The sequence below is a fragment of the Streptomyces sp. NBC_01190 genome (assembly GCF_045039895.1).
GTDB lineage: Bacteria > Actinomycetota > Actinomycetes > Streptomycetales > Streptomycetaceae > Actinacidiphila.
The window spans coordinates 6,921,286-6,978,956 of sequence record NZ_CP108580.1 but is presented as its reverse complement, the minus strand read 5'-3'; the positions used below and the strand labels follow the sequence as shown (position 1 = coordinate 6,978,956).

Annotated in this window: 40 protein-coding genes and 8 pseudogenes (2 of these 48 only partly in view); 25 read left to right on the top strand and 23 right to left on the bottom strand. The window is 68.4% G+C overall.

The features are described 5' to 3' along the window. Positions 1-318 carry the final stretch of a FadR/GntR family transcriptional regulator gene (locus OG519_RS29430; RefSeq protein WP_405590131.1) on the top strand. 480 nt of this gene lie to the left of the window's left edge, so only the last 318 of its 798 coding nucleotides appear in the window; its start codon lies off the left edge, out of view; its stop codon occupies positions 316-318. Between the two features lie 195 nt (positions 319-513). On the opposite strand, the pseudogene OG519_RS29425 reads toward OG519_RS29430, so the two are convergent. From OG519_RS29425 to OG519_RS29380, 10 genes and pseudogenes are all read right to left on the bottom strand, one after another. Next, a pseudogene (locus OG519_RS29425) lies at positions 514-1,612 on the bottom strand (ISL3 family transposase); the annotation flags it as partial. 542 nt (positions 1,613-2,154) lie between these two features. Further along, positions 2,155-3,228 (bottom strand): aldo/keto reductase, encoded by a 1,074-nt coding sequence (locus OG519_RS29420; protein ID WP_405590129.1) that lies wholly within the window; start codon positions 3,226-3,228, stop codon positions 2,155-2,157. Beyond that, entirely contained in the window at positions 3,228-3,983 is a 756-nt protein-coding gene (locus OG519_RS29415; protein WP_405590127.1) for an SDR family NAD(P)-dependent oxidoreductase, read from the bottom strand. The genes OG519_RS29420 and OG519_RS29415 overlap by 1 nt, the downstream gene beginning before the upstream one ends. 3 nt (positions 3,984-3,986) lie before the next feature. Next, entirely contained in the window at positions 3,987-4,631 is a 645-nt protein-coding gene (locus OG519_RS29410) for an O-methyltransferase (protein ID WP_405590124.1), read from the bottom strand. Further along, complete coding sequence (locus tag OG519_RS29405) at positions 4,631-6,427, bottom strand: M3 family metallopeptidase (RefSeq protein WP_405590122.1); 1,797 nt, start codon at positions 6,425-6,427, stop codon at positions 4,631-4,633. The genes OG519_RS29410 and OG519_RS29405 overlap by 1 nt, the downstream gene beginning before the upstream one ends. Continuing rightward, positions 6,418-7,611, bottom strand: coding sequence for a PQQ-binding-like beta-propeller repeat protein (locus OG519_RS29400; RefSeq protein ID WP_405590119.1), 1,194 nt, complete (start codon positions 7,609-7,611; stop codon positions 6,418-6,420). The genes OG519_RS29405 and OG519_RS29400 overlap by 10 nt, the downstream gene beginning before the upstream one ends. Continuing rightward, positions 7,604-8,977, bottom strand: a complete 1,374-nt coding sequence (locus tag OG519_RS29395; protein WP_405590118.1) for an MATE family efflux transporter — start codon at positions 8,975-8,977, stop codon at positions 7,604-7,606. Before OG519_RS29395 ends, OG519_RS29400 begins: the two co-directional genes overlap by 8 nt. Positions 8,978-8,979: 2 nt before the next feature. Continuing rightward, on the bottom strand, positions 8,980-10,233 hold the full coding sequence (locus OG519_RS29390; protein ID WP_405590116.1) for a hypothetical protein: 1,254 nt from the start codon (positions 10,231-10,233) through the stop codon (positions 8,980-8,982). Next, positions 10,226-11,221 (bottom strand): arginase family protein, encoded by a 996-nt coding sequence (locus tag OG519_RS29385; protein ID WP_405590113.1) that lies wholly within the window; start codon positions 11,219-11,221, stop codon positions 10,226-10,228. The genes OG519_RS29390 and OG519_RS29385 overlap by 8 nt, the downstream gene beginning before the upstream one ends. Positions 11,222-11,389: 168 nt before the next feature. Next, positions 11,390-11,551, bottom strand: coding sequence for a hypothetical protein (locus tag OG519_RS29380; RefSeq protein WP_405590110.1), 162 nt, complete (start codon positions 11,549-11,551; stop codon positions 11,390-11,392). Positions 11,552-12,391: 840 nt separating this feature from the next. Here OG519_RS29380 and OG519_RS29375 point away from each other — a divergent pair. The 3 genes and pseudogenes from OG519_RS29375 to OG519_RS29365 form a co-directional block, all read left to right on the top strand. Further along, positions 12,392-13,305, top strand: a pseudogene (locus tag OG519_RS29375) (IS3 family transposase); the annotation flags it as partial. A gap of 49 nt (positions 13,306-13,354) precedes the next feature. After that, positions 13,355-14,749 carry an IS30 family transposase gene (locus tag OG519_RS29370; protein WP_405590108.1) on the top strand — a complete coding sequence of 465 codons (1,395 nt, stop codon included), beginning with the start codon at positions 13,355-13,357 and terminating at the stop codon, positions 14,747-14,749. A gap of 7 nt (positions 14,750-14,756) precedes the next feature. Next, positions 14,757-15,050, top strand: a pseudogene (locus tag OG519_RS29365) (integrase core domain-containing protein); the annotation flags it as partial. A 693-nt stretch (positions 15,051-15,743) separates the two neighbouring features. Here the strand turns inward: OG519_RS29365 and OG519_RS29360 are convergent. Next, positions 15,744-15,980 carry a hypothetical protein gene (locus tag OG519_RS29360; RefSeq protein ID WP_405590106.1) on the bottom strand — a complete coding sequence of 79 codons (237 nt, stop codon included), beginning with the start codon at positions 15,978-15,980 and terminating at the stop codon, positions 15,744-15,746. A gap of 82 nt (positions 15,981-16,062) precedes the next feature. Between OG519_RS29360 and OG519_RS29355 the strand changes: the two genes are divergently transcribed. From OG519_RS29355 to OG519_RS29345, 3 genes are all read left to right on the top strand, one after another. Further along, positions 16,063-16,359: a hypothetical protein gene (locus tag OG519_RS29355; RefSeq protein ID WP_405590103.1), complete on the top strand. Its 297-nt coding sequence runs from the start codon at positions 16,063-16,065 to the stop codon at positions 16,357-16,359. Between the two features lie 391 nt (positions 16,360-16,750). Then, positions 16,751-17,041 (top strand): transposase, encoded by a 291-nt coding sequence (locus OG519_RS29350; protein WP_405590100.1) that lies wholly within the window; start codon positions 16,751-16,753, stop codon positions 17,039-17,041. Then, positions 17,008-17,931 (top strand): IS3 family transposase, encoded by a 924-nt coding sequence (locus tag OG519_RS29345; protein WP_405590097.1) that lies wholly within the window; start codon positions 17,008-17,010, stop codon positions 17,929-17,931. Before OG519_RS29350 ends, OG519_RS29345 begins: the two co-directional genes overlap by 34 nt. Before the next feature lie 267 nt (positions 17,932-18,198). On the opposite strand, the gene OG519_RS29340 is transcribed toward OG519_RS29345, so the two are convergent. The 5 genes and pseudogenes from OG519_RS29340 to OG519_RS29320 all read right to left on the bottom strand — a co-directional run bounded on the left by OG519_RS29340 (position 18,199) and on the right by OG519_RS29320 (position 22,227). Continuing rightward, positions 18,199-20,079 carry a multicopper oxidase family protein gene (locus tag OG519_RS29340; protein ID WP_405590094.1) on the bottom strand — a complete coding sequence of 627 codons (1,881 nt, stop codon included), beginning with the start codon at positions 20,077-20,079 and terminating at the stop codon, positions 18,199-18,201. Positions 20,080-20,234: 155 nt separating this feature from the next. Then, on the bottom strand, positions 20,235-20,384 hold the full coding sequence (locus OG519_RS29335) for a hypothetical protein (RefSeq protein ID WP_405590091.1): 150 nt from the start codon (positions 20,382-20,384) through the stop codon (positions 20,235-20,237). A gap of 129 nt (positions 20,385-20,513) precedes the next feature. Beyond that, a pseudogene (locus OG519_RS29330) lies at positions 20,514-21,345 on the bottom strand (transposase). Continuing rightward, positions 21,296-21,820, bottom strand: coding sequence for a hypothetical protein (locus tag OG519_RS29325; RefSeq protein WP_405590089.1), 525 nt, complete (start codon positions 21,818-21,820; stop codon positions 21,296-21,298). The pseudogene OG519_RS29330 and the gene OG519_RS29325 overlap by 50 nt, the downstream one beginning before the upstream one ends. A gap of 89 nt (positions 21,821-21,909) precedes the next feature. Next, the gene (locus OG519_RS29320; RefSeq protein ID WP_405590086.1) at positions 21,910-22,227 is read right to left on the bottom strand and encodes a hypothetical protein; all 318 of its coding nucleotides are present in this window, start codon (positions 22,225-22,227) and stop codon (positions 21,910-21,912) included. 274 nt (positions 22,228-22,501) lie between these two features. On the opposite strand from OG519_RS29320, the gene OG519_RS29315 reads away from it, so the two are divergent. The 12 genes from OG519_RS29315 to OG519_RS29260 all read left to right on the top strand — a co-directional run bounded on the left by OG519_RS29315 (position 22,502) and on the right by OG519_RS29260 (position 35,093). Beyond that, positions 22,502-22,948 carry a transposase family protein gene (locus OG519_RS29315; RefSeq protein ID WP_405590084.1) on the top strand — a complete coding sequence of 149 codons (447 nt, stop codon included), beginning with the start codon at positions 22,502-22,504 and terminating at the stop codon, positions 22,946-22,948. Positions 22,949-23,916: 968 nt separating this feature from the next. Continuing rightward, a complete protein-coding gene (locus OG519_RS29310; protein WP_405590081.1) occupies positions 23,917-24,129 on the top strand; it encodes a 4-oxalocrotonate tautomerase family protein in 213 nt (70 codons plus the stop codon). A gap of 95 nt (positions 24,130-24,224) precedes the next feature. Beyond that, the gene (locus OG519_RS29305; protein ID WP_405590078.1) at positions 24,225-25,544 is read left to right on the top strand and encodes a multidrug effflux MFS transporter; all 1,320 of its coding nucleotides are present in this window, start codon (positions 24,225-24,227) and stop codon (positions 25,542-25,544) included. A gap of 156 nt (positions 25,545-25,700) precedes the next feature. Next, positions 25,701-26,627: a LysR family transcriptional regulator gene (locus tag OG519_RS29300; RefSeq protein ID WP_405590076.1), complete on the top strand. Its 927-nt coding sequence runs from the start codon at positions 25,701-25,703 to the stop codon at positions 26,625-26,627. Between the two features lie 261 nt (positions 26,628-26,888). Further along, positions 26,889-27,818 (top strand): hypothetical protein, encoded by a 930-nt coding sequence (locus tag OG519_RS29295; RefSeq protein ID WP_405590073.1) that lies wholly within the window; start codon positions 26,889-26,891, stop codon positions 27,816-27,818. Further along, the gene (locus OG519_RS29290; RefSeq protein ID WP_405590070.1) at positions 27,815-28,666 is read left to right on the top strand and encodes an alpha/beta fold hydrolase; all 852 of its coding nucleotides are present in this window, start codon (positions 27,815-27,817) and stop codon (positions 28,664-28,666) included. Before OG519_RS29295 ends, OG519_RS29290 begins: the two co-directional genes overlap by 4 nt. After that, a complete protein-coding gene (locus tag OG519_RS29285) occupies positions 28,663-30,861 on the top strand; it encodes an isocitrate/isopropylmalate family dehydrogenase (RefSeq protein ID WP_405590067.1) in 2,199 nt (732 codons plus the stop codon). The genes OG519_RS29290 and OG519_RS29285 overlap by 4 nt, the downstream gene beginning before the upstream one ends. Beyond that, complete coding sequence (locus OG519_RS29280) at positions 30,858-31,571, top strand: RraA family protein (protein ID WP_405590065.1); 714 nt, start codon at positions 30,858-30,860, stop codon at positions 31,569-31,571. Before OG519_RS29285 ends, OG519_RS29280 begins: the two co-directional genes overlap by 4 nt. Continuing rightward, positions 31,564-32,421, top strand: a complete 858-nt coding sequence (locus OG519_RS29275) for a DUF6282 family protein (protein ID WP_405590063.1) — start codon at positions 31,564-31,566, stop codon at positions 32,419-32,421. The genes OG519_RS29280 and OG519_RS29275 overlap by 8 nt, the downstream gene beginning before the upstream one ends. A 56-nt stretch (positions 32,422-32,477) precedes the next feature. After that, positions 32,478-32,849 (top strand): transposase, encoded by a 372-nt coding sequence (locus tag OG519_RS29270; RefSeq protein ID WP_405590060.1) that lies wholly within the window; start codon positions 32,478-32,480, stop codon positions 32,847-32,849. A 157-nt stretch (positions 32,850-33,006) separates the two neighbouring features. Further along, the gene (locus tag OG519_RS29265) at positions 33,007-34,224 is read left to right on the top strand and encodes an ISAs1 family transposase (RefSeq protein ID WP_405590057.1); all 1,218 of its coding nucleotides are present in this window, start codon (positions 33,007-33,009) and stop codon (positions 34,222-34,224) included. Continuing rightward, positions 34,221-35,093 carry a hypothetical protein gene (locus OG519_RS29260; RefSeq protein ID WP_405590054.1) on the top strand — a complete coding sequence of 291 codons (873 nt, stop codon included), beginning with the start codon at positions 34,221-34,223 and terminating at the stop codon, positions 35,091-35,093. The genes OG519_RS29265 and OG519_RS29260 overlap by 4 nt, the downstream gene beginning before the upstream one ends. Positions 35,094-35,567: 474 nt before the next feature. Here the strand turns inward: OG519_RS29260 and OG519_RS29255 are convergent, their stop codons facing one another. Then, a complete protein-coding gene (locus tag OG519_RS29255; RefSeq protein WP_405590052.1) occupies positions 35,568-38,609 on the bottom strand; it encodes an AfsR/SARP family transcriptional regulator in 3,042 nt (1,013 codons plus the stop codon). Positions 38,610-38,741: 132 nt separating this feature from the next. Between OG519_RS29255 and OG519_RS29250 the strand changes: the two genes are divergently transcribed. Beyond that, positions 38,742-39,956 carry a hypothetical protein gene (locus OG519_RS29250; RefSeq protein WP_405590049.1) on the top strand — a complete coding sequence of 405 codons (1,215 nt, stop codon included), beginning with the start codon at positions 38,742-38,744 and terminating at the stop codon, positions 39,954-39,956. Between the two features lie 553 nt (positions 39,957-40,509). Beyond that, the gene (locus OG519_RS29245; RefSeq protein WP_405590047.1) at positions 40,510-41,037 is read left to right on the top strand and encodes a hypothetical protein; all 528 of its coding nucleotides are present in this window, start codon (positions 40,510-40,512) and stop codon (positions 41,035-41,037) included. Between the two features lie 671 nt (positions 41,038-41,708). Here the strand turns inward: OG519_RS29245 and OG519_RS29240 are convergent. The 5 genes and pseudogenes from OG519_RS29240 to OG519_RS29220 form a co-directional block, all read right to left on the bottom strand. Next, positions 41,709-41,804, bottom strand: a pseudogene (locus OG519_RS29240) (IS5/IS1182 family transposase); the annotation flags it as partial. 593 nt (positions 41,805-42,397) lie between these two features. After that, positions 42,398-42,979 carry a hypothetical protein gene (locus tag OG519_RS29235; protein ID WP_405590044.1) on the bottom strand — a complete coding sequence of 194 codons (582 nt, stop codon included), beginning with the start codon at positions 42,977-42,979 and terminating at the stop codon, positions 42,398-42,400. Between the two features lie 112 nt (positions 42,980-43,091). After that, positions 43,092-49,670, bottom strand: a complete 6,579-nt coding sequence (locus OG519_RS29230; protein ID WP_405590042.1) for a polymorphic toxin-type HINT domain-containing protein — start codon at positions 49,668-49,670, stop codon at positions 43,092-43,094. Positions 49,671-49,705: 35 nt separating this feature from the next. Further along, positions 49,706-50,758 carry a hypothetical protein gene (locus OG519_RS29225; RefSeq protein ID WP_405590039.1) on the bottom strand — a complete coding sequence of 351 codons (1,053 nt, stop codon included), beginning with the start codon at positions 50,756-50,758 and terminating at the stop codon, positions 49,706-49,708. 188 nt (positions 50,759-50,946) lie between these two features. Continuing rightward, positions 50,947-51,624: a DUF6308 family protein gene (locus OG519_RS29220; RefSeq protein WP_405590036.1), complete on the bottom strand. Its 678-nt coding sequence runs from the start codon at positions 51,622-51,624 to the stop codon at positions 50,947-50,949. A 344-nt stretch (positions 51,625-51,968) separates the two neighbouring features. Here OG519_RS29220 and OG519_RS29215 point away from each other — a divergent pair. From OG519_RS29215 to OG519_RS29205, 3 genes and pseudogenes are all read left to right on the top strand, one after another. Beyond that, positions 51,969-53,344 (top strand): annotated as a pseudogene (locus OG519_RS29215) (IS1380 family transposase). Between the two features lie 450 nt (positions 53,345-53,794). After that, a pseudogene (locus OG519_RS29210) lies at positions 53,795-54,505 on the top strand (protein kinase domain-containing protein); the annotation flags it as partial. 953 nt (positions 54,506-55,458) lie between these two features. Further along, positions 55,459-55,872 carry a hypothetical protein gene (locus OG519_RS29205; RefSeq protein WP_405593215.1) on the top strand — a complete coding sequence of 138 codons (414 nt, stop codon included), beginning with the start codon at positions 55,459-55,461 and terminating at the stop codon, positions 55,870-55,872. A gap of 40 nt (positions 55,873-55,912) precedes the next feature. On the opposite strand, the gene OG519_RS29200 is transcribed toward OG519_RS29205, so the two are convergent. Next, a complete protein-coding gene (locus OG519_RS29200; RefSeq protein ID WP_405590033.1) occupies positions 55,913-56,815 on the bottom strand; it encodes a hypothetical protein in 903 nt (300 codons plus the stop codon). A gap of 354 nt (positions 56,816-57,169) precedes the next feature. Between OG519_RS29200 and OG519_RS29195 the strand changes: the two are divergent. Further along, positions 57,170-57,671 (top strand): annotated as a pseudogene (locus tag OG519_RS29195) (ISL3 family transposase); it runs 1,004 nt beyond the window's last position.

Genomic DNA, 57,671 nt, shown 5'->3' with positions numbered 1-57,671 from the left:
GAAGGCCACCTCACCGGTCGGCGCGACCTGTTCGACCGCGGCGACGACGACTTCCACATCAGCATCGCCACGGCCTCGCACAATCCCTTCCTGGTGGACGCGGTACGCGAAGTCCGCAGGCTCCAGCGCCAGTCGAGCACGATCGGCCTGCACGGCACCGTCGGCGGGCATGCCGAGGAGGCCGTCGCGGAGCACGCGGCCATCCACCGCGCCATCCGGGACGGCGAGCCGGAGGCCGCCGCGCTGGCGGCCACCGTCCACCTGGACAAGACGCTTGAGGACTACCGCCGCGAGATCCAGCACCGCGTCTTCGGCTGACGCCCGGGGCGGCGCGGACACGCCGTCCCGGGGACGGCTCGACCCGGCGGGGGCCCGGAGATCCGGGCCCCCGCCGGGTCGAGGGATCACTCAGCCGCGGGTCCACCGCTGGCCGCGGGTCTGTCCAGCGACTGGCTCTGTTCCGTAGTCGGTGGTGACGGTCGGTGGCCGTCATTGCAGCAGGATGCGGTGACGGCGGTCGCCTTCGGCGCGGCCCTGGTTGAGGTAGCGGACCAGCAGGTTGGCGCTGCCGGTGTAGCCGAGTTCCCTGATCTCGTGGAGGAGGTGGGTGACGGGGACGGCCGGGTCGTCGGACCGGCGGCGGCGCAGGTGGTCGCGGTAGGGGTCGACCAGGGTGGGGCGGTAGCGGGGGGCGATGCGGTCGGCGGACGGTTCAGGGTTGTGGGCATATCGCTTGACGGTGTTCAGGGCGAGGCCGAGTCTGCGGGCGCATTCGAGAGGCCGACGCCCTGGCCGAGGAGGTCGTGGACTTTGTGCCAGCGCTCGCGGGTGGTCTGCTCGCGGACGCCGCCGGGCCGGGGCGGGTTGACGGTGCCCCAGCAGGGGGCGTGGGCGCGGACTTCGGCCAGGACCCTGTCGCACAGGTTCCGCCACAGGTGCCATCGGTCGCTGACCTGCACCGCATGCGGTAGTGCCCGGCGGATCGCCTCGGCGTTAGGTGGCCGAGCCGTCCCGGCACACGGCCTCGACCTCGTTCTTCCCGCGGAGCCATGCCTCCAATGTGGCGGCCTCGCGGTCGGGCAGGACATCGATGCGCTCCCCGGTCTCGGCGTCGATGATGATCGTGGCATAGCGGTGGCGGCGGCGCAGGGCGAAGTCGTCGACCCCGATCACCCTCGGGATTCGCGCTGTCGGCGGCGGGATGCCTCGAAGCAGCCGCAAGGCGGTGGCACACCGGCGTGGCCAGGAACCGCGCCAGGCGCGAAGCCGCCCGGCCGCTTAACTCCTCGACCACCTCCGAGACCTGGCCGGTCAGACGCGTGGTGCGGCGCTGAAGACGCTCCAGCAGCCCAGGCACCTGCTCGCGGAAGGTCTGCCGACGACAGCCAAGGACCGGGCAGACCAAGCGTCGCACCTGGACATCGATGACGACCTGCCGGCCGTCGACCGGCACGTCTGCAACCGTCCGGCCGTGGTAGCCGTGCACCTTGTCCGTCGGGACCCCACACATCGGGCAGGGGAAGGGAACATTCGGGGTCCGAGCGGCTACCCGGATCACCTCGCCGTCATCCACCACATCCTCGACGACCAGCGCCGAAAGCCCTGAAAACACCGTCGCCACCAGGGCGTTGACATCTCGCATACAAGTTCAACGACACCTGTCGCCCACCGTCACCACCGACTACGGAACAGAGCCGGTCACCGTACAGACCCACGTTCTGGCTGGCGTCGATCAGCGCGAGGACGGCGTCGTCCCCCAGCGCCCGCAGCAGCGGCACCGACGCGGGCGGCCACAGCACCGGATTGCAACCCGGCGACCGGCACCTGCGTCATCGTCATCTTCACCTTCCGGGCGCCGCGGCGGCGCACTCGACCCGCACAGCGACGGCCGCTTCCGGTAGAGGCAGCGTCCACCTACGCCGTCCGTTGTTCGCTTCTGTCCGCTTCCCCATGGGCGTTTCGGCATACCGGTGTGGTCGTCGTGGGTGCCGGTCCGGGGAGCGCCGGCAAGGACAAGGAAGTCGTCCGTTGTCACAGTGCGGGCACGGCGCCGCAGCTCAGCGGGATAGGGGGAGGGACGTGCCATGACTCGATCCTCTCAACGAATCGAGTCTCCATCGAACCCGGAACGGTTCAATCGCCCGGTGGGGAGTTTCAGCTCTCGGCCGGCGCGGGGCCGTGGACGAGTTCCTGTGCCGCGTCGGTGTAGAAGGTGTACGGGTGCGGGAGCGGTTCGGCGCCGGCCTCGTCGAGGCGGGCGACGGTTTCCGGCGGGATCCCGGACTCCAAGGACTGGAGATTGTCCCGGAGTTGCGTGGCCGATGAGACGCCGAGCGTCACGGCGGCGAACTCCGGCTTGGCCAGGATCCAGGCCAGGGCGATGTGGGCGGGGGAACGGCCGAGTTCGGCCGCCGATACGTCGAGGCAGCGCAGCACGCGCTGGACCGTGTCCCGGAAGGGGTCGACGTCCCCGGTGACGAAGTTCTCCGTCATCCGGCCGGCTCCGGTGATCCGACGGGCCTGCGGGTCCACCTGGTAACGGCCGGTCAGCAACCCGTTGGCCAGCGGTCCCCAGGAGACCAGGCTGACGCCGCAGTGGCGGGCGAAGGGGACGAACTCGTGCTCCACCGAGCGTTCGAGGAGGTTGTAGTTTACCTGGATAGCGGCCGGCTGCGGCCAGCCGCGCAGGCTGCAGAACATCTGCGCCTGCCCCGCGTACCACGCCGGGACATTGCTCAGGCCGAAGTAGCGGATCTTCCCGCTGGCGACCAGGTCCGCGGCGGCGCTCAGGGTTTCCTCCACCGGTGTCACCCGGTCCCACAGGTGCAGGTAGAGCAGGTCGACGTAGTCGGTCCGCATCCGGCGCAGTGAGCGCTCGACCGCAGTGAACATGGACTTGCGGCCCGCTCCTCCGGAGTTGCGGTTGCGGGGGTCGGTCCGGTAGCCGAACTTGGTGGACAGCAGCACCCGGTCCCGGGCCTTGCGCCGTTCCAGGGCCTGCCCGAGCCACGACTCGCTCTGCCCGCCGTTGTAGATGTCAGCGGTGTCGAAGTAGTTGACGCCGCAGTCCAGAGCGGTGCCGACCAGTTCGTCGGCCTCGGACGGCGCCATCGTCCACCGCCGCCCCCAGCGGGATCCCATGGTCGCAGCCCCCAGGCCGAGACAGGAGATGCTGACTCCGGTCCGCCCCAGCAATCGGTACCGCATCACCACCTCGTGTCCGTCCATCAGATGAGCGAGCCCGCCGATCCGCCGTCGAGTCGGCACATCATCCCGTTGGCGGTCGGTCCCAGGTCGGCGATGTACCGGATGCTGGAATAGCACGCCTCGAAGTCGATCAGCTCGTCGATGACCAGGTCCGGATTCGAACGGCGCAGGAAGAGCCGGGTGATCTCCTCCTCGCTCGCCCCCCGTTTGTCAGCGACGGCGCGCAGTTCGGCGACCATTCGGGGAGTGGCCAGCGGGCCCAGCAGCAGTGTGGCCACGCTGGCGTTCTTCGACCGGAAGGTCTCGGCCAGTGAGCTGGTCAGTACCCGCAGGGCCGCTTTGCTGGCGGCGTAGGGCCCCGACTGCTCGTCGGCGTGGAATATCGCCTCGGAGTTGACGACGATGCAGCACAGGGGCTGCTCGGGGCCGCGTTCGGCCAGCAGGCGGAGCGTCAACAGGTAGGGGATGAGTGCGTTGACCCGGAAGACGCGCTCCAGACCGGCCAGCGGCAGCGGTCCGGCGCCTCGGTCGGGGTAGTCCACGGCGTTGTGGATGACGAGATCGGGGACGCCGCCGAGCAGCGCCGGCAGGGTCTCCAGGATCTCCGGATTCGAAAGGTCGGCCTGGAGGTGATCGACCCCGGGCGCAGGGGAGGCTTCCGCCGCAGGACGGCGCCCGAGTCCGGTGACCTTCCAGCCGTCCTGGGCCAGTCGCGCCGCCAGGTGACTGCCCAGCCCCTGGCTGCTGCCGGTGACGAGAGCGTGCTTTCCTGGCACCTTTTACTCCTTGTAGCTGATGAGGAGGCCGTTTTCCGTGCCCGCGAAGGCCGAGAAGAGCCGCGGACTGCGGCCGACCGCGTGGGTGTAGGCGCGGATGGCCTTGGTCTCGGCGTCCGTCTCGGCGTCGCTCTGCCGCTCCACCGTGAAGTCGCCCTGTGCGAAGGCGTCGTCGGCCACCAGGAGGCCCCCGGGGGCCAGCAGCGGGTAGACGAGCCGCAGATAGGCGGGGTACGACTTCTTGTCGGCGTCGATGAACACCATCTGCACGCTCGCGGGCGGCACGGTCCGCAGGTGGTCGCCCGCGTCGCCCACCACGACCGTCACCCGGTCGGCGACACCTGCCGTCTCCAGATTGCGCCGGGCGATGTCCGCGTGGTGCGGATCGACCTCCAGCGTCGTCACCCGCCCCCCGTCAGGCAGCCCCCGGGCCAGATGGATGGTGCTGTAACCGAACAGCGTGCCGATCTCGATCACGTGCCGGGGCCGGTGGAGCAGGGTCAGCAACTGCAGGAGGCGGCCGGCGTTGTCGTCCACCTGGATGGTCGGCAGGCGGTCGTCCAGCAGTGACTGCCGCAGGACGCCCTCCAGGACCCCGTCACGCGGGCCGAGCACGGAGCGGATGAAGCCCTTCGTGGTCGCGTCCATCACCGCAGCCCCTGAGCCGTGGCCGGGGTGCGGAGCACGGCCTCGTCGTAGAAGGAGAAGACAGCGTCCAGACCGGGTACGGAGGTCGGTGCGTCGAAGTCGACACACGATCCGAACAGTGCAGGGGCGTCCGCAGGCGCCGACTCGTCGAGAGCGCGGGCGAGGAAGGGCGTGAACGTCTGGGCGCTGAAGGCGGCGCCGAAGGGGTAGGCGAAGTTGGCCCCCGGATTGGCGGTGAACATCGGCCAGGTGAAGTAGAGCGGGAAGTCGCCCAGGGCGCAGTAGCGCCCGATCCCGAACCGTTCGTCGAGCCGGTGGAAGGACTGGGCGATCCCGCCGTCGCCGCGGCGGTGCACGTCGAAGTCCAGCACCGAGGTGACAGCGCGCTCGAGGTAGGTGCGCCGGTACTCCAGCATCTTGGCCCGCCGGCAGAGCGCGAGCCCCTCCTCCTCGTGCGCGGACAGCCCCAGCGCGGGCCCCAGATCGGGGTGGTAGGCCCATTTCTCGAACCACATGCTCATGAACTCCAGCCGTTCCAGCGGCAGGTACTCCAGCCCGGAGCGGTTGGACACCCGCTTGCGGATCAGGAGGTGGTTGACGGCGTGGCCGAACTCGTGGAAGAGGCTGTGCAGGTTCTGGAACGTGATCCGCCCCGTCCCGTCCGTCCCGGGCTGGAAGCGGCAGGAGACGTAGGCGACCGGGCGCTGGACCAGACCGCTCCACTCGGTGCGGTTGCGGATGCCCTTGGTGTGGTTGGCGCCGACGGTCTTGGTCTCGGTGTCCCACAGGTCGAAGTTGACCTGGCCGATCTCCTCGCCGTCGCGGCGGACGGTCACGGTGAGGACGTGGGCGCTGCCGGTGCGAACCGGCTCGACAGCCAGTCCGAAAACGCGCCGGGCGACGGTGAAGACGACGTCGAGGCAGCCGTCCAGGTCGAACAGTGGCGGTTTCAGCCCGCGCGAGACGCTCCGCAGGCAGTACGCGAAGTGGTCCATCGATCCGTCGTCCCCGCCGAGGACGTCGCGTACCTCGGACTCCAGCGTCTCGTGGCCGGCCAGCGCCCGGGCGAGGTAGTCGTCGAGGAAGGCAGCGGCCTCGTCCTCCCCCACCATGCACTTGACCAGCGTCTCGGCCAGCACCGAAGGGTGGCCGGCCGCCGCGCTGCGCCGTCGGCGTACCGCGACCATGGAGTCGACCAGGGCGACCATCCGGTCCAGGTGCTTGTCGCTCTCGGCCCGCCATGCCCGGCCCAGCTTGCGGCGGGTGGCCGCGCTGTCGATCCGGCTGGAGAGCAGGTAGAACACGGCGGGCGGGGCGGTGCCTTCCGGCGACGCCTTCAGGCGCTCCAGGAGGCCGGCCTGCTGCTGTCTGACCGCGCCCAGCGTGTCCTTCGCCTGCGACAGCAGCCGTTCCAGCTCCTCCTCGGCCTGCGGGTCGGGCGTCTCCAGTTTCTCGCGCAACTGCTGGACGTAGGCGAGCCGGGCGTCCTCGGCCTCCGGGTCGTCGCAGCGCAGACTCTCGAGCATCGCGAGGATACGCACGTCGAGGGCGTGGTCCTTGTGGAACGCGTCGCGCCACGGCAGCAGCCGATCGAAGTTCACGAACTCGTCGTTCGCCTCGAGGTACAGGAAGATGTACGCCACGTTGTTGTAGATCGAGGTGATCTCGATCAATGTGTCCTGCGTCAACTCGGCGGCCGCCGTTATCTCGCGCAGCCGGGTCATCATCGTGGCGAGCGCGTCGTCCATCTCCGACAGGCTCTCACGGTCGGGGACGATGATCGGATCTACCGGCACGGGTTCTCCTCTGCGTGGCGCGCCCGGAATTGGAAGTGGTAGACGACGCCGGTGTAAGAGGCGCAGTACATGTCGCCGGCGTCGCCGACCACGGGCGTGATGTCCATCTCCGGCTCGTGGTCGGCGAGCCCGAGGACCTGGCTGCTCTCCCACAGGAACCTCCCGTCGTGCGCCCGCAGGCACACCGCGTTGCCGCGTGCCGAGGTCGCCACGAAGTCGCCGGCGGGGGTGACCGTGAACCCTGTGTACGAGCGCGGTGCGCCCTGCTGCGACTGCCAGGAGGGCTGACGGGTGTGCACGTCTATCCCGGTGACCGCGTCGTTCTGGGTCCCGACCGCCAGCACCGCCCCGCAGACCGCGGGGCTCGCCGTGACCTTCCCGCCGAGGAACAACTCGCCGCGGACCTCACCGGTGCGGACGCTGAGGAACACACACCGGCCGTCGACCGCGCACACGGCGACCTCGCCCGTGGCGTGCACGGTCGCCGGTGACGCCTTGACGGTGCTGCCGATCTCCTGGCGCCACACCTCGGAGCCGTCGGGCGCCAGGCACAGCACGTGCTCGGCGCAGCAGACGATCGCGTTTCCCTCGGTGGTGACGACCGGACTGGCGTACGGGTCCCGGTGCGCGACCGTGCCGCCGTAGGCCGCCGACCAGGGTTCGGGCACCGGCCGGTCGAAGACGAGCGCCCCGCTGCTCAGGCGTACTCCCAGACAGCGGCTTGCGAAGGCCGGGACGACCAGCAGGTCGGCCCCCGCCAGGACGGTCGGAGTCGCACACACCGGTGTGGGCGACTGCGCCGACCAGACCAGGCTCCCCCGCAGATCGAAGCAGGCCATCAGTCCACTGGTCGCCGTGACGACGACCCGCCGCCGCTCGCGGTCCACCACCAGCGAGGCGTACACCGAGCTGTCCATCCGTCGCTCCCAGTACACCTTCGTCAGCGACGGGTCGTACAGGCGCACGTACCCGTCGTCGCTGGCCACCACCACGCCGACACCGGACAGGACAGCGGGGGTCGCGCTGACCGGGACCGGCACGTCCCGTCCGAGTACGGCGCTGTGGTGTTGGAGCCTGCGGTAGCCGCAGACGACGGGTTCGCCGTCCCAGCGGAACCTGTCGCCGACGGCGCCGGGCAGCACGGACTTGACCGGGTCATGACGGAAAGCGGGCAGGTCAGGCAACGCCGACCTCGCTCTCACGGCCCACCACGACCAGCGGCGAGCGGGTCTGCTCGCCGCGCAGCACCCGCCAGAAGACGACTGCGAGGACTGCCGTCGACACCCCCTTGGAGGCGATGGCGAAGAAAGGCGAGTGCACCACGAACACCGTGTACAGGGCCAGCGGAATCGTCAGCGCGTAGGTGATCACCGACGAGGACACCATGAGCAGGCCGCCGCGCTGGTGGTTGGTCAGCAACTCGCCGAAGAACTGCTCGAAGAAGTATGCGGGGAGATAACTCAAATACGCCAGAAGCAGGTTGCGGGCCAGCGGCCCGGGCAGCGAGCCGTCGCTGAACAGCGACACCAGCCAGGAGGACGCCAGTACGGTGCCCACCACGGCCACGGCCGTGGGCGCCGCGCAGTAGGCCGCCAGCCTGCGCACCATCGCCCGGGGAACCGCCTTCTCCCGGCCCAGCGCGTAGCCGTGGAAGACGAAGGTCGCTGCGAAGCACGCCTGGGGCACCCGGCAGAACAATGTGTAGATCTTGGTGGCGATATTGGCGGCCGCCAGCGTTGCCACCCCCATCGTGCCGATGAACAGCAGCGGGATGACCGATCCCATGTAGTCGTTCAGGTGCCGGACCCCGATACCGGGTGCGGTACGTGCCAGGGAGCGGAACTCCTGTGTGACTGAATCGAGTTGCGGCCGCTGGAAGCCCATCAGCCTGACCCGCAGCTGACGGCGTAGCAGCAGCGCGCCGCTGAGCGCCATCAGTGTCTGCGCGACGACGGTGGCGTAAGCGACGGCGGCGCTCGGTGAGCTGAACAGGTGAGAGCAACCCGTGTACAGGAACGCCCAGTTGAGGCACGCGTTGACGGCGAAGCCGAGGACCAGGACCAGGGCGGAGAGGTTTCTCAGCCCGCAGATCTTGAGCGTCTCGTTGATCGCGACGTAGACCAGGACCGGCACGACCGCGCAGCACCTGACACCCACGTAGTCGGTGATCAGGGGGATGAGTTCGTGCTTCTGGCCGAAGAGCGACAGCGCGGGACCGGTCCCCGCGGCCAGGGCGACGCCCACGAGCTGGCAGGGCACGAGCGCCAGCGCCATCGCGCCCGCGAGCACGGGCAGCCGCATCGCGGTCGAGCCCTCCCCCTCGGCGATGGCCAGCCGGCTGCTGAAGGCGTCCACGACGCCGGTGAAGAACGCGAAGATCGCGGCCACCAGCACGTCCGCCTGCCCGACAGCCGCCACGGCGGTGATGCCCTTAGGCGCGATCATCACCATGTCGACCGCGCCGAACCCCACCGTGACCATGCTGAGCGTGAACATCAGCACGGCGAGGCCGGAGAAGTTGCGCGCCGTGAACCGAGTGTGGTCCGCCATGGTCACCGCGCTCCGCGGGACGGTCTGGCCGCCGTCTGCTGCCGGGTCTTCAGGCAGGTCAAAGCGGCGTCGAAGCGGCCCTTGGCGACGGTGGAGAACCGGCCGGCGAGCGCGAGCCCGGCCGTGAGCACTGACTCGTTCTCCGGGACGAGATCGGCCAGCGTCACGTAGTGGGCCAGCGCCTGCTCGCCGTCGCCGTTGCGCTGCCGGGAGCGGGCGGCCTGCAGCAGGTGGTGCCCCAGGTAAGGCGCGCCGAGCGCCACGGCGTCCTCGTAGAGTTCGGCGGCCCGGCCGTGGCGACCGAAGTGTGTCTGCGCCTCGGCGAGTTCGCCGTAGCTCGGCGACCAGACGGGGTCCAGTTCGATGAGCGCGCGGCCGGCCTCCTCGGCTTTGTCCTGGTCATGCGTGACGTACATGTGCTCCTTGAGTGAGGACTCCAGATAGGTCTTGACGAAGTGCTGCTCGTAGGAGCGCGGGCGGTGAGCGAACGTGTCCTCGGCGGCGTCCCGCGCGAACTGCATGAACCGCCGGGTGGCAGCGGCCTCGCCCGCGGCCGCCGGGACCATGGCCAGCGCCCGGTACCAGGAGGAGACCGCACCGGCCGACAGCTTCTCCGGGTCTGCGGACAGCGCCTGGCCGGTCGCGGCGAACCACCGGTAGGCGGCCTCGGGTATCTCCTGCCGCTTGAGATACCACACGACTGCCTGCGCGCAGGCGTCCATGGTCCGGTCCGCGGGCAGCGCGCCCGTCTCGATGGCCTGCCGCATCCCGTAGAACGCCGCGGCGGAGCCGGCGCCGTCGTCGCGCCGGTTGCTGACGACGAACGAGAGCATCGCGGTCTCGAACACCGTGCGCGGATCCGCGGTCATGGAGCGCACCCGCGCCAGCAGCCGCGCGGCAGGGGTGAACCGCGACACGCTGATCAGCGCGGTGGCAAGGTTCACCAGTGACACTGCCGGCAGGTCGGCGGCGGTCTCCACCAGCCGCGCCAGGCGAGCGGCCGTCGACGTCGGCCGGTGCTCCAACTCCGCCATCGCGGTGAACGGGACGCCGGACAGGACCGCGACCTCGTGCAGGACGTCGGGCTCGAAGACCTGGGAGAGGCGGTAGTCGAACCGGTCGCTCTCCATCCGGGGCAGTTCCTCGACGCACGCCTGGGAGAAGAGGTCCACCGACCGGCCGGCCGGCTGTCGGTACTCCAAGCCGGCCATGGTCTCCTGGAAAGTGCTGACGTGGAACACGGGCCGATCAGACACCGCGGTCTCCCTTCGTTCCGGCTGCCGCCGGCCGACATGCCCGACTCAGAAGGTGGAGGAACAACAAGGCGGCCCGGCCTGCGTCTCCCAGCGTCCGGGGGTCGCGGGCGTCACGGGGGGCGGAGAACTCCACGAGGTCGAACCCGATGATCCGGTGACGCGTGAGGACCAGGTCGATCAGGCGCACCAGTTCCCTCATTCCGAGGCCGACCCCGGCCGGATAACCGGTGGAGGACATCACCGACGAGTCCAGGACGTCGATGTCGACCGTGATGTAGACGTCATCGGCCGGGCCGATCACGTCCAGGAAGCCCTGGGCGTCGTCGATCTCCGGTGAGAACACGCACACCTGCATGCCGACGGAGCGCAGAAGGCTGTCCATGCCAGGTGCGGCACCCCTTTCGACAGTGGCGTAGGGGTTCACCCCGACCTGCACCAGTCGGCCCGGGCCGACAAGATCCGAGACATGCGACATCACATTGGTATTGAAGAGGGGTTCCCTCCCGATATCCGGGCGGCCCGGCGCTCCGTCCCATATCTGCAGGTCCAGGTGCTGATCGAACTGGACGACCGTGAAGGAGTCACTCCGCCGGGAACGCAGGCCTTCCAGGACTGCCAGGGTGATGCTGTGGTCTCCGCCGATGACACACGGGGCGACGTTGTCCGGCAGCGCCGCGACTACGCCTCTGATCGACTTCTGCGCCTCATCGAGCGTCATACCGGAGAAGTCTATGTCCCCCAGGTCGACCGCCCGTTCCAGCGGAACACGGCCGTGGCGTAGTTCCATCACCTCAGGATCTTCTGCCGCCCAGGTGTACGCCTTCGAGAGGTTTCGCAGAAAATAGGGACCGTTCTCGGTTCCGGAATGGACTGTGCCCAGTGAATAGCCGGCGCCGATGACCGCCGCCGCGGTGTGCGGGGGGACCTCATGGAGTTCGGCGGGGTTCAGTCTGCAGAACGGGCTGGTCATATGCAGTGTCGGCAGCACTTGCCCTCCACGCAAGGAGCGGTTTCACCGACGGGCGACCGCCCTCCCGTCGGACGGGACGCCTGGGTACCGCCCGGTCCGCGCCAAGGTCCTGAGCCGAGGCGGACCGCGTCAAAGACGTACGGGAGGCCGAAGGACACCGCCTCCGGACTCCCGCACGCCGGTGGGTCAGCGGTCGCCGAGGATCGCGTCGAGTTCGGCGTCGACCTCGATAGCCGCACTGAGGCTCGTCACGACGGTCTCGGTCTCAGCCGCCTCGGCCTCGAAGAACATCTCCGCGCTGACGATGCGGAAGAAAGCCGGCTGCTTCTTGAGCGAGTAGTTCGACATGGCACACTCCTTCTTATGAGAGATGTAGCGCCTGACGACTGCCGCCAGAACCATGTGCACGTGATCGGCGGAAACGCCAGAACGCATGCGACCGTCGCTCCTTTCGCAAAGAACGATAAGAGGAGACTGCCCAAGGTGGTCCTCGCCTGTCAAGAGTCCCCCGCCGAGGTCTGCAAATCCACGAAGAGGTGGCCGGATGAGGTGCGTTTTGAATCCGGGGGCGTGCGGCGGAGCCCCAGGCGCGACGCCGGGGGCTGACGATCGGAGAACCCTGGCGACAGAAACCGGTGCGCGGATGAATGGTTTCGCGCCACAGCGGGGGGAAACACCAGTACGATGTGCCGAAATCTGGACTTCCGCCTTGTCGCGGAGACCACTCCGCTATGGGCGCCACGTCGCCGCGCAGTGGCCCAAAAATCTCCTTCTACGTGACTTCTCGCCACGGGGTGGCTATCCGGACATCGACTCGTTCGGACTGCTGAGCAGTTTTCGTATTCAATCCCGGCGGCGAGCTGCCGGTCCTGTCTGCGTCTGTTCTTCATGGTCGGAGCCGGCCGTGTTCGACGATGGAGCCGGGCCGCCCGGCCGATATGACCGGGTAGCTGCCGACCAGCGGTTACCGCGCTCCCGGCGGCGTCACGGGCATCGCCGCTCGTTGTCTACCCTGTGCGCATGTCGGCCTACGCTCCCAGGGCTTGATCAAGTTCCGTGGGTGTCTGGATCGTTGGTGATGCCCAGGATGGGGAGTGCTCGCGTGGGTTCGTCGCGGATTGAGATGGCCCCCGCGGCGTGGACACACCTGACAATGGATCTTGTTGATCCTGGAAGGTGTAGATCTCTGTGGCACGGCCCTCGAAGTACAGTGCGGAGTTCCGGTCCGACGCGATCGCGTTGTGGCGGGCCTCGGCCGGCAGGCGGACGTTCAAGGACGTCGCGGACGATCTGAACGTCAACCCGGAGACGCTGCGGACCTGGGTGCGCGATGCGGACGCACCGTCGGCCGCCGCTGGCGCGTCCGGCGACGCGGAGGGTGAGCTGGCCCGGCTGCGGGCGGAGAACGCCCGGCTGCTGAAGAACGAGAAGGAATGGCAGCTGGAGCGGGAGATCCTGCGCCGGGCAGCCGCCTATTTTGCCCGGGAGATGAAGTGAAGACCGCCGCTTGGGACTTCATCTCCGGCCATGCCGAGATCTTCGGCGTCAAGCGGATATGCCGGGTGCTGGAAGTCTCCCGCTCGGGCTACTACCGGTGGATCGCCGGCGCCGACGCGCGGGCCGAGCGTCAGGCGCAGGAGGACGCCCTGGTCGACGAGATCCGCGAGATCTACACCGAACACCGCGAGACCTACGGCGCCCTGCGAGTCCACGCCGAGCTGCGCGGGTTCGGCCACACGGTGAACCGCAAGCGGGTCGCCAGGCTGATGCGCAAGCACGGCATCGTCGGCCGCCACCTGCGGAAGAAGAAGCGCACCACGGTCCCGGACCGGCTCTCGCCACCGGCGCCGGACCTGGTGCAGCGGGACTTCACCGCTGGTGCCCTGGACGAGAAGTGGTGCGGCGACATCACATACGTACAGGTCGGAGCCGCGTGGCTCTACCTCGCCTGCGTCATCGATATCCGCTCGCGCCGGGTGCTCGGCCACTCGATGGCCTCACACATGCGCGCCGAACTCGTCATCGACGCACTCCAGGCCGCCGTCGACGCCCGCGGCGGCGACGTCACCGGGGTGATCTTCCACGCGGACCGCGGATCCCAGGGCGGATTCAACTGGTCGTCGCAACACCTCGTACGCATGGAGGTGTTGGATGGTGCGTCGTCAACAGGCAGCGGACCGGGCGCTGCGTCCGAAGCTGAGGTCTCCGGGGCATCCGAAGTATCAGCGTCATGTCGAGGCGGCGTTCTGGACGGAGATCGCCAAGGGTCTTCTCCCCGAGGAGGCGGCCGCCGTCATCGGCGTGGCGCCGGCAGTCGCGACGCGCTGGTACCGCCAGTGTGGCGGCATGTGTCCGTTCGATTCGAAGTCACCCTCGGGCAGGTACCTGTCGTTTTCCGAGCGAGAGGAGATCGCGTTGCTCAGGGCCCGGGGCAGGGGAGTACGCGAGATCGCCCGGGACGTCGGTCGTAATCCAGGCACCATCTCCCGCGAGCTGCGACGCAACGCTGCCACAAGAAGCGGGAAACTCGATTACCGGGCGTCGGTGGCGCAGTGGAAAGCAGATATCGCGGCCCAGCGTCCGAAGACGGCGAAGCTGGTCGCCAATCCGAGGTTGCACGCCTACGTCCAGGAAAGGCTGTCCGGCCAGATCACCACATCGGGCGGCATGCCGATCGCGGGACCGGCGACGGGTTCGTGGACGGGGCGGAACAAGCCGCATCGCAAGGATCGTGCGTGGGTTCAGGCGTGGAGTCCAGAGCAGATCGCGAACCGGATCAAGCGTGATTTCCCGGATGATGAATCCATGCGCATCAGTCACGAGGCGATCTACCAGGCCCTATACATCCAGGGCCGCGGGGCGCTGAAACGCGAGCTCATCCTGTGCCTTCGGACCGGCCGCGCTCTGCGGGCGCCGCGGGCGCGTTCACGACGCAAGACCTGGGCGCACGTCACGCCAGAAGCGTTGATCAGCGAGAGGCCCGCCGAGGCCGAGGACCGCGCTGTCCCCGGCCACTGGGAAGGGGATTTGATCATCGGGCTGGAGCGTTCCGCGATCGGCACCGTCGTCGAGCGGTCGACACGGTTCACCATGCTGGTTCATCTGCCCCGCGAAGACGGATACGGAACGATCCCTCGAACGAAGAACGGCCCCGCACTGGCCGGCTACGGAGCGATCTCCATGAAGAAGGCACTCGCCAACACGATGTCGATGCTCCCCGAGCAGCTGACGCGGTCACTGACATGGGACCGCGGCAAGGAAATGTCGGCGCACACGCAGTTCAGGGTCGAGACCGGTATCCCCGTGTTCTTCGCCGATCCGCACAGCCCATGGCAGCGAGGAACGAACGAGAACACCACCGGGCTCCTGCGCCAGTATTTCCCGAAGGGCACCGACCTCTCGCGCTGGTCCGCCGATGAAGTCGAAGCCGTTGCTCACGCACTGAACACCAGACCCCGCAAGACTCTCGGCTGGAAGACACCCGCCGAGGCGCTCGACGACCAGCTACTGTTGCTTCAACAAACCAGTGTTGCAACGACCGGTTGAATCTGATCAGTACACATCGGCCGCGTTCGCCCAGGTCTGCCACCGGCACGGCGTCCGCAGGAGCATGGGCAAGGTCGGCTCGAGCTACGACAACGCCCTGGTCGAGAGTTTCTGGCAGGGACTGAAGCGAGAAACGACGTACGGGAGACTGTTCGTGACGATGCGACAGGCAAGGCTGGAGATCTTCCAGTGGCTCACCTACTACAACGCCCGACGGCGCCACAGCGCGCTGGGCTACCTCTCCCCGGCAGAGTTCGAACAGCAGCACCACAAGACAGCTAAACTCTCACTCGCAGCATGAACTCCTGCGTCCACACTCCGGGGGTCACCTCAGTCGCTGCCGCGGTCGCCGGTGAGGGCAGGAACCTTCGTGGACCGTGGCTGGCTGATCTTGCTGGGGATCCGGCTTCCGGCTGCGCGTTGACCGAGCGGCAGCGTCGTCACATGGCGGTGGGTTTCCTGATCGCCGCGTTCCGGATGCGGGCTGCTGACGTGACGCGCCCGGTATGGCGGCGTGTGGACTGGCTGCTGTCCCGCGAAGAGCGCGCACCAACACGCTGATCACAGCGCTCGCCGGCGCCCTGGCGATCTACTTCGCCGTAACGGACGGCGTCCACGCCCTGCTCACTGCGGATTGGCAGTCGTGCGCCGGCCTGGGGGGTGGTCTGTTCGCAATGGCGCGGTGGCTGCGGCGGATCCGCGGTATCGAACTGGCGGAGCGGCGGCGTCGCACCGGCGGCGAAAGTTAATCGAATGCGTCACCACCTCCGCCCCCTGGCTCTCCCCGCGCGAGCGGAGGCGGTCCGATCTCGGGCCTGGCTCGGCGCCGCGAGGGGTGGTTCTCCCCGCGCGAGCGGGGGTGGTCCGTCATCCGCTGGCACCCGCTCCTGTCCGCCACAGTTCTCCGCGCGAGCGGGGGTGGTCCGCCGAGCTGCGGTACCAGGTCCTGCGCGGGGCGTAACCCGCCGCACCCCCGGCCGGAGTACGCCGTGACCTACAGGGTTCCCGTCGCCCGCCGCCTGTCCCGACGCCCCTTCCACGCCCGGAACGCGTTCAGCCCCAGCACCCCGAACAGCGCGACCGGCAACGCCACCGCAACCCGGCGCAGCGCCCCGCCCCATCCATTGTCCGTCCACAGCATCGGTACGAGGCCGAAGACCAGTCCCAAGGCGCCGGCCACGGTCGTGTACTGTCCCGCCATCACGTCAACGCGGTCCCAGCGTCTCCCCATGGCCACACCGTAGCGTGCGCCCCGCACCGGCCGGGCGGTGGTGTGTCTGCGATCATGCTCTCTCAACGAGGGGGAGGATCGTATGACCGGGTGGATCACGATGGCGGCGGCGGACGCGCCGCAGGCGACCACGGGCACTGAGCTGGCCGGGTTTCTGATCTGCTGCGGCATGGGCGCCGGGATCATCTACATCGGCCGGACACAGCGCCGCACCGGCCGCAACTTCCTCTCGCCCGACTGGGTGTTCCGGTTCGGCGACGCCCTGCACCAGCCCCGGCCCGAGCGCAAAGCCCACCGGGCGACCGGCCGCTTCTTCGAGATCATCGGCTGGGTTCTGGCCGTGATCGGCATCTGCAACGGCCTCGCCGCCCTGTTCTGAGCCTAGGCCCGCGGCACGTCCAGCTCCTCATCCAGGCAGGCCGCGGCGACCAACTCCAGCGTGGCCCGCTCGGCAGGGTCCGCGGCGATCCCCCGCCGCCCCGCCGCCCTCCTCGGTGTCGGGGCGGTCGCCGTACCACGCCCCGCCGCTCCCGCCCGGGTTTGTTGCAGCCCGCCAGCCGCCGTGCACCACGGCCGTCTCGCGGCACCCACCCTTCCTACCGTCAGACCACCGGCACCCGCCGGCCCGAGGGAGGGAAACCGAATGCGCATCACACCCATGGCGATGACCGCGACCGCAACGCTCGCAGCCTCTGCGACGTGAGGTGCCCCGAAGCTTCCGGACAGGGCCCCAATAGGGTTGTCCTGTCAAGGAAACGAGGAAGCACGAAGTGGCGCCACCCAGTAAGTACACCCCGGAGTTCCGTGAGGAAGCTGTCCAGGTCGCACTCCAGTCCAGTAGGACCATCTCTGAGACCGCCCGCGAGCTCGATTTGAATCCGGAGACGCTCCGGGGTTGGGTGAAGAAGCACCAGAAGCAGAACGAGCCAGCGGCCGGTGCGCCGTTGACGCTAGATGAGCGGGCACGTCTGAAGGAACAGGACCGGCGTATCCGTGAACTGGAGACGGAGAACGCCTTCCTGAAAAAATGCGCGGCGTACTTCGCGAAGGATCCCCGGTAGCGAGCAGGTACGAGTTCATCGAAACGATGCGGCTCGACATCACGGAGTACGCGCATTCCGTCGGGTTCATGTGTAAACGGCTCGACGTGTCCAAGTCCGGATACTACGAATGGCGGAACCGCCCGGACTCCGCCACAGCCCAGCGGCGCGAGGAATTGAAACTGCTCATCAAGAAGGCATTCGACATGTCGGACAGCACCTACGGATACCGACGCGTCCACGCCCAGATCGCGCGCTGGGGCCGCCGCGCCGGCCTGGAACTGGTCCGCCTGCTGATGCGTGAACTGGGTCTGGCGCCCTGCCAGCCCAAGCCGAAGCGGTGGTCGCCCACCCAGGCCGCGGCCGCCGACGTGCCGGACCTTGTCAGTCGGAACTTCACCGCCGACGCGCCCGGCGAAAAACTCGTCGGCGACATAACCAATGTAAAAACCGGAGAAGGCTGGCTTTATCTCGCGACCGTCATCGACTGCTGCACGAAGGAAGTCATCGGCTACGCGATGGACGGCCACTACCAAACTCCTCTCATATCTCAGGCCATCCGCAACGCGGCGCGGAACAGGAAACTCGCCAGCGGTGCGATATTCCACTCCGATCGCGGATCGAACTACATGTCCGCCGAGTTCGCAGCGACGCTGAAACAGTTCGGACTCCGTCGGTCATCCGGGCGTACCGGCGTCTGCTGGGATAACGCGATGGCGGAATCCTTCTTCGGTGCTCTGAAGAACGAGCGGGTTTCCCGCATGACTTACCTGACCCGAGAGGCCGCCCGAGAGGACATCACCCGATACATCGAACTCTGGTACAATCACAAACGCCTCCACTCGGCTGTCGGATACCGCCCGCCGCGGGAAGTTCACGCCGAATACATGGAGTTGCGTATAGCCGCGTGAGATAAACGGTCAGATCACTGTCCGGAAAATGCGAGGCTCCTCAGTGTCGTGTGCCCGGTCGTCGCCGGCCAGCGGGGTCTTCAGCTCGGACATGGCCGCCGCCTCACTTCTCGCGCTTGGCGGGATCGGGGTGCTCACCCTCGGACTCAAGGCGGTACTCACGGCCGAACATCGCCTGATGCTCGGAGATGACCCGCTCGCTCGGCGGCTCGGACCGCCTCAAGCAGCTCCTGGAGACCGCCCCGTCCGCCGGGGTGTGAGCTACCGTCAGCCGTCGCCCTCCACGATCGTCCAGGGCCGCATCAGGTCGTCGTCCTCGTGTTCGAGGATGTGGCAGTGGTGGACGTAGGTCGCCGGGAATTCGGTGCCGCTGCCCGGGATCGACGCGGTCAGGTCCGTCGGCGGAGTGAAGTCCGGGATGACGATCCTGGTGACCTGCTCCGGGTACGCGCGGACGGTGTCCTTGTTGGAGGCCGTCTCATCGGGGTCCGGCGGGCAGGGCGGGCCTGTGAGGTAGCTCTCCAGCACTGGCAGGTCCTCCGGCCGGCGCCCGCCGTCGATCCACTTCTCGTACTGCGCCTGGTAGGCGACCGCATCGATCGGCTGCCTGTTCAGGACCTGGAAGTTGATGAGGTGAACGTGCATCGGGTGCGCGTCGTGGTTGGGGTTGACGTACTCCCAGACCTCGGTCGCACCATTCTCGATGAAGTCCTGGGACGGCTCCTCGAAGGGCATGGCGTTGAAGGTCATGGTGTGGAAGAGCTCTTGCTGGTAGACGACCCACTGCCGCCGCCTGGTCCGCGGTGTCACCTCGACGGGCGGTACGACGTCCGGCAGCCGGAGCCTGGTGGGCGGCGTCGTCCGGTCCACCCCGGACCGCGGCTTGATGACCTGGAATTCCATGACCTCGCGGATTTCCGGCCCGTTGCCGCCGGGGAAGTGGACCGGCGCATTGTAGTTGGTCAGCTGGATCTTCGTGCCCATGGGCATCTGGCTGAAGTCGACGATCAAGTCGTACCGTTCGGCCGGGCTGATCAGGAAGTTCAGCATCTGCAGCGGCTTGCGGAAGCCGCCGTCGGTGCCGATCAGCCAGAACGGCAGCGTGGGCTGGGGCAGTACATCCGTGGGCGTGACGAACTGCAGCCGCCAGAAGCGCTCGTTGGAGGCGTTGAGAACGCGCAGCCGATAGCGCCGCTGCTCGACGGCCAGGAAGGGGTAGGCCTTGCCGTTAACGACCGGGGTGTCCTCGCCCTGCTGGTCCATCATCGTGTATGCGAGTGTGCCGTCATCGTTGAAGGTCCGGTCCTGGATGACCAGCGGGATCTCGAACTCGCCCTGTGGCAGGCCGAGTCGCTCGTCAGCGGGGTCGCGGATGACGTAGAGCCCGGCGAGGCCCGCGTAGACGTTGATGCTGGTCATGCCCATGGCGTGGTCGTGGTACCAGAGCATGCACGAGGCGTCGTGGTTGGTGTAGCCGTAGATCGCCTCGTTGGGCTTGGCCCGCTCCGGGTCCAGCGTGGAGTACGACTCGGCGTGCACGCCTTTCGGGCTGTACGACTGCTTCGGCATGCCGTCGGACTGCGGCGGGGTGTAACCGCCGTGCTGGTGGACGACATTCCAGACGTCGACGTCCGCAGGGAAGGGCTGCACCGGCTGGTACGGCGGCGGCGGAGTCGGGGTGAGCTGCGGGTTCCCGCTGCGGATGGCGTCGATCACGGCAGGGAAGAGGTGCTCGGTCGGCAGCTCGTTGCGCCATTTGACGACCGTCGGATGGTCGACGGTCACGTCGAGGGTCGGCCCGAGGTAGCCCATGCCGATCAGCTTGTGCCGGTCGTCCGGGTTCTCGGCCCAGTAGCCCCACACCTTCGCCGGCCCGAGGTCCCGGTGGAAGCGCCAGATGCCCTCGCGCATCGTGATGTCGTAATAGTCGGCCCCCGGATAGACCGTCGGGTCTGGGACGGCCGTCAGCGGAACGGGCAGCGCGTCGACGAACTTCGCCAGCGGCGGTGTGCGCGGCACGGTGTCGTCCGTGGCGCCCCCCATCCCGACCGCCGCCGTCTCCGCCCGCGCCCCGCCGACGGCCGGCGGCACCAGCCCCACCGCCCCGCCCGCGGCCCCCACCGCCAGAAACTGCCTGCGCCCGATCATGTCTGCCGCCTTCCGTCGCCTCACGTGACGCAGCCAGAGATACCGCTTCCCCTTCCGGCCGCCCTGCAGTGCGCGGCGACGCCCTCTGAAAGACCACCCGTTGGGGCTCTTCGGCGCCACCACCCTTCCGCAGGCCGAACCGGCCGGCGACGGGCTCAGTTCGGCATCGCCTTCTCGGCCAGCTCGATGAGAGCTTCCACCTTCGCCAGGTCGGCGACGACCTCCTCCGGTCTCATGGCCGGACCTTCTGAAGACGGGCACTCGATCTCGTTGCGCTGGGTGCGCGTGCGGTTGAACGGACGCAAGACGGATCCGAGCGGCGGATCGAGCTGTGCTCGGACCGCCTGGTAGACGACGTGTGGCCGCCATGTCTGGTCGCCCGCAGCCCCTGTTCTGCAACAGGGCCTTCCGTAGTCGGTGGTGACGTTGCGTTCCTATGTGAGCAGGATGCGGTGGCGAAGGAGGTCGAATCCGGCGCGGCCGTGCATCTGCCGCATGATCCTCTTTGTTCGGGTGTTGACGCCTTCGGTGCGGCCGTTGCTCCAGGGGAGGGTCAGGCCGGCGTTGACGGCGGCGCGGTCGAGTTCGAGGCCGTTGCAGAAGCTGTGCAGGTGGGGCAGGTCTGCGTCGCGGGCCTGGGCGATCCACTCGGTGAGCTTGGAGTCGTTGCCGCTGGCGGGCGTCAGCAGTGCGGCGAAGTCGCGGATGAGGGCGGTGAGCCGGGTCATCCCGGGGCAGGCCGCAGTTCGGAGGCCGAGCAGGTCGATGTCCTTGGTCCGCAGGCGGTCGGGGTGAGTGAGCAGGAGCCGGGCGAGGCGGCGTGGGGTTGTCACGGGGCGGTCGCCTTCGGCGCGGCCCTGGTTGAGGTAGTGGACCAGCAGGTTGGCGCTGCCGGTGTAGCCCAGTTCCCTGATCTCGTGCAGGAGGTGCGTGACGGGCACGCCGGGCTCGGCCGCGCGACGCGTGCGCAGGTGGTCGCGGTAGGGATCGACCAGGGTGGGCCGGTAGCGGGGGGCGATGCGTAGCGTTTGACGGTGTTCAGGGCCAGGCCCGGCCTGCGGGTACATTCGAGCAGCCCGACGCCTGCCGACCGTCCACCGGCACATCCGCCACCGTCCGGACGTGATACCCGTGCACCTTCCCAGTCGGCACCCCGCACACCGGGCAGGGCGCCGGAACATCCCGAGTCCGCGCGATCACCCGGATCACCTCACCGTCATCCGCCACATCCTCGATGACCGGCGCCGACAGCCCCGAAAAAACCATTGCCACAAGGGAGTTGACATCTTGCATACAACGTCAACGACACTCGTGACCTGCCGTCACCACCGACTACGGAACAGAGCCAGTCGCTGGACAGACCCGCTTCGCGCAGGTCGGCTTCCCGGGCGGCCGTGGCCACGGCCTCGGCAGCAAGGTCGGCCTGGACGACGGCGTCGGTGTCCGGGTCGTAGACGGTGCCCGGCGCCGCGGCGGCGAGCAGCTGGTGCAGGCGCTCCCGCTCCGCGAGCTCCGCGTGCCCGCGGTCGTCGCCGGCCAGGTCCTCGTGCCGGGAGTCCTGCCGCGCGTCGAACCGGGCTTCCTCGAGGGCCGCCGCGACGCCGCCAGCATCCATGCCCTTCGCGCGGCGGCGCACCCAACCCTGGCCAATTCGGGCGGCACGGGCCGGATCATAGAGCGGGGCGACGCGCGAGCCGGCCGGCCGACGGGCGGTGCTCCGGGGCTGCCGGGGTGTGGTCATCTTCGGTCTCGCATTCGTGGTGCCGATTCCGGGAACGGGCCGCCTGTGACCCGTCGAATTCTTTATAGCAGGCCCGTAATTCCGCCGTGTCAGAACTCGAACTCAATCGACTTCACGTGCGTGAAGTCGGCGCGCAGACCATCGGCCCGCCTGCCCCATCCGGTGAAATACGACTCGACTATGACCTCCGCGACGACCGGATGCAGCTCATCGTCCGTCGCTCCCTCCTCCTGGAGCCGGAGGATCTGGGCGGCGTAGCTCGGTGAGATGTCGGTGGTGATGTACCGCTCGCGGCCGTCGTCGGAGGACCCGGAGGCGGTGACCCGAAGTAGGCGACGACGCGCACCATCATCTCGCTGGGGGTGGACGCCTGTTCGCGCGCTTGCGCCCTGACCTGCGGTTGCCACTGGGATTCGGTCTACTCCACCAGCGCCGCCCGCAGGCGCTTGTGGGGCCTGGTGAGCTGCCTGCACGGTAGCGCTCCACTGTGCGGTGCGAGACGCCCAGGCGGGCCGCCAGATCCTCCTTCGTGCGCGTGAGGAGGAATTTCACCTGAGCCGTTGCGGATTTCGGCGCGGGCCTGTGAACACCAGGGCGGTTGCAAGTTCCGGGGTCGTCCGGCCGGTCGGGTTGTGACCGGCTCGGGCGCATGGCAAGGCTGGCACGGACTTCGTAATCATTGTGGTGACTAAGCCCGATGATCACGAGGTTGCCCGTGCCCGCCGCCGTATCTGCTCCCGTCCCTGCGTGGTGGTGAAGCTGCGTCAGCTGGACGCCGGTCGGATCGCCGACCTGCCCCCCTCCTTCGACTCGGTGCCCGATCCGCGCGCACGTCGCGGCCGGTGGTACTCGCTGACAGCGATCCTGCTGGTATGTGCCTGCACGGTTGTCTCGGGAGCGAGGAGCATCGACGCCCCTGCCCGAATTGAACAGCGCACAGCTGTCAGTGATCGGGATCCGCCGCCACCTGCCCGGATGGCGGCACGCTCCGTCGCCGGCCCGCCCGCAAGTCGGCCCAGCCGAAAGGGCCCGGCGGCAAGCTGGTCTGCGCGATGTGCGGGTCCGGGATCGACGGCAAAGCCGTCGGGAGCGAAGTCGCCGGACCGAGCAGGGGCAACCGGTATGTGAGGGCCGCGAAGTCAAGGCGGTCAGGTGCGCCCAGGAGCGCCGGACCGCCGCGGCCGGTCCCGGCGTCGGGCCGCAGGGCAGTAGCCGACTCTACGCGCTCCCGACCCTGCCTACCGTGAGGCGGTTGCCGCCCTCCCGCCCGGCGCCTGGCCGCTGCTGACCCCACTGACCGCTGTTCGGGTCCGCCCCGGGCCATCGGCCCCTGGGAGGTCGTGGAGATCGAGGACGACAGCCCCGCGGACGACGTGTTGCTGTCCGTGATGACGGGTGCACTCACCGATCGGCGACTGTACGACGTGAGCGTGGACCTGGGCTCCGTGCGTATCGCTTACCGCCACCCGCGGCCGTGCCTGCTGCGCGAGCACCGCGCGGATCCCGGCCCGCGGGTGTGCGGCTTGTGGCACACCGACTGGCAGGAAGCCGCGGCGACGGCGCAGCGGCAACGCGATCCCTCGGCTCGGGCACTGCTGGAACTCGCGAGCGAGGCGGGCGCCCGCCGGTGGGCGAGCGAGCTGACGGCATTCGTCGCCGAGCACGCGGCGACGAGCGTAAGCGGCCGCGTCGAGGTGCTGGCGCTGCGAGTCCCCGCCGTCGAGGCCGAGGTGCCCGCCCGCAGGGGGCTCGTGCCCGGCTACGGAGCCGAGTTGTGGCTGTGGTTCACCCGGCCCCGGTCGGCCCCCGCACTGCGCCGTCCGGTGCACGTGCCGCGTATCGAGGGCGGCGGCAGTGACGTCTACCCGGGACCTGCGTCGGCCGCCCCGGCCCCGGTCGGAGCGCGTCCCCGGTCCAGTCGCCGTCCGCATGGCCCGGCTGCCCTGGGCGTACGGGCCATCACGATTCGTGATTGCTGTCAGCTCGAATCACGTGTTGGACCTTCCCGGTCGCGGTGGTGGACTGGGCACACGCCAACTCAGCTGGCGGGCGCGCCCGATCGGGCCGTGGCAGTTTTCGACCTCTTTGGAGCACCCATGCCGCTCATCCATGTCACGCAGGCCCCGGGCCGAACCGCCGAGCAGAAGGCCGAGCTGCTGCGCGAGCTGACGGACACGTATGTGAAGGTCACCGGTGCCAAGCCGGAGGCCGTCTGGGTCACCGTCGCCGAGGTCCCCGCCGACAGCTGGTCGGTGGCCGGCGACTCGCTCGCCGCCCGCGCGGCCAAGGCCAAGGCGGCCACGGTCTGATTGTGGGTTCTTCCCTGCCACCGTTTCCGGACCGAGTTTCCCCGGCCGGCCCGGGAACGGTTCTCCGCACCGTTCGACCGCTGGAAACGGACGAGATGACCATAAAGACCATTCCGGCCCGCGCGCCGTACGGCCTGCTGCTGGCCGTGCTGTGCTCGCTGAACGCCGGCGGCCTGTTCGCCTCCGACATCAACCTGCCGGGTGTGCCCGCCACCGCGCACGCCTTCGGCACACCAGTCTCCTCGGTGCAGTGGACGTTCAGCGCCTTCATGATCGGTATCGCCTTCTCGCAGGCGGTGTACGGGCCGCTGTCCGACACCTACGGCCGCAAACGCGTCATCGTCACCGGGCAACTGGTGTTCATCGCGGCCTCCCTGCTGTGCGCGGTGGCGCCGACGGTGACGGTGTTCGGCGCCGGCCGCCTGCTCCAGGCGATGGGCGCGGGCGCGGGCATGGTGGTCGGCCGCGCCGTGATCAGCGACCTGTACGCTGAGAAGGACGCGGCGCGGATGTTCACCACGGTGATGCCGATCGTGGGCATCTCACCGTCGGTCGCGCCGCTCGTCGGCGGCTTCCTCACCTCGTATGTCAGCTGGCGCGCCCCCTTCGCGGTCACCGCGGGGCTGGCGGCGGTCACGCTGGCCGTGGTGGTCACGAAGATCCCCGAAAGCCTGCCACCCGAGCGGCGCAGCCGGAAGCTGGGCGTCACGCTGCGCGGCTACCCGAAGCTGCTCACCAAGCCGCTGTTCTGGGCCTACACCCTCAACCTCTCAGTCGCTTACGGTGGTTACTTCGGCTACCTCGCCGCGTCCCCGCTGATCTTCCAGAAGATGGGGCTGTCCACCCAGGTCACCAGCTTCTGCTACATCACGGTGTCCGCCGCGTACGTGGCCGGCAATCTCACCTCCCGCAAACTGATCCGGCGGCGGCCGGTGGACCGGCTGCTGTGGATGGGCCACGGCTTCTTCTTCGCCGGCGCGATGATGATGCTGGCGCTCGGGCTGAGCCGGCCGGGCGGGCACTGGGGACTGCTGGTCCTGGTGTTCATGCCGGTGATGACCTTCGGCAACGGGTTCCTGCTGCCGCTGTCGATGAGCGCGGGTGGCAACGCCTTCCGCAGCACGGCGGGTTCGGCGTCCGGGCTGATGGGCGCCCTGCAACTGCTCGGCGCCTCGCTCGGCATCTTCCTGTCCAGCCGGCTGCCGACCGGTGACCTGTTCAGCCTCGGCTGGTTCGTGACGATCACTTCGCTGCTCGGCGTGGTGTTCTTCGCCGCCTTCACCACGCTGGCCGGGCGACAGGGCGCCGCGGCGGAGCCGGTGGTGCGCCACCGGCCCGCCGCCGCGCCGCGACCCGGGGCCGACGCGGCGCTGGAAGCCGCGGAGGCGGACCTCCAGGAAGCCGCCCTCGACTGAAAGAGCAACCGGACTTCATGCGGGGCGGCGGGCGGCCGCCCCGCATGAACCGGTTCACGGGCCGATATGCTGAGCGGCGGGCGTGACCCCGGCGAAGCCAGATGCTGATGGATTCGACGAAGACGGAGAAAGGGTCAACTCGCCGAGAGGGGCTCCGTGGAGATTCGTCAGCTGCAATATTTCGTCGCCGTGGCCGAGGAACTGCATTTCAGCCGGGCCGCCGACCGGCTGCACATCGGCCAGCCCGCCGTGAGCCAGCAGGTGCGCCGACTCGAACGTGAACTCGGCGTCGAACTGTTCGACCGTTCCGGGCGGACCGTCCGCCTTACACCGGTCGGCCGCGCACTGCTCGACGACGCCCGCGCCGTGCTCGGTTCGGTACATGCCTTCATCGCCAAGGCCGGGCGGCTCGCGGCCCGTGAGGAAGGAATCTTCCGGCTCGGTATCAGTTCCGCGCTCGGACAGCGTCTCGACTATTTTCTGGACGCCTTGTCCGAGAAGAAGTCCGGAATTCTCTTCGAATTCCGGACCGCCGGTGCGCAGGTCCGACTAGACGAGGTGAGGGCTGGCCGGCTGGACGCCGCTTTCGTCCGCGGCATCGGCGCCGCCCCCGGTCTCCGACTGCTGCCGCTGTGGTGCGACCCACTGGTCGCAGTACTGCCCGCCGCGCACCCGCTGGCCCGCCGATCGACGCTGGACCTGCGCGATCTCGCCGACGTGCCGCTGCGGATCATGGGACGTAGCCAGAACCAGGTGCTGTTCGACTCGGTGACCTCGGCCTGTCGTCGGGCCGGATTCGAGCCGGTGATCGGACCGCAGTTCAACGGACTCCAGGAGATGCTGGCTGGGATCGGCGCAGGCGCTCCCGGCTGGACCCTGATGTATCCGTCGGCGATCGGCGCCGCCTCGTCACGTCGGATTTCGGTCAAATCACTGGCTGGCTCCCCGGTCATCATTCGAATGTCACTCGCGGTACGCGCGGAAGAGGGCTTGGCGCGACTCTCCCTGCTGGAATCGGTGTGCGACCAGGTATGCCGGATGGTGGCCTCGGAAAATGCCGCGATCCTGGACAGTCTCCGCTGAGACCCGCGTCACATTCCGCGGCCATTCTCAACCGCCGGTGGCCGATATCAATCGCGGTTGTCATTCTATTCTCCAGGCATTACTCTTGAGCCCAAACGGCGCACTGCGTTCGCTGCGGATGTGCGGCGAACGGAGAGAGTTTCACATGGCGAGTCATCGCATTTCAAGGGCGTTAATTATCCGCCGCCCGTCAGAACCAGATCGGCCAATGACGGCCGCAATTCGTGCTGGCGGACCGGCGGACGACTCATGGAGGCGTACATGATCACCAACCTCGATGTGACCTTACGGGACGGCGGCTACCGGAATAACTTCGACTTCCCGCTCGAATACGTCCTGCACCACGCGCGCGAGAGCGTCGCGGCCGGGGTCGAGTGGGTCGAGATCGCCTACCGCAACGGCTCGTTCAAGCCTCAGCCGGGTGTTGGCCCGACCGGCACCGGTACCGACGACTACATCCGCGCGCTGGCCGGGGTGGTTCCGCCCGAGCGCATCTGCATGATCCTGCACCCGAAGAACATCACCACCGAAGACCTGCCGCGGATGTACGAGGCGGGCGCCCGCCTGGTCCGCTTCTGCCTGGCGGCCGGCGCACCCGAGCCAGGCCTGGAGATGCTGCGCGAAGCCGCCCGCATCGGTTTCACCACCACGGTCAACATCACCCGAGTCAGCCAGCTGGACCGCCGCGTGCTGGTGGAGCTGTCCGCGCTGTCCGCCGACGCCGGCTCGGACGTCATCTACCTGGCCGACTCCAACGGCAGCCTGCTGCCCGACGAGGTGTTCCGGCTGGTAACGCTGGTCCGCTCGGTCAGTGACTGCGCCATCGGTCTGCACGCGCACAACAACCTGGGCCTGGCACTGGCCAACGCCATCGCCGCGGTCGAGGCCGGTGCCACCTGGATCGACTCCTCGATCCTCGGCATGGGCAAGGGCCCGGGCAACCTGATAACCGAGCAGTGGCTCGCGTACCTCGGTCGCGGCGGCCAGGCCGGCTACGACCTGGGCCGTATCCTCTCCCTCGCCCACCACATGGAGACGGAGATCGCCGAGGCAAAGCCCTCGCTGCCGCTGCCCGACCTGGTGCTGGGCCACTTCGATCTGTCGGTCGAGGACCGCGGCAAGCTGCCCGCGGACCACATCGGCAACACCTTCTCCGCGGCCCGTGAACTGACCGCGGTGACCGCCGCGTGACGTCCGAGCCCCTGGCACCGGCTCCGGCACCGATCCGGGTGCCGGAGCCGGCGCCTCCCACCACTTTGCTGCCGGCTGGCCCGGAGACCGGCACCGCTGTCGTCCTTGGCCCGGTCATGCCGCGATGGGACGGCGGCGTCTTCTTCGGCGAGATCGCCGAACCGCTGCTCGCCTCGGGCCACAGGGTGCTGGTGTACGACACGCTGTCGCTGCTGGAGGGCGGCGACGACCTCGCCGCCCTCGCCGACCGCTGGGCCGGTGTCATCACGGCCGCCGGACCGGTGGATCTGCTGGCGGGCAACGCGCTCGGCGGAGCCATCGTCCAGACCCTGCTCACCCGCGCCTGGACGCACCGGGCGCGCGTCCTGCTGCTGTCCGGGCCGACCGTGGCCGACGCCGCACTCGACACCGAGCTTGAGCGGATAGCCGCCGCCGCCGAACACGACGGACTGCCCGCCGCCCTGCGGCTGCTGGACGACGTGGTCCGCCACCCCGGTCGCTCGCCCGCCGCGCCCGCCACCGCTTCCCGGGGCGACGGCGCCGCCGGCCGGCGGCTGGCCACTGGACTGCGGCTGCTGCACGGCGCGGACGCCGGCCGAGCGGTGCGCGACTTCCCCGGTGAACTCCTGCACGTGTACGGGACCCGCTCGCGACTCGTCGGCCGCAGGCACCTGGTGGCCGCCGCGCACCACCAGGTCGTGGGCATCGCGGACGCCGGGATGCGCCCGCACGCCGACCGGCCGGACGCCACCAGGCGCGCGGTCGCGCGCTTCCTGGCCACCCCGCGGCCCCCGGCGCCGACCGGGCCCGCGAGCCCGCGGACACTTTCGAAAGAGGACGACTCATGAGGAGCAAGACCGTCGCCGTCCTTCCGGGCGACGGGATCGGCCCGGAGGTACTCGACGCCGCACTGCCGGTTATCGAGGCCCTCGGGCTGCCCGTCGGCCTGGAATTCGGCGACATCGGCTGGGAGTTCTGGCGCACCGAGGGCACCCCGGTGCCCGACCGCACCTGGGACCTGATCACCCGCTGCGACGCCGTCCTGCTCGGCGCCACCACCAGCAAGCCACGCCGCGAGGCGCTGGCCGACCTCGCCCCCGAACTGCGCGGGCGCGCCCCGGGCTACATCTCGCCGATCATCCAACTGCGCCAGCGGCTGGACCTGTTCGCCAACCTTCGTCCGGTGGAGAACTTCCTCGGCGGCGGCAGCCCGTACCGCTTCTGCGTGGTCCGGGAGAACACCGAGGGGCTGTACGCCGGCCTGGACTGGAACCGCGTCCCCGACGAGCTGTGGCCACTGGTGTCCGGCCATCCCAACGCCCGGGCCAGTGGCCAGGACGACAGCACCGCCAGCGTCCGGCTGCTGACCAAGCACGGCCTGGACCGCATCCTGCGTTTCGCCTTCGAGCACGCCCGCGCCCATGGCCACCCGCGGGTCACCCTGGCGGACAAGCCCAACGTGCTGCGCCGGAGCAGCGATTACACCATGGAGCGGCTGGAGGAGATCGCCGCCGAATTCCCGGAGATCGCTTACGACGTGCTCAACGTCGACGCGGTCGCCCTGTGGATGGCCCGCCGCCCGGAGCGCTTTGGCGTCATCGTCGCCGAGAACATGTTCGGCGACATCCTCTCCGACCTCGGCGCAGGCGTGATGGGCGGCCTCGGCCTGGCCCCCAGCGCCAACATCGGCGAATCCGGCAACTACTTCGAGCCCGTGCACGGCAGCGCCCCGGCGCTGGCCGGCACCGGTCGGGCCAACCCGGTCGCTGCCTTCCTGACCATCGGCCTGCTGCTGGAGCACCTCGGCCTCCCGCAGCCCGCCGATACCATCCGCGAAGCGGTACGGCACGTGACGCGCCGCCGCGACCGGGTCACGTACGACCTCGGTGGCAGCGTCGGCACAATGCAGTCCGCGGCCGCGGTGCTCGACGCCTGCCGCGCGGTGCCGCACACCCTCACCTCCGCGGTGGTGACCGTCGGGGACGAACTGCTGCGCGCCGACCTGGACGACACCAACGCGGGCGACGCCTCCCGGATGCTGGCCGTTCGCGGCATCCCGGTGCGGCTGCGTCACACCGTCGGCGACGACGAGGCCGCGATCGCGGACGCGGTGCGCCGGTCCGTGGGCCGCGACGACGTCGTGGTGGTGATGGGCGGCCTCGGCCCGACGTCCGACGACGTGACCCGGGCCGGTGTGGCCGGCGCGCTGGGCCGGCCGCTGGAGTATCGGGAGGAGGCGTGGCAGGCCGTCGTGGAACGGCTCACCCGGTTCGGCGTCGGCGTGCACGACGACAACCGGCGGCAAGCGCTCTTCCCCGAAGGCGCCGCACTCCTGGTCAACCCCAACGGCACCGCCTGGGGCTGCCGCGCCGAGTCGCAGGGCACCACCGTCGTCATGCTTCCCGGCCCGCCGCGCGAGTGCCTGCCGATGCTGGAGGAACTGCTGCGCGGCGGCCTCGCCGCCTTCTCTGGACCGGCCGCCGCCAGCACGCTGTTCCGCCGCACACTCGGCATCGTCGAGGCCGACGCCGCCGCCGCGGTGGACCGCGTCGTCCAGGACGGCGGCACGGCCGCCAAGCCGTCCTACCGCTGGCACTACCCCTACGTGGACGTACGACTGGCGTGCCCGCCGAAGGCCGCCGGAGACCTGGCCAAGCGGCTGGACGCGGCGCTCGGCGGGCACGTCGTCACCGATCAGGACCGCACCGCCGTCCAGGAACTGGCCCGGCTGCTCGACGAGCGGGGACTGTCGCTGGCGGCCGACGACCACCTCACCGGGGGAACCCTCGCGGACCAGGTCGCCCGGGAGTGTACCGCGCCGGTTGCCGGGAAGCTCCTGCGGGTCACCGTCGGCGGGGTGTGGAACGGCGGCGACCGGGAGCGGTACACCGGTACCGTCGACCTCACCGCCGAGGTGCACGACGGGTCCGGCCGCCCGGTGGTCACCTTCAGCCTGCCCAACCGGGGGCCCGAAGTCTCCGCCCAGCTGTGCCAGTTCGCCGCCTGGACCATCATCCGTCACCTCCGGCAGGAGTCCGCATGACCGGCATCGCAGCAACCACCGCCCCCGACGTCGCCAACCCGTACGGCGAACTGGGCGAGCGGCTGGCACAACTGGACACCGCCGCCCTCTCCGACGCCATGGACAGCCTGCGCGCCACCCCGTGCGTCCTGCCCGGCATCCGTACCAGGACCCCCGGCGCCACCACCTTCGGGCCTGCCTTCACCGTCCGCTACCGCCCGGTGGCGGACGAGGGCGAGTTCCGCAACGCCGCCGACTACATCGACGAGGTACCGGCCGGCTTTATCGTGGTCCTGGACAACCGCGGCAGCCTCACCTGCACCAACTGGGGTTCGCTGCTCACCGCGGTGGCACAGCGCCGCGGCGTGCGGGGCACCGTCGTGCACGGCTCGGTGCGTGACGTACGGGAGAGCCGTGCGGCCGATTACCCGCTGTTCAGCACCGGCGTGACCATGGTCAGTGCCAAGAACCGCGCGGCGCTGGACCGTACCGGCGCGACCCTGGACATCGCCGGTACCCGGGTGGCCCCCGGCGACCTGGTCTTCGCCGATGACAACGGCGCGCTGCGCATCCCGGCCGGCCTGGTCGGGGAGGTGCTGCGCCGGGCCGAGGCGGTGGAGCGCACCGAGAGCCGGATCAAGGACGCGGCGCTCGGCGGCAGCCGGCTCGACGAGGCCCGCGCCCGCTTCGGGTACGCCAGGCCGTGGGAGGACGGTGGACACAGTGGCTGAACCCGCCTCGGCCCGCTTCGTGGATGTGCATTACCACGTCGGGCCAGACGCTTACCTACGCCGCCACACCGCCACCACGGCGGCCGAGCGGTACGCCGCCCTCGGTGGCTGGGTGGTGCTCAAGAACCACCTCGGGTCCACCGCTGCCCAGGCGTGGGAGGCCCGCCAGCAGGGCTTGCCGGTCTCCGGGTCGATCGTGCTCAACGACATCGCGGGCGGCCTCGACCCGCGGCCCGTCGTACAGTCCGTGATCCAGCACGGCGAGGACAGCGGCTTGCGGCTGATCGTCCACCTGCCGACCGTCACCGGCCGCACCCACCGCAGCAACCTCAGCCGCACTCCTGCCCACCCACTGCTGGGCGACGGCCTGCGCCCGCTCACCGTCAGCGACGACACCGGCGCCCTGCGCCCGGAGGTGACCGAGATCCTGCGGATGGCCCGGGACCTGCCGGTCGTCATCTCCACCGGTCACGCGAGCGGCCCCGAAGTGCGGCTGCTCGTTGAGGAGGCGGTACGGCTCGGCGTACCGCGCCTGATGCTCAACCAGCCGGCCAACCCGCTGACCGGGCTGAGCTACCAGGACCTGGTGGACGTGGCCTCGGCCGAGCAGGTCTACACCGAACAGACCTCGCTGACCTACCTGCTGGACTACCAGGGATGGGACGACTTCGCCGATGTGCTGGCCCGCCTGCCGCGGGTCCTCTACAGCTCCGACCTGGGACAGACCTCGCAGATGGACGTTGCGGTCTGGGTTGACAGGAGCCAGGAGTGGTTCGAGCGGGCGGAGCTGAGCGAGCGGCGGATCGCCGAGGTGACGCGGACCTCTCCGCTGGAGATGCTGCGCCTGTGAGCTTGACTCTGTCGGTGATCTTGGTGTTCCCCGGTGCTGCAGCCTGATCATCGTTCATGCTCGGGCTGTTCCGAAGGTCGATGCAATTGTCGAGGTGTCCGTTGTTGCTCCGTCCCCGTTCCGGTGAGCAGGTCCCGTCTCTGACCGCGCGGGCGAGCGGCACGACGGCGATGTGGGTGAGGGACCGGCTGGACGGGCTGCGGTGCGACGGGGACTTCGCCGACCGGTACCCACGTGACGGGCGCCCGGGCCTCTCGCCCGCCCAGCTGGCCACTGTCTGTGTGCTGCAGTTTTTACTCGGTTTGTCGGACCGGCAGGCCGCCGAGGCGGTCCGCTGCCGCATCGACTTCGAATGCGCCCTCGCGCTGGAGCTCGATGATCCCGGCTTTCACCACAGCGTGCTGTCCGACTTCCGAGAGGGGCCTTGACCCAGGGCTTCGTCGTTCTCGCGGTTGGTCGGACAGAGCGGGTATGGGGCTGTGGCCTGGGTTGGCCGTGATGGTGATGGATCAGCGGGTAGAAGGGCAGGCACGGCTTCCGGTGATCATGGAGTGTCGAGTTCCCTGATCACCACAACGGAAGACCGTGCCTGCTGCGCCATCATCGCTCATCCCCGCCGGGTTGGCCCAACTCACCGGTTCGGGTCCGGTCGGTGTCGGTGAACTGCCCGACCTGCTGATCCGGTTGGGTCACGTGCCCGATCCGCGCCGTCTGCGGGGCCGACGTCACCGGTTGTCGTACGTCCTTGCCCTGGCCGCCTGCTCGGTCCTGGCCGGAGCGAAGTCCCTCACCGCGATCGCCGAGTGGGCCGCCGATGCCCCTGACCGGCTCCTTGTCCATTGCGGGGCCACATTGCGCGATCCGGACCGGCCCTACCGGGCGCCCAGCGAGGCGACCGTTCGCCGGGTATTCCAGCGCATCGACGGCGACGCGCTCGATGCCGCGATCGGCGGCTGGCTCACCGCTCGCGCGGAGGCTTCCCACCCCGCCGGCCGGGACAGCCACTCGCCCTCGCAGCCGGTGCGGGCGGCGGTCGCGGTGGACGGCAAATCCCTGCGCGGCGCGGTCCGCGCCGACGGCCGTCGCGTCCACCTGCTGTCCGCGCTGCGCGGCGACGGCATCGTCCTGGCTCAGCGCGAGGTCGATGCCAAGAGCAACGAGATCACCGCGTTCCGGCCGCTGCTGGCCCCGCTGGACCTGACCGGTGCGGTGGTGACCTTCGACGCGCTGCTGACCCAGACCGACCACGCGAAGTTCCTGGTCGAGGAGAAAGGCGCGCACTACATCGCCGTACTCAAGGGCAACCACCCGACCTTGCACGCGCTGGTGAAGGACCTGCCCTGGAAGGAGATACCGCTGATGGACCGCACCCGGACCACCGCCCACGGCCGCGACGAGATCCGACGCCTGAAGGCCGTCACCGTGCCGGGGCTGCCGTTCCCGCACGCCGGCCAGGCGCTGCAGATCGTCCGCCGACGGCACACGATGCGCACCGGGAAGGTCTCCCTCGAACGCGTCTACGCACTGACCAGCCTCACGGTCCACCAAGCGGGCCCGGCTGAACTGGCGGACCGCATCCGCGGACACTGGACCATCGAGAATCGTGAGCACCACGTCAGGGACGTGACCTTCGGAGAGGACGCCTCGCGAGTGCGGACCGGCAGCGCACCACGAGCGATGGCCTCGCTGAGAAACCTGGCCATCGGCGCACTGCGACTGGCCGGACGGGACAGCATCGCCGAAGGCCTACGCCATCACGGGCGAGACATGAACCGACCACTGACGACCCTTGGACTGACGTGATCATTCCCGACCCATCGCGAGAACGACGGAGCCCTGGGGCGCGGGTCGCTTCGGTACGCGGTGTCGACGCCGCCCAGTTGGTCTTGGCCGATGTTGACCTGACCGGCTGCTTGTTGGCCGGCACGGTCCATCTCGACCAGCTCCGCCTGGGCGGCGCCTGCCTGTTCGCGAGTACGCCGACGGGTATCCACTGGCGCGGCTGGTGGCCGGTGCGGCAAACCCGCCGCGGCACCCTGGCAGACGAGCAGCACTGGCGCCACACGCAGCCCCGCACTGTGCCCGGATGGATGCCCGCACCCTCCGAAGGCGCGATCGACATCGTCCAGCCCGCGGCACTCGCAACCATGTACCGGGACCTGCGCAAGTCGTATGAGGACAACAGTAACGAGCCCGGGGCAGCGGACTTCTACTACGGCGAAATGGAGACGCGTCGCGCCGATGCGCGTACCGCTCCAGCCGAACACGCCCTGCTGACCGCCTACTGGGCATTGTCCGGGTACGGTCTGCGCGCCACCCGCGCCCTGGGCTGGCTGCTGGCCGCCGTCACCCTCACCATGCTGCTGATGGTGACCTGGGGACTACCCCGCAACGACACTCCCACGACAAGCACTGGCACCCTCACCGGCCACCGTATCGCCTTGACCACGGTCAACCCCGACCCGGCCAACCCCAGCGGGCCGATCACCCACCGCCTGACCAGGCAACGGCTTGAAAAGAGCCTGCGCGTCGTCATCAACTCCGTTATTTTCCGCTCCTCCGGACAAGACCTCACCACCACCGGCACCTACACCGAAATGGCCGCTCGCCTCACTGAGCCCGTCCTCCTCGGACTTGCTGCTCTCGCCGTCCGCAGCCGCATCAAACGCTGACCCCCCGACCCGCGGGACACGGGACCGACACCCCCCGCGTCGACCAGAGCGGTAGTGCTGCGAGACCGCCGCATCGGGCCGTTGCGGGGAGCAATGCTCAAGACCTGTGGATCAGCTCCGGGCGGGACGCGGAGGGCGTATCTTCCCGAATGATCCTGTGATGGTCACCGAGTAGGCCCGCGTTGGCGCGCGGGTCGGGAAGGCACGCCCATGCTCAGCGTAGTCACCGCCGACGGCTCCGCCGATTCCGGCTCCCTGATCGAGGGGTAGCAACCCGCACCGAGCAGGCGGACGTTGGCCGAGCGCTGAGCCCGCGGTCAGGGCCCGTACCAGGATCTGTGGTCGGTGTCCTAGCCGGGACCGCGTTCGCTGACCGGGTCCGGACCCGCCGTCGGCGCCGGGGACCTACGGCAGGTGTCCCCGCCGGGACCCGCGGCCGGTGTCCATACCGGGCTGCACGCATCGTCGCCCGCCTCACCTGCCCGGCCGGCTCAGGACCGGGGCCAGCCGCAGCCGGATCTCGGCGGCCGTCGGCGAGCCCAGTTCCTCCGCCAGGAGCAGGGCCTGCTGCCAGCGGCGGACCGCCGGCTCCTCCTCGGCGCGGGCGTGGTGGATCTGGCCGAGCAGGTCCAGGGTCTGTGCCTCACCCGAGCGGTCGCCGCTGATCCGGCGGCACTCCAGCGCCTTCCGGCCGAAAGCCAGGGCCTGTTCGGGGTCTTCAGCTGCCAAGTGGGTCCGGGCCAAGGCGTCGAGGACACTGCCCTCCGGCCGCCGCTCGTCCCATGTACGGAACATCGCCAGCGCCTGCTCCAGGGCGGTCACGCTCTGCGACAACAGGCCGGCGTCGCAGTAGAGTTCGCCGAGATTGGCGAGCGCGATGGCCTCGCCCGCCTGGTCGCCGGACTCCCGGCAGATCTCCAACGCCCCCTGCTGATAACCGATCGCCTCAGTCGGCTGGCCCATCCGCCGCGAGGTGTTGCCGAGGTTGGTCAGTACCCCGGCCTCGCCGCTGCGGAAGCCGGCCTCGCGCATCAGGGCGAGCGCGGCCGTGTAGTGGCCGACCGCCGCCGGGTAGTGCCGCAAGTTGTGCCTGGCGACGCCCAGTCCCACCAGCAGCCGGGCCTCGGCTAGCCGGTCGTCGAGCAACCGGGCGCTGGGCAGCGCCAGTTCGAGGCAGGTTATCCACTCCGCCCAGTGCCCGCGGGTCTCGAAGAACCCCCACAGGAAGCGCGCCAACTGCCAGGCGTGCCGATGCCGACCGGTCCGCGCCGCCGCCGTGATCAGTGGGGCGAAGTTGCCGCGTTCGGCGTCGAGCCACTCCAGCGCGGCGGTCCGGTCCTCAAAGTCAGGTCCGGTGGTGGGCAGTCCGGGATCGGCGCGGTCGAGCCGCCGCGGGCGCAACCGCTCCTCCGCGTCGTCCACCGCCGCCAGGTAGGTGTCCAACAGCCCCCCCAGGGCCGCACTTCGGTCAGCGACCTCCTCGGTCCGCCCGCACTCGCGGGCCGCGTAGACCTTGAGTAGGTCGTGCAGCCGGTAACGGCCTGGCCGCGGTCCGTCGAGCAACTGGCAGTCCACCAGGCCCTCAAGCAGCCGGTCCGTGACGGCCGGCGCCGTTTCGGCGAGCGCCGCCGCAGCGTGCAGCCCGATCTCCGTCCCCGGGAAGAGGCCGAGCAACCGGAACATCCGCCGCTCCGCCGGTTCCAGCGACCGGTAGGACAACGCGAAGGCTGCCGCCACGCTGCGGTCCTCCACGGCCAGTTCGTCCAGCCGCCGGTCCTCGTCGGCCAGCCGGTCCCGTACGTGCGACAGGGTCCACCCCGGGCGGTGCCGCAGCCGGGCCGCGGCTATCTGTACGGCCAGCGGAAGTCCGCCGCAGGCCCGCACCACCTCGTCGGCGGCCACCGGTTCGGCGGCGACCCGGTCAGGTCCCGCGACCGCCCCGAGCAGCGCGACCGCGTCCGGGTGCGGCAGCATTCCCAGGCTCAGCACCTCGCCGGCGTCCAGCCCGGAGAGCCGGCGCCGGGAGGTGAGCAGGACCAGCGAGGCGGCGGACCCGGGCAGCAGGGGCCGTACCTGTCGGGCGTCCACGACGTTGTCCAGTACCAGGAGGGCACGGAGCCCCGCGAGCCGCGACCGCCAGAGCGCCGCCCGGTCGTCCGGCTCGGCCGGCACATGCTCGCCCGGTACCCCCACCGCAAGCAGCAGCTTCTCCAGCGCGGCGGCCGCGGTCAGAGGCGGCCGGCCCGGGGTGTGACCATGCAGGTCGAGGTAGAGCCGCACATCCGGGTAACCGTGCTGGAGCCGCCGGGCGGCGTACACCGCGAGCGCCGTCTTGCCGACCCCCGCCATCCCGTCGATCGCGCACACCCCCGACCGCTCGGCGGCCGCCGCGATCCGCCCGGCCTCGACTGCCCGGCCGGTGAAGTGGTCCGCGCCGCGCGGGAGGTTGATCCATGGCGCGCCAGCGCCTGCGGCGGGCTTCTCGGGTACGGGTCGGCGCCCTCGCGGGCCGGGTACAGACCGGAGCCCGTCCGGCCCAGGTACGGACCGGTGCCCAACCGGCCGGGGCGCGGGCTGCGGTCCTCCGGGCTCAGGTACGGGCCGCGACCCCCCCGGTCCGGGCACGGGCCAGGCCCCCTCCTGCCCGGGTGCGGGCAAACCCCCCTCCCGCCGCCACACCGCCACCGCGCCCCGTACGGCCCCGATCCCCCTCCCCGCCCCGGCGTCGTCCAGCAGGGTCGGGTCCGACTCCACGATCCGCTGCCGTAGGGCGCCGAGTTGCGGCCCCGGATCGAGTCCCAGAGCCTCGGCCAGCGCGGCGCGGGCCCGGTCGAAGGAGCCCAGGGCGTCGGCCTGACGGCCGTCCCGGTACAGGGCCAGCATGAGTTGCGCCCAGGTCCGCTCCCGCAGCGGCTCCTCGTCCGCCAGCCGTCGCGTCGCCGCGATCGCCTCGTCGTGCCGCCGCTGGGCCAGCAGGACATCGACCAGGTCCCCCGCCACCGACTGGCGCTGCTCGGTGAGCCAGGATCGCTGTGTCCCGGCGAACGGCCCCGGGACCCCGCCCAGCGGTGGTCCCTCGAACAGGCCGAGCGCCTCACCGAACAGCCGCTCAGCTGCCTCGTTCCGCCCCGCCCGCCAGTTCGCGCGCCCCTGGTCACGTAGCCGCTCGAAGACGGCGAGGTCCGACCCCTCGGGGGACAACAGCAGCCGGTAGCCGGATGCGTGCGACTGGATGTGCCGGCCAGGCGAGCGGGGCGGCCGTACCGGTTCCAGGACGCGGCGCAGCCCGGCGACGTATGTGTGCAGGCCGCCCGCCGGATCCCGCGGCAGGTTCTCGCCCCACACGGCGTCGATCAGGTCACCGCGGTAGACGACCTGGTCTCGGCGCACCGCGAGCACCGCGAGCACCGCGCGCCGCAAAGGCGGCCCGAGCGGCGGCTCGCTCGCGCCCACGAAGGCGCGCAGCGGCCCGAGCAGCCGGACCGACAGCCGGATCCGCGAGTCGTCGCCCTCCACACCCCACCCCCGAGCCCGTGGCCCGCGGGCGGCGAGGTGCGCGCCGTACGCGGGCGGGTCATCCAGACGCCGTCCAGACCGTCTTGCCAGGATGCCCGGCACATGGGACGCGTGGAAGGTTAGGAGCGTGTGATGGTGCCAACCAGATTCCGCAGGACGACAGGGCGCCGGACGGTGCGACGGACGTGGTCGGCGTTGGTGTCCGCACTGGCGCTGGGGGCGGTGGCACTCGCCGGCGCGCCGGCGGCGCACGCCGGACCCCAGCCGGTGCCGTGGGTGTACTACGTCGGTGACGACGGCGCCCTGTGGGGCTTCACTCAGCAGACGGACGGCAGTTGGACGACCGCAGCGCCCCAGGGGCCGACCGGCCAGACGCTTCCCGGCGGTCACGTGGCCGCGACGCGGATCGCCGGGGGGCTGCCGTCCGTGTTCTTCGTCGGCGTGGACGGGGCGGTTTACCAGGACTGTCCACTGCTCACCAAGCCGGTGGCCGTCACCGCCACGCGGCTGGCGCCCCCGGGGGCGGCGATCACCGCCGAGGTGGTGGGCGGGCAGATCACCGTCACCGCGGCGCGCCAGATCCCGCAGGGCAAAGCAGTCGCCGCCGCGCCCCGTACGCCCCCAGCCCTGGCCCCCGCCGCCGCCCCGCACGAGATCAGCAATCCCTGCTCTCCGCCGGTCAACGTCCGCTTCAACACCTCCTCAACCTACGCCGGCGGCGCGATGACCTCGGTCGGAACGTCCGGCGGCTACCACGACGTGCTCTTCGTGGACACGGCCGGAGCGGTGCGGGTGCAGTGGCAGGGGCCGCAGGGAAGCACCCTCTCCGAGAAGGCGCTGACCGCGCCCGGGACCGCCAAACCCGGCGGCGGCGTCACTGCGGTCAACACCCAGGGCCTCGGCCTTCCAGGCAGCGCCCTCACCCTCTTCTTCACCGGTCACGACGGCCGGGTACGGGTCGCCCACACCACGGAGCAGGGCTCTTTGACCGGCTCCGTCCAGCCGAACACCACCGGGACGGCGGACGCCCCGGACGGCGCGCCGCTGTCGGCGGTGGCCGGGGCCAAGGGGCTCGCGGTCGGGTACGCGGCGTCCGACGGCGCCTTCTCGGTGGCCTACCTGACCCCGACCGGCGCCTGGCAGAAAACCTTCCGCACCGGCGCGGCCGGCGATTTCGCCTCGGGCGCGCCGTCCGCGGCCACCGCCGCGGCCGACGGTGACTACGACTGGTACTGCGGCAACGGCCTGCGCGTCCCCGTCCACCTGCACGGGCCGCTGCCCGGCCCGAAGTGGGTGGACGTCGGTCTGCCGAACGTGGTGGTCGGGGCGTCCTTCGCCGCCGTCTGACGCACCCCGCCAGGAGATCAGGGGCGCCGACCTGCCCGGAGCACCTGGCAAGGGTGCTGAATCCCCCGGGAGCCGGAACCTTGGACACTGCCGCCCATGAGGATCTTGCGCGGGTGCGGCCCCACAACAGCTGTATATGTCGGTAAAAGGTTGGAGTGAAAGGCAGGGGCGCCTGCATACTGGACCGGCGCTTCGTGCACGCCATTTCTATAGTTCCATCGGAACGGATTTCCGTATGGGAACTCCGCGGTGGCGGTATAGGAGGCGGACAGCGACGACTCCCGTCCGCCCGATGTCTTTTGCGCCACTCGGAATCCACCGCACCGCCTGTCGGTCTGAATCCCGTCACCGCTCACGGCCCGGGGCGGAAACGGCCCCTCACCCGGGTCCCCGGCCTGTCGGCGCGGGCAAGGCTTCGCCCAGCACCAGCAAGACCTGCACGACCGGAATACCTGTCAGGAAAGCCCACTCAGCGAGGAGAAATCCGTTGAAGAGACTGCACCAGCCCGATACCGAACCGGCCGGGCACAGCTTGGCGTCTCCGGGACGGCGAGTGTTCCTCACGAGGGCCGCGGGCGTCACAGCGGGGCTGGTGGGTCTCGCCGCCGCTGTCCCCGGCCAGGCGCAGGCGGCCCCGGTCATCCCGGCGGCGGGAACAGCCCAGAGCAACTGGCGGTTCTGCCCGAAGTGCTACAGCATGTTCTTCTTCGGCTACGCGGACAACGGCCGCTGCCCCGCCGGCGGCGCGCACACCGCCCAGGGGTACAACTTCATCCTCCCCTATGGCGGAGCGGAGACCCCGAACGCCCAGTCCTACTGGCGGTTCTGCCCAAAGTGTTACTCCATGCACTTCGAGTACTACGGCCCGGGCCCCTGTCCGGCAGGCGCAGGGCACACCGAGCAGGGCTTCGTGTTTGTCCTGCCGCACGACATCGCGGCCCCACCGACGAGCCAGAGCAACTGGCGTTTCTGCCAGAAGTGTTTCGTGCTGTTCTTCTACGGCTACGCGGACAACGGTCGCTGCGCCGCCGGCGGCGCGCACAGCGCCCAGGGGTACAACTTCGTCCTCCCGCACGCGTAGCCGCCTCCACCCGGGCATCAGGAGACCGGGACCCGCGTCCGACCGGGCCCACGCGACTCCCTGGACCCGATGCGCACGCGCCGTGCCCCCCACCGCGCTGCCCCGATGGGGAGCCCGGTGCGGGGCGCGGCGCACGTAGTAGTCGATCTCAGGGCTGTCCCGCAAATGATCTCTGAGTGGCCTCGGGCACGGGTGGGCCGCTTCACGGCGGGCTGTGCCGCTGACCTGCGGCGATGCCGCCAGGGAGAGAGCCTCTCACAAGCTCTCACATCTGAAACGGACGATCCAGACGCCAAAAGCCTGCCTCCGCTCTGCGGAGACAGGCTCTGACCTGCGAAAACACCGTCGGGACGACAGGATTTGAACCTGCGACCCCTTGACCCCCAGCGGACGGAAGGGGTGACGGCGGGTGACACGTAGTCCAACCTGCCCAGGTCAGGACCTGTTTCATCCGCCCCGTATGCCACCTGCTGCCGCCTCGTGACACCCAGTCCGTGAGAGCCATGTGAGAAGGACGTGCCCCAGCGAGTTCTCCTCACCGCGACGGTACATGCGGGTTGGCGTCGACGAGGGCCAGGCCGCCGCACCGGGCAAGCTGGGGCACTCGCAGGGTTCCGCGACAGCAAGTTCGCTACGACGCCGACCTTCCGCTGCCATTATGGGCACCTTCGTCGCATGCAATACGCCTCCGGCTGCCCGCCCCGGCCCCGCATCCAGCCCGGAACCGGCAGCAACGGCCGGACCACTGCCCACTCCGCGTCCGTCATGTCCGACGGATAACGCGACTGTCGGCGGCGTTACCGAACCTGTGCGCCAGACAGTCACACTCCCGGGCGACCGGACTGGACTGCCCTGCCATCGACACGGAACACTCCGACAGCGGGGCCTCCTTACGTTGCTCGTTGATTCGACACCATCGAGCTGTTCAGAAGGCCCCACCCTTATGCACCGACTCCTCCCCGACCACCCGATCGGGAACCCCGGTTCGAAGCCCACCCCTCATGGCGGGAACGACAACAGCGACTGAGGCGTATTCCTTTGTACGGCAACGTCAGAACTAGCTCGCCAGAAGGAAATTTGAAATCTCATCCAAATATGATGTAGACAACCAAAGTGACGACAGCGGTAAACGCCGAGGCGCTCATAATTGCCCTAGTTGTGGACTTTCCGCCCTTTTCGCTACGGTCGACCACGAGATCGGATATGAGCATTCCGATAATAACCCCGAGTGCGAGCACAGAGATTTTACTTAATCTCTCCCGAGTGCTAATTGTCGACCGAGTGGGCTCCGACACCCACCCGGTCCGTATTTTTCCCAATTAGAGGTAGAATTTTTTCCTCTCACGACACGATAGGTGACCTATTGCCAGGATTGATTGCGACTTGGCGAGAATGGGCCAAATAGACCGCCATAGTCGCCCGTGTCATCGGCAAAAGAGAAATCTGGACCCGCGCTCTTAACAGCCGCATGAAGACGGGTCGTCAATACCAGGGGAGGTTCGATGGCCAGGCCGAGTGCCTCAGCGACCCGAGACTGCTCAGATGCTATCCCGGGCTGATTCGCCAACAAGTCACGACAGAGAAAATGCGTCGCTGATTGCATGACGGCCAAGTCCCCACCCGCAGAATACTTCAGACAGTCTCTCCAGTACGGAAAGCCAACCACCAACGCAAGAGCCTCATTCAGGTCGGTCGCAATAACTCCAGCCTCACCCTCCGAGCTTGCGTACAGCACCGGCCGCATGATTCCTACCGTTCCACACAGGTAGAACATGCCGCCAGTAAAGTCCCCGGCAATGCCTTCAAGCGGTAGCGAAGAGGCAAGCTTCGCGGACTCATCACCCGGCTTACGTCGGACATCAAACTCAAACCCATTTGCCAAAAGCTCGGCAAGCTCTCGGTCTTCATTTATTCGCCGCAGCAAATCAGTGGAATCTCCCATCACACTATGCTAGCAGAGCGATGGAGTCTGACCCCTGGGGACGATCAACCTGAGCCGTCCAAGCGGGGCTGCGATGCAAGAATACCCCTGCGTCGCGGCACCGCTCGCATTTTTATAGCATTCCTATCTTTCGATAGTATGCAAGCAATCCTTGAATTCCAGAGTTGTAGTAACCAGGATCCCCATACTGTTGCTGTCCTATTCGGCGCAAGTCCCAAACATCTCGAGCAAGAACAGTACGGAACGGCAAGCCGATCTCAGCCGCCTTTGTGGCACGCCCCAAGGATTTATAGGTCCTCGTCAGCGCATGATCGGCCTGTTTCATCACGATCGCACCGCCCTCGTTCCTGGCAAGGAATCCAAGGCCGTCTTGCGGCATGTGATGGGCTTCCAATCCGTCACCCACTGGCCCTGGATTAAGGTCCCCAAAACGACCCGAATCGTTCTCCGCTACGATCTTGCAAACATTGTGGACCAATATCGGCGTGGCCCCGGCGAGTACATAGTACGTGTGCAGTTGCGCGACCGTCAGGTTCCATCGATTGGCGGCGCCGGGAGTGGCGCGGACGGAGAGGACGGTGACGTGGGCGTTCTTTACCGTGTTGAGGGAGTGGTGGGCTTGCAGGCGGCCGGCGGGCACCCAGGTGTGGAGTGTGTCGTCCCAGAAGGGGTGCTTTGACGTTGTGTGGAGAGTGGACGATGTTCCGTCGGCCGCTTCAACCGTGAGGTCGACGAGGTCCTTGTCGTAGTTGATCCAGGTGGCCGTGACTTCTCGGGGCCCCTTGTGCTTGCCTGTGTCGGGGTCGGCCGCTTCTACCTTGTCGCCGGTCTTGATCTGGCCGATCGGCTTGGTGGCGCCGCCTTCCATCAGGACAGGAGTGGTGGGTGCGAAGCTGCACCCGCCCTCCTCTACACCCGCCTCATACGTTGCGAGGATGCTCAGGATGTTGAATGCGTCAGTCCCGAAGACCTCTGCTGAGTGCCCGTGGGTCGCAGCCTCGTACTGGTCCTTGTAGTAGTCGAATTGGCCCTGGGGGGTGCTGAGCTGTATCGCGAGTTGCGCGGTGGCCCAGGCTTCGTCGGCCTGGTTCTGCGCGTAGTTGAGGAGTGAGGAGCAGTTACCTGTCAGACAGTCGGCTACGTAGGTGGGTGTCTGCTCGAAGTGCCACGCGTTCCTGCCGGCTTGTACCGCCGGAGCCGCGAAGGACTTGCCGGCGGACTTGAGCCAGTTGCCCACGGAGCTCGCCACCGAATGTCCGCCGCCCCCCTTGCCATCGCTCGGTGCAGAGGCGGTGGGCACTGAATGGTGCGCGACGGTCGAGCCGCCGCCCTGCTGGCAGCCGGCGTTGCAGTAGCTGGCCCCGCCGTCGACCGGGGCGAGCATCTGGCCGGTGGGGTCGGAGTGGGTGACGGGGTTGTCGCCGGCGTAGGTGTAGCCGCCGATTTGGTTGGGGTCGGAAGCTTCGAGGATGGGGTCGGCGGATAGGAAGCGGCCGGTGGTGGGGTCGTATTCGCGTGCGCCGAGGTTGGTCAGGCCGGTGGTCTGGTCGGTGGTGCCACCGACGATGCCCTTGTCGTCGTGCCAGGTGGCGGGGCGGGGGGTGCGGTCGCCGCCGTAGGGGGTGAGTTCGCGGAATGTTGGGGTCTGGGCGGTGTTGTCCAGGCTGATGATGCCCGTGCCCTGGTCGTTGCTGAGGACGAAGCTGTAGCCGGTGCCGGTGGTGAAGCGTTCTGCGGTGGCACCGCCGGGCAAGGGGAGGCTGCGGACACCGGTGACGCTTCCGCCGGTGGAAGTGATCTCCTGATCCGGCAGGAACAGGGTTGTCGTCCCGCTCGGGTCGGTGCGCAGCAGTTGGTTGCCGTCGGCGTCGTAGATGTAGCTCGTGGAGGCGGTCTTGCCGTTCCCGGTGAGGGTGGCGAGATCGCCTTCGTCGTCCCACGTCAGGCTGTCGGCGGTCGGTGTGGAGGTAGTGTCTCCGAGCGCATCGTAGGTGTACGTGGCCGCGGGGCCCGTGGTGCCGTCGGGTGACGTGACCTGGGTTGAGGTCAGGGTGTCCGGCTGCTCGGTCTGGTCGGTGGGCTTTCCGTAGTGGTAAGCGGTGGAGGTGTCGCCTGCGCCAGCGGTCGTGCCATGGTCGAGCTCGGTCTTGCGGTTGCCGTCGCCGTCGAAGTTCCAAGTGGTCCAGTAGGGGTTGGGACCACCGACGGTGGCGGTGCCGCTGGTGGACGGCGCTCCAGCGCAGGCGTCGGTGGCGGTCCATGCCTCAGCCATTCGGCCCATGAGGTCGTACCGGTAGCACTGCGTGTCGGTGGATGTCCCAGCGGACTGGACATCGGTGATGCGGGTGATGTTGCCGTAGGGGTCGCGCTTGTACTGGGTGTCGTCGACGTTGGTGGCGTCGCTGGCACGGGTGGAGGTGGCGTCGGTGAGTGCGCCGGTGTGCTCGTCGAATTGGTTGGTGAGCAGGTTGCGGTTGGTGAGTTTGCCCAGGGTGGTCTGGCTGACGCGGCTGTAGGCGTCGTAGGTGCTGGTGGAGGTGTAGGTGCTCAGTCCTCCCACGGCCAGGGGAAGGCCCATACTCGTGTAGGTGGTGGTGACCGTCTCCTGCGGCAGTGTGCCGGCGGCCGGATAGGTCGTGGTGAGAGGGAGCTTGATGTTCGGGGTGTACGTGTTGGAGTACGCAAAGCTGGTCTGGCCGAATTGCGTGAGCGTGCTGGGCAGAATGACCTTGCTACCGGTTGGCTGGCCGAGCACGTTGTAACCGGTGATGGCGTTCGTGTAGGTCCCGGCTGTGGCGTCCGTGCCCGGTACGTAACGGCTGGAGGCTGTCAGGCGGCCGATGCTGTTGGCGACCGCCGGATCGTCGTAGGTCCAGGACGCCAGCTCAGGGGCTGTGTCGTCCGGCCCGTCGAACTCGCCGGTCTTGCGGCCAAGGGCGTCGTAGTCGTACGACAGTGCCTTGCCTCGGACATCCGTGGTGGAGGCCACGTTCCCGGCCGCGTCGTAGGTCATCGATGTGTGACCGGTGTCCGGGTCGGTCTGGTCGGTCTTCTGTCCGAGCAGGTTGTAGGTGTAGGCCCGGGTGTTGCCGCCGGGGTCCGTCAGGGAATCCAGTTGGCCGTGGTCGCCACCCTTGTCAAAGGCGTACGTAGTGGCCTCGGGACTGCCGCCGGTGACCCGGGTACCGGTGACCGTGGGCATCGAGGTGTACGTGTCGACCTCGGTCGTACGTCCGCGGGCGTCGGTGAACGTCGTGGTCGGGGTACCACCGGTCGGCGGGATAACGGTGGTGCGGTCCCCGCCGTAGACCGTCTGGGTCTGAGAGACGACGCTTGCCTTGTCTTTGGACACGTCCAGAACCGGCCGGCCCAGGCCGTCGAAGGTGACGACATCCTGGTTCGTCACCTGCGGATCTGTGGTGGCACTGACCAGGGTGGTGCTGGGCGTTGTGGAACCGTCCCAGTAGGGGCCGTTGGTCTTCCAAACCCAGCCGCGTGTGTCGTAATAGGTGTCGGTCAGCAGCCGACCGCCGGCGGGGGTCTGCGTCTGGGTCTGACGCGTGCGCAGCAGCGAGTCATAAAGCTCTGTGCTGACGGTGTAAGTGCCGTCTTCGTTCAATTGCTTGGTGGTCACCGAAGACGCGGTCGGCGAGACGACGTAGCTGTACGTGGTGTTGGCGGACTGTGTCGCTTTAGCGCGGCCGGGGAGCCACACGCTCGTCGTTCGGCCCAGGGCGTCGTACGCGGTGTCGGTCTCGGCGCCGTTGGGGTCGACCGTTGAGGTGATCTGGCCACGTGCGGGGTCGATGGTGGAGGTGCTTGTCTGGCTCTTGGCGTTCTTGACCGCCTCGGCGGTGGTCTGGCCGGCTGTGGTGGTGTAGTCGGTGTGCGTGTTGTGGCCCAGAGCGTCCCAGGTGTCCGTGGGACGGCCGTACCCGCTCTCCACTGCCGTCGCGCCCTTGACCTCGTAAGTGAACGCGCCCGCCGAGTAGTCGGTGGCCTGTTCAGAGACTGTGGGGTCGCCCTTGGTGGGTGTGTCCTGTGGCCAGGCCAGGGGCGCCGGCGGGAGGGCGCTGGGGGCGGTGTCGTAGAAGGTGCGGGTGTCGGAGATGACGGCGCTCGGGCGGGACAGGCCCGACGGGTAGCCCAGGCCGTCGGAGGTAGTGCTGTCGCCGGTGGCACAGGCCCCTTGGTCGGTCTCGACCTCGGCAGGGAGTCCGACGAGGTTGAGGCCGGCATTTGCGGGTGCGTACGTGGTCGACGTGCACTTCTCCTGGGCGGGCACCGAGATGTCGCCCTTGTCGTCGGTGTAGCGCAGCAGCCCGCTGGCCTTGTCGTAGGCGTTGGTGCTCTGCGTGGTGCGCCATGTGGTCGTGGCACCTGAGGTAACAGCGGTGCTGACGATGGCGGAGTCCGGGCGGACCATGTTCGCCGTCAGGGCCGGCAGGCCGCTGCGGCTGCGCGTGGCGGTCGCCGGGCTGATCCAGTACGACTTCACGGTCGCGGCAGCCGGCGGCCCGCCGTCGGCGGTGTAGGTGACGCTCTCGCGGACGCTGCCCGCAAGCAGATTGTTGTCGGTGACCGTCGAGGAGGCGCCGGGCACAGTGACGTCAGGGGACAGGCTGACGGTCGCGGTACGGGTCGCGTTGCCCGGGAGCGTGTCGCCGTCCATGCCCAGGTAGTAACGGGTGTCCGTCAGTGTCTTGGTGTCCGATCCCGCGCCGACGCGGGTCTGCACCTCGGGGTAGCCGCGCCACTGGCCCCAGGTGCGGTACTTGGCCTTGACGATCTCGTTGTCGTCGTAGTGCCAGCCGGGATTGCCCAGGTAGCCGTAGCTGGTGGTCTCGGCCGGTGCGCCGCCGGTCGCGTCGTTCTCGGCGACCGAAGAGACCAAGTACTTGTTGAACCAGTCCAAGACCATTGAGGAGGCACCGGGCGGCGTCCAGTACACCGGAAAGCAGGGCTTGGTGTTGGCCGACTGGGCCACCGAGGCGTTGCACGAGGCGCCGGTGTAGTGGACGGATATCTGTTCGCCGGCTTCGGTGGTGATCCCGGAGATGCGGTAGCGCACGAGGTCCGGGTAGCCGTTGCCGGTGTTGTACCGGTTGGTGAGCTTCTCCCCGGCGAACGTCACGGGCGGCATCGGGACGTCCGTGCCCTCGTCGCCTGTGCGGGTGATGGAGTCCAGCCACAGTGCGGGCTTGGTGTTGTCGCCCGGCGGCGGGAAGGACTGCGCCAGGGCGTACGTGTCGATCGCCGGGTAGTTCTTGCTCGTGGCGTCGTAGATACCGGTGCTGATCGACGTCAGCCGCTTGAGCGACCAGAACGACGGCGCGTGCGTGCTGCACGAAGCTCCGGAGTTGCAGTTCAGGTCGTAGGGGACGTCCGGCCAGTTCGCCGTGTTCGACGCGATCGGGTCACAGGTTCCCGTGGTGCACCGCTCACCGGTTGTGAAGGTGACGCGCTGCGGAGCGACCGTGTTGCCGTTGCCGAGGCCGTAGTCGATGTGGTCGAGGTACCCGCCGCGGGTGTAGGAGACGCCGGTGGTGCCGTTGTCTGCACCGTAGTAGTTGGTCTCTTTGTTGTAGTGGTAGACGATCGCGTTTCCGTGCAGGTCAACGACTTCGTCGAGGTTCCACTGCCATGCCTGCGCGCACGAGGCCTTGGCGAAGGTCGTGTTGTAGCAGGGGTCCGTGGAGTTGACGCCGTAGACCGGCACGGTCCAGGCGGAGTTGGTGGTTCCGTAGGTGGGGAGGCTGTCCCGGCCGAAATAGTAGACCGTGCCGTCGGTCGTGGTGATCTTCCAGTAGTCACCGTCGTAGGTGCCGTTCTGGGTCGACGAACCGGTGGTGACCTGCTCGACCTTCTCCCCGTCGTCATCGGACAGGCGCCACCCGGTGGGCGTGGAGGCATCCTGCACGATGTCGCTGGAGTGGCCCGCGAATGAGACGTGCAGGATCTGCCCCGCCCAGCAGCGATCCGAGGTCTTCGGAGCGGTGCCGGCCGGATCGTCCGAGCACGACGTGTAGGAGCGGGTGACCGCGCCCGGCTCGAGGCTCCAGCCATCACCGATCCAGCCGGCTTGATTGTCCGTGGAGGCCAGTCGGCCGTCGATGGACTGGGAGTCGTACGACAGCGACAGCGACGGCGTCAGCCCGCCCGCGGCCGGGGGCACGGAGATGGGGTAGCTGTAGGTGAAGTCGCCGCTGCTCTGCCCTGACGCCCAGGAGCCCGAGGGGGCCAAGGTCGTGGCCGAGTAGTCCCCCGCGCCGCCCGACACATCTGCGGCGATCGCCAGCACCAACGTGCCCGTTGGAGCCGCGGTGTGCCGCGCTGCCGTAAGAGCGCTGGCCCTGGCGGTCGTCGAGGACGGCGTTCCCGATGACACGGTGGTGCCCGGCAGGGTGACCTGTGCGGTCACGCGCCCCGTCGCGGGATCGTTGCTGTCGTGCGCCAGCGGTGTCTGCGTGCGGCACTGGGCCTTGTCCGGAGTGGTCAGCGCACAGGACGGGAGCTGGACCAAGCGCAGCCGGGAGGACCAGTCACCGCCGTAGGCGTCCTTGAAGGAGGAGTAGTCCATCGAGACAGAGGCCGTGCCACCGTCTCCGCTGCGAGTGGACTGGGCCGTGAAGACCAGGCCGGTCACGCCGGCTTCGGTGGCCGTCGTGTGGTCCTGCAGCCGGACAGTCACGCGAGAGGTGCCGGTCTGCGAGAGCCGAAAAATGTTTAGTCCCTCCGCAGATCCCTCGGCTCGTAGCGCAACTGAAATGTGCGCACCTCGTCCTCGACCATCCGGTAGACCGTGATCCGACTCAACAGTTCGCCCTTGACCTGGGATATTCGACCGCGCTCTTTACCATCCGACGCCTCGCCAATCCACGCCTCAATGTACTCAGGGAGGGTGAAGGTCAATAGGTAACCTCGCGGGGCATCGTCTGCAGGGACAAGTGTCCACTCGGCGCTTTCATCCCAGCTACGGCGTACCATTACACGGTGCGCTGGATGCTCCTCCGCGTACGCCACGAAGCTTGAGCCGTCCAGCGTCGTGAGGGGCAGAATGAAAGGTGCAGCAGGGAAGCCGATCAGCATCTCGGCCTCCTGATGGTGCTGCAGCTTGGTTGCGAACTCGACCACTGACGGCAGAGCGGCGCGGACGAATTGGCCAGCGACACCGTGGGCAGCGTGGAGCGCTCCTGGCCGCTCCTCGGAGAAGGGCATCCCTGCAGAGTCTCCTCCCGTTTCGAGCAGAGTGCGCAACACGGAGCGCATCCATGTGACCCTGTTCCTCGACTGGGAACCTAGACCTGATTCGAACAGTAGTCCGGCACTTTCGCGCACCGGGTCAAGCAGCCACCGGAAGGATGCCCCGGACAGGTCCACCAGAGAGATCTGATGTGCAAGTGCGTACTCCTGCGTAGCCTTTGTAAACCCGCTGGTCGAAAACAGGGCATAGGAGTATTGGTAGCGACGTCGGGGGCGGCCACTTGCTCCGGTGGCGAAGTTCTCGTTGACGTCGCGAATCAGCCCGTGGGCTTGGCGCACGTCGCGCAATCTACATGGCGTGTCGCGAAACTTCGCTTCCAGGAAGAGGCGTATAGGCAGCGAGAACGCAGGAGTGAAGGCGAACTGACCAAGAACATCAACCTGATGACGGGCCCCGCGCCCCTGGACGAACAAAGTGTGCTTCCCCTGTTGAGACAGTTCTACTGGGTCGTCAGCGACCGAGGTCAGCAGCTCGTAGCCGCTGCGCCTCAGTAGCCATGCCAGCGCTTCCTCCAAGAGGTAGCCTCGGAGTTGAGCCTCTGTAGCCATAAGTTCCGCCTCGAATCGACTGGGACGAGGCGCGCTGCCCTGCCCGATCTGACTGCTGACACGGGCATTGCCCAGTGCCGTGTACTGGGCAATGCCCCGCTTCGCCCTGCTCCAGGAGCACTCACCTGCTGGAGAGGCTGGTGGCGCCTCAATGGCTAAGCCGCAGATTGACGCTCACCCTCGTACATCCAGGCGATGACGTCGAAGACTCGCACCACCGCGATGTCGTCGCCGATCCCAGACTTCTCGCGCAGCCGGAGCAACTGCCGGTACAGCGCCATCTCGTCTGCCTGCAGCGCCTGACACAGCGCGGCCCAGAAGGTGTTGTCCGCCTTCGGGCGTTCCAGGAGGGACTTGACCCGGCTGTCGTACACCGGAATCAAGCCGGGCCGCTTGCGGGCAAGTAGCTTGCCCGCGACGACCGCCCCGACCCCGTCCGGCTTGTTGGGGTACTTCTTGACATCACAAAGACGCTCCCACAATTGCCATGCCGGTCCGTCTTCCGCAACGAGCGGAGCGTTGTCGGGATCCTCCAGCCGAGCGTCACGCGGGAGGGCGGACAACAGCCGCGCCCAGTGGCCGTCCGGGTCCGTCAGGAGGTCGACTGCACCGTGCCCGGGCACTTCGACGCTGAGCATCGTGATCGCGACCAGGTCCTCACAGGTGAAACGGTTCGCGTCCGCTTCACTGTCGCCGCCGCCACCGAGCCGCTCGAAGTACGCCCCGGAATAGTACAGATCACCCTTGGCACGCCGCCGCGTGAAGTACTCCACCAAAAGGCGTACGGCTTCGCCGTCATTCCAATAGATCTTAGGAACCCTGAGCGCGATCACGACTCCCCCGAATGACTTCCGCCGCGCTGATCAGGAGCATGCTACTGCTGACGCGACAGCGGGGCGGGGTGTTCATATCAGCACCAGCTCGCCTGTGGTTGTAGCTATCGACTGCAGCACCGAGACGCCGGAACCATGCGGAGCCATGAATAGTGCCCCTGCTGATACCCCTCGACCTGCTCCACCGCTTCACGCTAGTCCTCGTTGGGGGCATGTACCTAGCCTCGGGCTTTCATGAAGCGGGCTGTCCGACGGGTGGTCGGATAAGCGAAAAATGCCTCTGACCAGCAAGAATGAGGATTGTCGAGGTCCTTGCCCCTGCTCCAGCCGGAGGCACTTCCCAGATGAAGAAGCGTATCGGGTCCTATCCCCGCGTCCGCGTTGAGGGCGGCGGCCGGGCGGTGGTGTCCCAGGCCGGGGCCGTGCTCCTGATCGAGACAGTCCGCAAGAGCGCGCTGGGCCAAGCGATATCGGCGGCGCTCGCGCCCTGGCGAAGCCCGAGGGCGGTGCACGATCCGGGCAGATCCTGCTGAATCTGGCCCTGGCGGTCGCGTTGGGCGGGGACTGCCTGGCGGATGTCGCAATGCTGCGGGCCGAGCCGGCCGTGTTCGGACCGGTGGCCTCCGACCCGACCGTATCCCGCCTCATCGGCACCCTCGCCGCAGCCGGGACGAAGGCCCTGTCCGCGATACGGGCCGCCCGGGCCGAAACGCGTGAGCGCGTGTGGAACATGGCCAAGGACGCGGCCCCGGATGCGGCAGGGCACGTGATCGTGGACCTGGACGGGGTGCTCGTTGTGGCCCATTCCGAAAAGCAGGACGCCACCGCGACCTGGAAGAAGACCTTCGGCCATCATCCCCTGATGGGGTTCGTCGATCACGGAGGCGGTGGAAGCGGGGAGCCGGTGGCCGGGGTGATACGGCCGGGCAGCGCAGGCTCCAACACGGCCGCCGACCACATCGAAGCCGCCCGCATCGCGCTGGCCCAACTGCCCAGGAAGTACCGGCGCGGACGCCGGACCCTGATCCGTACCGACTCCGCGGGCGGTACCCACGAGTTTGTCGCATGGCTCGCGAAGCGCGGCCGGTGGCTGTCGTACTCGGTCGGGATGACCATCACCGACGCCATCCACCAAGCGGTCCTCACCGTTCCCGCCTCCGCGTGGACGACGGCCGTCGAACCGAGCGGCCAGGTCCGCGACGGAGCCTGGGTCGCCGAACTCGCCGGCGACGTCCTCAAGGGCTGGCCCCAAGGGATGCGGCTGATCGTTCGCAAGGAACGCCCGTATCCCGGCGCCCAGTTGCGGATTACCGACGCCGACGGCCTGCGGCTCACCTGCGTAGCCACCAACACCGCGGACGTTCCGATCGCCGCACTCGAACTGCGGCACCGCCAGCGGGCCCGCGCGGAGGACCGCATCCGGGCCGCTCGCGCCACCGGCCTGCGCAACCTTCCCCTGCACGGCACCGCGCAGAACCGGATCTGGCTGGAGATCGTCCAGCTCGCCCTCGACCTGCTGGCCTGGATGCCCATGCTCGCCCTGACCGGCGAAATCCGCAGGTGGGAGCCCCGCCGACTCCGGCTCCGCCTCTTCTCCGCCGCCGCCCAGATCGTCACGACCGCCCGCCGCCGGCACCTGAGATTCGCAACCCACTGGCCCTGGACGAACGTGATCACCGACGCCCTGGCGCGGCTCGAAACTCTCCCGAACCCCGGCTGACCACCCGTTCCCGGCCCTGCGAGCGGCACCACCCCGACCGGAGCAGTGGAACCCGGCGCCCACCCGACGCGTCAGTCGGGCCTCCGGCCTGCCCGTCAGCAGCCACCGAACGCGTGATGGTCCGCCGACTCCGTCAGCGGACCATCACGAAAGATCGAGGCTAGCGGCAATAGTTCCAGCCATCATTCAATAGAATATTCTAATATTTCCTCTGGAACTCGGTCGAGGTCGCGCCCCGCGACCAGAGCCTGCCGCAGGTGCCCAGGGAGTACACCGGGTCACAGGAGCTGGACGCAATTTTGCACCTCTGCGGCCTCTTCCCTGTCATCGACAGTAGAGTCCGCCTTCTCACGCTATTCTCGCCCCGGACGCGTTCCCGCCCAGGCGCAAAGAGAGCTGGGGCATGAGGCAGATCGGCAGTCGGTATGGACCACCCGTGACATCTCGCTCGTGGGAGCGCCCGCGACCGGCACGGCACTGCTCCAAGGACGGCAGGGGACGGACGAGGTGGCCAGGTCCGTTCTGACCGACGAGCTCGAATCGGTCCGACGCAGGGCCCGCGGATTACGCAGGGATTTCGCCCTCGATCCCAAGCCGATCGCACGGGGCGGTCAGGCGACGGTCTTCGGCGCTGTCCACAAGCCCACCGGTGTTCGAGTCGCGCTCAAGAAGCTCAATTCGCATCTTCCTGACGCTCAGGCCCGGATGCGGCGTGAGGTGGAGGCGGCCCGCCTGTTCGGGGACAATCCGCATGTGCTGCCCGTGTTGGACTGGAGCCCGTCGCACGACTGGTTCGTGATGCCGTTGGCGGATGACACGGCCAGGGGACTGGCCACCGGGCTCACGGAGGCGGCAGGGCTTCGCGCATTGGTGACGGCCATCTGCGAGGCATTGCGTGAACCCCACCGGCAAGGCTGGGTTCACCGGGACCTAAAGCCTGACAACGTCCTGTGGCTCGGCGAAGAGTGGGTGGTAGCGGACTGGGGCCTCGGGGGGCGTCCTCGTGGAGAGACCACGCACCCGCGCCGCACACAAATAGGGGTCCGGTTCGGGACCGAGGGATTCGCGGCGCCGGAGCTGGCGGTCGACGCACATGAGGCGGGGCCGTCAGCCGACGTCTACAGCATCGGACAGATCATCGGCTGGGCGCTGACAGGGGCCTGGCCCCAGCCGAACATTCCCCTGCTGCCTCCATCCGGGTCCTGGCGCACCATCATACGGGCGGCCACGCTGCACGATCCCGCGCGGCGTGTCGGGACAGTGGATGAACTCCTCTCCCTGATTGCGGCGGAGTTCGACACACCCACCGATTTGACCACCCGAGGCAGGCGGCTTCTAGCCTCCGACGGAGCGCGTGACGAGTCGACGCTCACCGCGCTGTTCCGGATGGCGGCCCAATCCGACCTCGACCACTCCTTCTTCCAGAGCCTCCTTCTCACCCTCAACGAAGACCAGATCCATACCGCGGTGTCGGCGGATGCGCTGGCCGTCGGCGAGGTGGTACGAGCGATCCGTCCCTTGTTCGCGAACGGATCCCCCGGGCGACTGTCCGACGACGACCGGAGCCGTACCTTGACGTGGCTTCTGACGGTCGCCGAGCACGCCGAGGCCCTCGTTCAGTGGGACCTGTTCGACGAGGCAACCGACGTCATCTTGTACCTCATGGCGGCTGGGCCGGCGAGTCCGGACGTCGACAGCCAGATCGGCGCGTGGATAACTTCCCGGTCAGCCACTGCGGCCTCGATCGTCGCCGCGGTGCTACGCCGGACCACGCGACAGCCACGTCTCATCGACTGGGCGGACGGCAGGGCGATGGACCAGCGCATTCGGCTGGCTCTCCTCCCTCGGCAGCCGACCGGCGGCGTCCTACCCGCCAGCGGTGCCGATATCGCGACGGGGGGCCGGACGGCACCGTCACGCACCCGCGGACAAGGTGGCGCCGAGCGGTACTCCTGTCGGCGGCGATCCTTACTGCCATCACCGCCGTATTGGTCGTGGTCGACCCATTCGCGAACGATACGGATGGCTCACCACGGAGCCCCGTCTCGAGTCCCGACGAGAACGGTGTCGCGGGGCTCCCAAGCGTCCCCAGCGAACTGGCCGACCAAACGAGCATGCAACATTTCGTCGAAGCGTGGGACGGCTATCCGGGCTGGAGTCAATGCCGGTCGGCCTCTTCGGAAAGTACGAGCCTCACCGGCAGCTTCCCGGCTCATCAACCCAAAGCCGGCTTGCCCACCCACAGCTTCTCCTGCACCAATGACGGCAATCTCACGGTGATTTTCGCTGACTACTCGGTGGGCGACGGTTATGAGAAGGTGGCCCGGACTTACTTTGATGCAGCACCGCCCGCCCAGCCAGAGGGCCGCGAGAAGGCACCCCCCTCGGGCCTGCACGTCTTCGCGTGGAGCCCCACGCAACGGGCGGTGGTGTGGACGGATGCCGAGAGTCGCCTGATCGGCGTGGCTGTCACGAGCAGTCGGGAAACCGACCTTGTCGAACTCTGGTCGAGGTACCGACCTTCATGACTCGGCCCGCCACAGGCGCGAACCGCTATCCGTCACCCGTTCATGGTGTCGACGCCCGGATCTGGTCCACGCTCACCCACCCGCACACCCGGCGGGCGCCGCTCACCGCGATGCCGAGAATCCACTCCTGCTCCGGGAACAGCTCGGGATTGTTGTCGTACTCAGTCACCAGGAATTTCTCATATCGCCTGGCCGGTTCGACAACAGGGGACCGTGCGTCCGCCGCAGTGAACAACAAGATCTTGCGTGATGGATGCAACGCAACCGTCAGGGCCCGAGGATCACATGTCTCTATCGGGCCGTAGCGGGGTTCGATACGCACGGGCCAGCCATGCTGGACACCTGCCACGTACGTGATCGGCACGGAGCCGCCACCGGCACAGTCGTCCTCCTCGACGGACATGAACATCTGGACCTTGAAGCCCCGCGGGACGGCCTTCACCGACTCAATAGGGCGGTTGCAGCGCGAGGTCTGCGCGATGGGCAGCCGCAGTTGCTGAGCTCGACCCCCTCGCCACAGCCAGATATACCAGGCATTGGCTACCAATTGGGCTCGATTCGCCTTCAAGCTGACCGCAGCGTCCTCGTGACCGTCTCCGTCGACGTCGGAATAGCTCGGCGGCCCCGACACCTGCCAAGTGAGCTTTCCGAGGTCGCTGTTGGTGACCTGGGCGAAGCCGTTGACCAACTGCACGGTCGAGGCCGTCATCGCGTCGTACCAGAGGAGGTTCGCGAAGTCGATCCTGCGGATCTCCTTTGACGCCACCGGAACTGTGGTGGACGCCGAGGGCTGGGCAGACGTACGCGGAGCGGCGTCGTCGGTGCGATCGTGGCATCCGGTCAGCGCCGCGATTGCGCAGAGCAATGCGAAGCAGCAAACGAAGCTCCGCGAGGACGGCGCCGACGGCCGGTTCTCCGCCGCTTTGAGCGCTTCGGTCGTCAACGACGCCTCCAGACAAGTCGTCGGTCCTGGTCCCTCTCGGTGAGGCTTCGCTGATGACAACAACTAACACATTGAGTTGATCTGCCGCAGGGGAAACGGCAGCAGGCGAGCCTGGGCAAGGCTTGGAAGATGTCGGATTGGTGTTCCAGCGGATGAGGCGAAGATCACGGCTGCGCGAGAGGGGCGGTCCACAGGGGAGGAAGACTGGGAAGGTGTCCGGGCGATCAATAACTGCAGGGTCTGTACGGTGACCGGGTCTGTTCCGTAGTCGGCTCTGTTCCGTAGTCGGTGGTGACGGTGGGTGCTCGCCGGTGATCATCGAGTGTGCATGATGCGAACACGCTTGTAGGAACGGTGTTTTCGGGGTTGTCGGCGTTGGTCATCGAGGAAGTGGCGGACGGTGGCGAGATAGTCCGGGTTTAGGCTCGGACCCGGGATGTTCCTGTTCCCTGTCCGGTGTGCGGGGTGGTGACGCAGAGGGTCCACGGGTATCACGGCCGGACGGTGCGGGACGTTCCTCTCGACGGTCGGCAGGTCGTGGTCCGGGTGAGGATACGACGGCTGGTCTGCCCGGTCCGCAGCTGCAGTCGGCAGACTTTCCGAGAGCAAGTACCCGGGCTCCTGGAGCGCCATCAGCGCCGCACCACACGTCTGACCAGCCAGCTCTCTGAGCTGGTCAAGGAGTTATGCGGCCGGGCGTCCGCCCGTCTCACCCGGTCGCTGGCCATGCCCGTGTCGTACGCCTCCGCCCTGCGGTTGCTGCGGCAGGTGCCCGTGCCTACGGTCCGGATCCCGCGGGTGATCGGGGTCGACGACTTCGCTCTGCGGCGCCGACACAGCTACGCCACGATCATCA

Excerpts from the sequence above, each read along its gene's own strand:
- OG519_RS29325 (WP_405590089.1), bottom strand. The coding sequence starts at position 21,820 with ATGACCACACCCCGGCAGCCCCGGAGCACCGCCCGTCGGCCGGCCGGC.
- OG519_RS29250 (WP_405590049.1), top strand. The coding sequence starts at position 38,742 with ATGGTGCCAACCAGATTCCGCAGGACGACAGGGCGCCGGACGGTGCGA.
- OG519_RS29270 (WP_405590060.1), top strand. The coding sequence starts at position 32,478 with ATGCTCGGGCTGTTCCGAAGGTCGATGCAATTGTCGAGGTGTCCGTTG.
- OG519_RS29370 (WP_405590108.1), top strand. The coding sequence starts at position 13,355 with ATGGTGCGTCGTCAACAGGCAGCGGACCGGGCGCTGCGTCCGAAGCTG.
- OG519_RS29205 (WP_405593215.1), top strand. The coding sequence starts at position 55,459 with ATGCAACATTTCGTCGAAGCGTGGGACGGCTATCCGGGCTGGAGTCAA.
- OG519_RS29410 (WP_405590124.1), bottom strand. The coding sequence starts at position 4,631 with ATGGACGCGACCACGAAGGGCTTCATCCGCTCCGTGCTCGGCCCGCGT.
- OG519_RS29345 (WP_405590097.1), top strand. The coding sequence starts at position 17,008 with ATGCGCGGCGTACTTCGCGAAGGATCCCCGGTAGCGAGCAGGTACGAG.
- OG519_RS29420 (WP_405590129.1), bottom strand. The coding sequence starts at position 3,228 with ATGGACGGACACGAGGTGGTGATGCGGTACCGATTGCTGGGGCGGACC.
- OG519_RS29360 (WP_405590106.1), bottom strand. The coding sequence starts at position 15,980 with ATGGGGAGACGCTGGGACCGCGTTGACGTGATGGCGGGACAGTACACG.
- OG519_RS29305 (WP_405590078.1), top strand. The coding sequence starts at position 24,225 with ATGACCATAAAGACCATTCCGGCCCGCGCGCCGTACGGCCTGCTGCTG.
- OG519_RS29295 (WP_405590073.1), top strand. The coding sequence starts at position 26,889 with ATGATCACCAACCTCGATGTGACCTTACGGGACGGCGGCTACCGGAAT.
- OG519_RS29395 (WP_405590118.1), bottom strand. The coding sequence starts at position 8,977 with ATGGCGGACCACACTCGGTTCACGGCGCGCAACTTCTCCGGCCTCGCC.
- OG519_RS29280 (WP_405590065.1), top strand. The coding sequence starts at position 30,858 with ATGACCGGCATCGCAGCAACCACCGCCCCCGACGTCGCCAACCCGTAC.
- OG519_RS29235 (WP_405590044.1), bottom strand. The coding sequence starts at position 42,979 with ATGGGAGATTCCACTGATTTGCTGCGGCGAATAAATGAAGACCGAGAG.
- OG519_RS29380 (WP_405590110.1), bottom strand. The coding sequence starts at position 11,551 with ATGTCGAACTACTCGCTCAAGAAGCAGCCGGCTTTCTTCCGCATCGTC.
- OG519_RS29310 (WP_405590081.1), top strand. The coding sequence starts at position 23,917 with ATGCCGCTCATCCATGTCACGCAGGCCCCGGGCCGAACCGCCGAGCAG.
- OG519_RS29355 (WP_405590103.1), top strand. The coding sequence starts at position 16,063 with ATGACCGGGTGGATCACGATGGCGGCGGCGGACGCGCCGCAGGCGACC.
- OG519_RS29285 (WP_405590067.1), top strand. The coding sequence starts at position 28,663 with ATGAGGAGCAAGACCGTCGCCGTCCTTCCGGGCGACGGGATCGGCCCG.
- OG519_RS29340 (WP_405590094.1), bottom strand. The coding sequence starts at position 20,079 with ATGATCGGGCGCAGGCAGTTTCTGGCGGTGGGGGCCGCGGGCGGGGCG.